Source organism: Stenotrophomonas sp. ZAC14D2_NAIMI4_6, from assembly GCF_003086875.1.
GTDB lineage: Bacteria > Pseudomonadota > Gammaproteobacteria > Xanthomonadales > Xanthomonadaceae > Stenotrophomonas.
Genome location: NZ_CP025996.1, coordinates 341,378 through 385,000 on the forward strand (window position 1 = coordinate 341,378; position 43,623 = coordinate 385,000).

Genomic DNA, 43,623 nt, shown 5'->3' on the forward strand with positions numbered 1-43,623 from the left:
CGCACCGCGCGCTTCTGGCCCTGGGCGTTGGTGAACCAGAAGCTGTTCACGCTGTTATAGGTGGTGTCGGCCCAGCTGCTGGTCCACGGCGCGGTCTTGGCCCACTGCTGGAACGCCTGCGCGCTGGGGTATTTCGCCAGCACGGCGGCCATCTTCGCCGGGTCGGGCTTGCCGGTAGCCGGGTCGGGAATGCCGGCGCGGGTCTGTTCGAAGAAGGCCTCGGCGGTGGGTACGGCGAAGAACGGGAAGCTGTTCATCGCCATCCGCCATTCCTGGCCGTCATCGCTCACCATCTGCACGGCCAGGCTGCGCACCCGCGCGGTGTTGTCGGCGCCATAGGGATCGCCACCGCCGATCGACAGGCGGCCCATCACCGGCACGCGCGGCTGCGAGAACACCCGTGCGCTGGACAGGGGGCGGGCCTGTGCGCTGGGTTCGAACCAGCCGCTCACGCAGATGCCCTTGCTGTGCGCACGGCGGAAGCCGGGATGGGCCGGGCCGGTGGCTTCGATGGTGTCGGTGAAGCGCTGCGCGGTAAGGCGGTCGCCGATCCAGCCGGCCAGCCAGGCGAACACGAGCGCAACGCCGCCCAGTATCAGCGCGATCAGGGCGATCCAGGGCAGGGGCGTGTGCGGGCGGGGCGAGCGCGGCCCCTGGCCGGCGCGGGTAAAGCGGAACAAGGGCATGGTCGGGTTCCTGCCTTCACTGGACGTGTGGGTGGTCGACCCGCACATCCTCGCAGAACCCTTCCAGGCCCGGTATTCAATTTTTCGTCAGATTTGCCGACCGGTTCCGGTAGCGCCGGGCCATGCCCGGCGGCATCTTCAGGCGTAACGCGCCTTCAGCATCGCCCAGGCCGAACGCAGCGCCAGCGCTTCGCCACCGGCCGGGCGGCCCGGGCGTTCGCCGTCGTTCCAGGCGTACACATCCAGGTGCGCCCAGCGCTGGCCCTCGGCCAGGAAGCGTTCCAGATACAGCGCGGCGGTGACCGAACCGGCCATGCGCGAACCGGCGTTGGCCAGGTCGGCCACGCCACTGGACAGATAGCGCAGGTACGGGCGCCACAGCGGCATGCGCCACACCGGGTCACGGGTGGCATCGCCGGCCTGCAGCCACTGCTGGGCCACGCTGTCGTCGTTGCTGAACAGCGCCGGCAGGTCCGGGCCCAGCGCGATGCGCGCCGCACCGGTCAGGGTGGCGAAATCCAGCACCAGGTCCGGCTGCTGTTCGCTGGCGAAGGTCAGTGCATCGCACAGGATCACCCGGCCTTCGGCGTCGGTGTTGTCGATCTCCACGCTCAGGCCCTTGCGCGTGGCGATGACTTCGCCGGGGCGGAACGCATCGGGGCCGATCGCGTTTTCCACCGCCGGCACCAGCAGGGTCAGCCGCACCGGCAGCTGCTGCGCCATCACCAGCCCGGCCAGGGCCAGGGCGTGTGCGGCGCCGCCCATGTCCTTCTTCATGTTGCGCATGCCATCGGCGGGCTTGATGTCCAGGCCGCCAGTGTCGAAGCACACGCCCTTGCCGACCACCACCAGCGCCGGGTCGCTTTCCTTGCCCCAGCGCAGCACCACCAGGCGCGGTGCGCGGTGCGAGGCACGGCCGACGGCGTGGATGGCCGGGAAGTTCTGCTGCAGCAGCGCATCGCCGGTGATCGCTTCAACCTGCGCACCGTGGGCGTCGGCCAACGCGCGCGCGGCGTCTTCCAGCTGCTGCGGGCCCATGTCTTCGGTGGGGGTGTTCACCCAGTCGCGCACGCGCAGGCTGGCGGCGATCAGGTCGGCCACTTCACCCTGCGGCGCGGCCACCAGCTGTGCCGGTGCGCGGTTGCGCTTGCGGTAGCGGTCGAAGCGGTAGCTGCCCAGGCCCCAGCCCAGTTCCAGCAGGGCCTGTTCGTCGGCGCTCAGTTCGCTGGCCAGCTGCCACACGCTGCCTTCGGGCAGGGCGTGCGGGGCATGGGCATAGCTGTAGGCATCGGCACGGTCGCCCACGCCGATCACCGCACCGGCCAGGCCATCGCTGCCCGGCAGCAGGGCCACGCTGTGCGCGGCGGCGTTGAAGCCCTGTGCGCTCAGCCAGGCCTGGGTGGCCGCCGGCTGGGTCGCCTTCCACGCCTCGAACTGGCTGCGGTCGAGCACGTACAGCGGCAGGGCGGTGGCGGTGGAAGCGGTGAAACCAGTGATCTCGCTCATGCGTCAGCTACTCCGGGGTGCGGCGGCGTCGAGGTTGGCATCCAGCCAATCGGCCAGGCCGGTAAGGGTGTCGAACTGCAGGTCAGGCTGCAGCTGCGGATGATTCCAGGTGGCCGCTTCGCGGTTGATCCAGCAACCGCGCAGGCCTGCGGCGATCGCGCCGGCCACGTCCATTTCAATGTGGTCGCCCACGTGCAGCACCTGCGCCGGGGCCACGCCCAGGCGTTCGCAGGCGGCATGGAAGATGCTCGGTTCCGGCTTGGCGGCGCCGTGTTCGCGGGCACCCAGCTGGAAGGCGAAGTGATGGGCCAGGCCGATGCGCTCAAGGTCGGCGTTGCCGTTGCTGAGTGCGGCCACCGGTACGCGCGCGGCAATGCGGGCCAGTGCATCCAGCGCGTCCGGATAGCACTCCACCTGGTTGCGCGCGGCGTAGAACGCCTCGTAGGCCGGCTCCAGCAGGTCCAGGCTGGCGCCACTGTTCTGCAGCGCCTCCTGCAGGGTCAGCCGGCGCAGCGCGCTCAGGTCGAAATGCAGCTGTGGGTTGTCGCGGAACGCGCGCTCGCGCAGTTCGCGCATGGCCGCCACCGGATACATCGCGGCGGTGGCGGGGCTGTGTTCACGCATCCAGTCGTACAGGACCTGGTCGATGCGGGCGCCGATGGGAGCAAACGGCCACAGCGTGTCGTCGAGGTCGAGGGTGATGGCAAGGACAGGGAAGTTCACCCCGCCATTCTACGCCCGCGCGGCCGGGCTTTCATTCCAGCAGCCGCGCCCAGCCCTGCATGCCTTCCAGCCGTGCCAGCACCAGCTTGATGCAGACCAGCAGCGGCACCGCCAGCAGCAGGCCGATCATGCCCCAGGCCCAGCCGAACACCATCAGCGCCAGGATCAGCACCAGCGGCGACAGCTTCATGCGCCGGCCCAGCACGATAGGGGTCACCAGCTGGCCTTCCAGCGTATGCAGGGCCAGGTAGGCGGCGGCCGGCAGCAGCGCCTGCAGCGGATCGCGGAATTCCACAAAGCCCATCAGCAGCATCAGCGCCACGCCGATCAGCGGGCCCACGTAGGGCGCGAAATTCAGCAGCGCCGCCACCGTGCCCCACAGCAGCGCTTCCTGCAGGCCGATGCCCAGCAGCATCAGCACGCCGGCAAACAGCAGGCCGACCAGGGTGTTGATGACGGTGATCGTCAGCACGTAGCGCGATACTTCGCGTTCGATCGAACGCAGGATGTCACTGGTGAAGCGTTGCTGCTGGCGATTGGGGAACAAGGCGATGGCCGCGCGCTGCAGGCTCTGCCCGTAGATCATGAAGAACAGGGTGAGCAGCACCACCGCCAGTACCGAAGCGGCCAGGCGCGGGGCGCGGGTCAGCATGCGGTAGGGATCGTCCAGCTGGGTGCGGATGACCTGCACGCGGCGGCTGCTCTCGCCGCCGGCCACGCGGGCGAAATTTTCCGCGGCCTGGTTGGCCTGCTGCACCGGCTTGGTCAGGTCCTGCACCTGGCGCGCCACTTTGCGCAGCTGCTGCGGTGCTTCCTGCGCCCAGTCCATGGCCGGGCCCACCAGCTGCACCGCCAGCGCGGTGGTCACCCCCAGCCCGGCGCCCAGGATCAACAGCGCGCCCAGTGCGCGCGGAATCCACAGTTTCTGCAGCAGGCGCAGGATCGGGTTGCCCACCAGGGCGAAGAACATGGCCAGCAGGATGGGCAGGAAGATGTCCTGCGCCGCCCACAGCGTGTACGCCACGGCCAGGGTGGCCAGGATCACCAGCGACATCGGCCCGCGCGGGCGCGACGGCGGCGGCAGCGGCGCGTCGGGCGCGGGCGAAGAGGGGGACAACAGGGGCTCGCTCATCGGCGCACCGACCGGGAAGGGAAGCGCATTATCGTCCCGCCGCGATCAACGCGGCGGGTTCACGGTGTCAACGTTCAGAGACGTCGGTAGCGGCCTCGGCCGGCTGCGGTACGCGCAGCTCGTCGGCCGCATGCGGGGCCGCAGGCGCAGAAGCCGGTGGCGGCGTGGCCTGCCCGGCGGCCGTATCCGCAGCGGTGTCGGCGGCGGCATCCGCGGTCTCGGCGGCCTCGTCGGCGGTATCGGCGGCATGGGCCGCCATCGCCGCGGCGAACGCCGCCTGGCCACTGGCCATCAGGTTGGACACCGAGCCGATCATCTGCAGCCAGCGCGCGCCATTCACCTTGCCCGGCACTTCCAGCTTGCCGGCCACAAAGCCGCCGGCCAGGCCGACCACCACGATGCGCAGCGGCGACCAGCCGCGGCGCCAGACCTGGCTGAGCACGCCCCAATTGTCCTGGGTTTCGGCCATGCGCACGGCCACCACCTGTTCGCAGCGCTTCACCCGCCGCTGCAGTGCGCCGAATTTCATGGCTTGCCCTCCGGAATCTGCACATCGGCGTCCGGGTCATCCTCGCTGGGCTCATCGAACAGGCCCAGGCGTGACAACTGACGCCGGGTGGCATGCATGCCGGTGTGGTGGAAGAAGTAGGACACCCGCCAGATCGCGTAGCCGGTAACGGCCAGGCTGAGCAGGGAGGTGATCAGCAGCGCCTGCAGCCAGCTCAGGCCCCAGCTCTGCAGCAGGGCGATGAGGGTGGCCGCCATCAGCAGCCAGGCCGAGGCGCCGAACACGATGCCGACTCCGGCCCACGCCAGCGCACGGCCGAACGCACTGCGGGCCAGGGCGAAGTCGGCCGAGGCCAGGCGCCGCAGCGAACGCAGCGAGTGCTTGGCCGAATCGGCGGCGGCTTTGCCGGCCGCGCCGACCTGGCGGATGCTCTCGTCCAGCGGCGGGGTCGCCGCCGGATCGGGAGCCTGCGTGGTGTCTTCGCTCACGCGGCTTACTTGTTGTTGCTGCTGGCCAGCTTGGCAATCAGCCAGCCGGCGGCGAAGGCAACGCCGAACGAGGCCAGCGGACGTTCACGGATCAGCTCGGCGGCGCTGTCCACCAGATCCTTGCCCTTGTCCATCAGCGCATCGACCTGTTCCTTGGCGGCGGCACCGCCGAACTCGGCAGCGGCCAGGCCGGACAGTGCGCTGTCGGACAGTTCGGCCTTGACGTTGGCCTTGCCGATGCGCAGTTCGTCACCGGCGGCGCCGGTTGCACCCTTGATCGCACCGCCGGCAGCGCTGGCGGCCTGCTTCAGGTGGGAACCGGCTTCACCCAGGTGTTCCTTCAGGTTCTCGGTATTGGTGGGGCTCATCGAATCACTCCTGTTGCGATGGGGGGACGAACGGATGTTCGGCCGATGGGACGGGTAGCAATAGCATCGGCCGGGTATAGGGGGTGTTACGGCGGGGCGATCAGCGCATCACCAACTGGCCCTGCTGCTGGCCATTGTTGCGCAGGATGCGCAGCACCAGGGTGGGCGGGCGCTGCTGGAAATTGGCGCGCCAGCTGGCCAGGTCGGCGAATTCACCCACCGTGGCCTCGGCGATGATGTCGCCCTGCTGCAGGCCGTTGCTGGCCGCGCGGCTGCCGCGCTTGACCTCGCTGACCAGCACGCCGCCCACGCCGGACTGGCGCAGCGATTCGGGCAGATCGACGAAGGTGGCCCCGCCCAGGCGCGGGTCCAGGCTGTCACCGGTCACCGCACGCGCCTGCTCTTTCAGCGTGGCCTTGATCTGCAGCGGCTTGCCCTCGCGGCGCACGTCCAGGGTCAGCACGCTGCCCACTGCGGTCAGGCCTTCCACGTTGTGCAGCGCTTCGGCACTGTCCACCCGCTGGCCGTTGGCCGACACCACCACGTCGCCGGGCTTCAGCCCGGCGCTGGCGCCGGCCGAACCGGCCAGCACGCGGGTGACCAGCGCGCCGCGCGTTTCGCCCAGACCCAGCCCCTGGGCGATCTGCGCACTCAGGTTCTGGCTTTCGATGCCCAGCGTGCCGCGCACCACCACGCCATGCTTCACCAGCTGGTCCACCACGCTGCGGGCCAGGTTGGATGGAATGGCCAGGCCCAGGCCGATGTTGCCGGCCATGCTGCCCTGCGGGTTGTAGCTGGCGGTGTTGATGCCCACCAGCTGGCCCTGCAGGTTGACCAGCGCGCCACCGGAATTGCCGGGGTTGATGGACGCATCGGTCTGGATGAAGTTCTGGTAGCCCAGCCCGCGGATGCCGCTGCGGCCGACCGCCGAGACGATGCCCGAAGTGACCGTCTGGCTGAAACCGAACGGGTTGCCGATGGCCACCACGAAGTCACCCACGCGCAGCTGGTTGCTGTCGGCCAGCTTGATGTCGGTCAGGTTCTGCGCCGGAATGCGGATCAGGGCGATATCGGTGTCGCGGTCCGAGCCGAGGAATTCGGCCTTCACCGTGCGCCCGTCGGCCAGGGTGACCTGCACGTCGTCGGCGTTGTCGATCACGTGGTGGTTGGTCAGCACCAGCCCCTCGCTGGCATCGATGATCACGCCCGAGCCCAGCGATTCGTTGATGCGTTCCTGCGGAATATCCGGGAACAGGCGGCGGAAGAACGGGTCGTTGAAGAAGGGGTTGCGTACGCGCACCACCTGCTTGGTGTTGACGCTGACCACCGCCGGCATGGCCTTTTCCAGCATCGGCGCCAGCGAGGGCACCGCCTGTCCGGCCACCGATGCCGGCAGCGCCGCGGTGGTGGGCAGTGCGGCCGGCAACGGTGCTGCGTCGGCACGGTTGTCCAGGTGCGCGTTGAGGCCGTTGGCAACGAAGCCGCCGAAGGCTGCGGCAATGGCGAGCGTGAGCAGGGTGGGTAGCGGTCGCATGGCAGTCAAATTGTTGGCGTGGGTGGGGGCCGTAGGCCTATACGGTAGAACAAGCTGAATGAGTGTGTCGCGATCCGGATAAATGGCCCATGAAAAAGCCAGGGCGCTGGCGGCGTCCACGCGACGCGCGCCGGTACGCATGCAGGCAGCGGGCGACAGTTGGACACAGCGCGATACTTGCGCAGTTCCGCGCATATGGGCAGCACGATGCCGCTTGGCCGCAATTGCCGCAACGCGCGGCCAGCGCACGTTCCAGCGCATGCAGCTGCGTGCCCGCAATGTTCGCGCACCGCTGAAAAAAAGGGGTTTGCCGGATCCTGCACGGCGTAACGACCCGGTCCGCTTACCTTAGTACCGTCGCACAGGATGCGATTGCAGAAGCGTGACCCGTTCCACGATGGCGATTGTCGGTATAGCATCGCCCCGTTTTGACAATCCAGGCCCCCAGGAGGGCAACATGAGCAACGGTAATGGTGTGTCGGTCGTGACCGACGCCGTCGAGAACGTGAAAGAAACCGCCACCAACGTCGGCGAGACCATCGCCCACGCCGCCGAAGACGCCGTGAAGTCGGTCAAGAAGACCGTCAAGCGCGCCACCAAGGCTGCCGGTACCCGCGTTGCCAAGGCCAAGAAGGCCGTGGCCAAGGTCGAAAAGACCGTTGCCAAGAAGGCCGAGAAGGCTGCCAAGTCGGTTGGCAAGACCGTTGCCAAGGCGAAGAAGAAGCTGGAAACCGCCAAGAAGAATGCCAAGGCCGAAGCCGCTGCCCTGAAGAAGGAAGTGGCCAAGAAGAAGGCGGCTGCCGGCAAGGCCGTGACCAAGAAGGCCGCCGCTGCCAAGAAGACCACCAAGGCTGCCACCAAGGCTGCCGGCAAGAAGGTCGCCACCGTGAAGAAGGCCGCCACCAAGAAGGCTGCCGTGGCCAAGAAGACCGTGGCCAAGAAGACCGCCGCTGCCAAGAAGGTTGTCGGCAAGAAGGTCGCGACCGCCAAGAAGGCTGTGGCCAAGAAGACCGTTGCTGCCAAGAAAGTTGCCGGCAAGAAGGCCGTGGCTGCGAAGAAGGTTGTCGGCAAGAAGGTTGCGGCCGGCAAGAAGGTCGCCACCAAGAAGACCGCCGTGGCCAAGAAGGCCGTCGGCAAGAAGGTTGCCGCCACCAAGAAGGTCGCCACCAAGAAGACTGCGGCCGCCAAGAAGGTTGTCGGCAAGAAGGTCGCCGCCACCCGCAAGACCGTGGCCAAGAAGGCTGCACCGCTGAAGAAGGTCGCGGCCAAGAAGGTCGCTGCCAAGAAGGCACCGGCCAAGAAGGTTGTCGCCAAGAAGGCGCCGGCCAAGAAGGTCGTGCGCAAGGCTGCCAAGCGCAAGTAATCCGCGCCGGCGCCATCGACCCTTCCGCCCGGTCCGGGCGGAAGGGTTTTTTTTTGCCTGTCAGTGGCGCGCCAGCTGCACCGTCGGCCGCCACTGCAGCACCGCCAGCGCGACCAGCGGCAAGGCACCGCCGAACATCGCCACGCCGGTCCAGCCGAAGTGATGCCAGGCCAGCGCGCCGGCCCACGAGCCGAACGCCCCGCCCAAGAACATGCCCGTCATGAAGACGGTGTTGAGCCGGCTCTTGAACTCCGGGTGCAGGCCGTACACCTGGTGCTGGTGGCTGACCAGCGCTACCTGCACGCCGAAGTCGAGCACCACCACGCCCAGCACCAGGCCGGCCAGGCCTGGCCACAGGCCCAGCAGCAGCCACGATGCCAGCGTGGCCAGCACACCCAACCGTACCACCGGTGCCGGCCCACGGCGGTCGGCCAAGCGCCCGGCCATCGGTGCGATCGCTACGCCCACCACGCCGATGATGCCGAACAGCCCGGCCGTGGCAGCACCCAGCTGCAGCGGCGGCGCTGCCAGGTGCAGTGACAGCGTGGTCCAGAACACCGAGAACGAAGCGAACAGCAGCGCCTGCGCCCAGGTGGCCCGGCGCAGCAGCGGATGGTCGCGCCACAGCGTGCGCAACGATCCCAGCAGTGCACCGTAACCGGGCGGGTGGCCCGGCGGTGCATGCCGTGGCAGAGAACGCGCCATCAGCAGGGCCGCGCCCAGCGCCAGCGGCACCCCCAGCCAGAACATGGCGCGCCAACTGCTGGCGCTCGACACCAGTCCGGCCAGCGTACGGCTGAGCAGGATGCCGGCCAGCAGGCCGCTCATCACCGTGCCGATGGCTGCACCGCGGCGCTCCGGCGCCACCAGCAGCGCAGTGAACGGCACGATCTGCTGGGCGACGGTGGCGGCCGCCCCCAGCAGGATCGCGCCGATCGCCAAGGTGGCCAGCCCCGGCGCCAGCGCCGACACCACCAGGGCCAGCGCCACCGCCAGGAACTGCAGCACGATCAGCCGCCGCCGTTCGTGGCGGTCGCCCAGCGGCAGCAGCAGGAGCAGGCCGGCGGCGTAGCCGAGCTGGGTCAGCGCGGGTATCCAGCTGCTTACCCGCACATCGCCCAGGTCATGGGCCATGGCCGCCAGCATCGGCTGGTTGTAGTAGATGTTGGCCACGCCCAGGCCGGCGGCCACGGCCATGGCGAACAACGGTGCGGCGCGCGTGGCGCCGACCGCAGTGGGGGAGGAAGACATGACACGGCTCCTGACGGAAAAACGCGCGGGCGTGCTGCAGTGCCCGCGCGCGGGCAGACCTCAGCCTTGCACGAAGGCCAGCAGGTCCGGATTGATCACGTCGGCGTGGGTGGTCAGCATGCCGTGCGGATACCCCGGGTAGACCTTCAGCGTGCCGTTGGCCAGCAGCTTGATCGACTCACGCGCGGCCGCATCGATCGGCACGATCTGGTCGTCGTCACCATGCAGCACCAGGGTCGGTACGGTGATCGCCTTCAGATCTTCGGTGAAGTCGGTTTCGGAGAAGGCCTTGATGCCTTCGTAGTGGGCCTTGGCGCTGCCGGCCATGCCCTGCCGCCACCAGTTCTGGATGGCACCGGGAACGACCTGTGCGCCTTCGCGGTTGAAGCCGTAGAACGGGCCGCCGGGCAGGTCCAGGAAGAACTGCGAGCGGTTGGCCGCCAGTGCTGCACGCAGGCCGTCGAACACATCGATCGGCAGGCCCTTGGGGTAGGCCGCGGTGCGCAGCATGATCGGCGGCACCGCGCTGACCAGCACGGCCTTGGCCACGCGGCCCTGCGGCTGGCCGTAGCGGGCCACGTAGCGCGCCACTTCGCCACCGCCGGTGGAATGGCCGATATGCACCGCGTTGCGCAGGTCCAGGTGCTGCATGACCACCGCGGCATCGGCGGCGTAGTGGTCCACGTCGTGGCCTTCGCTCACCTGCGCCGAACGGCCGTGGCCACGGCGGTCATGGGCGATCACGCGGAAGCCCTTGGCCAGGAAGAACAGCATCTGCGTATCCCAGTCATCGCTGGACAGCGGCCAGCCATGGTGGAAGACGATCGGCTGGGCCTCCTTCGGGCCCCAGTCCTTGTAGAAGATCTCGACGCCATCGGGGGTGGTGACAGTGCTCATCCGGGTAACTCCTCAGGGGTGGGTGGGAACGAGGTCCACGCTACGCCTGGGAGGCTCGGCGCAACATCACACGCTCGGTTCGCCGGGGCATACCTTGGTGTGATCGCCTGCTTCGAACAGCCGCTGCAGGCAGTCGGCCAGCGCATCGGCGTCCACCGGCTTGCGCAGGAACGCGACAGCGCCGGACGCACGCACGCGCTGTTCCACGGCCGCGGTGGGGAAGGCAGTCAGGAAGATCATCGGCGGCACCGCACCGCGCGCGCGCAGGCGTGCCTGCAGTTGTTCACCATCGAGTACGGGCATCTGCACATCGCTGATGATGCAGGCCGGCGCGGGCAGTGTGCTGTCATCCAGCAGCGCCTGGCCGTGGGCGTAGGCACGCACGGCATAGCCCAGCGCGCGCATCAGGCTGGACAGCGACGCGCGGACGCCGGCATCGTCGTCCACGATCGCGATGAGGGGGGGCGGAAACATGTGGGACTCCTTCATGCCACCCCGGACGCAACGGGTCCGGGCTTGGCTGGTGTCCTTTATGCCGCAGTCGCGCGGCCGCCACCATCATACGCAGGTGTGGGTAGCGGCCCGGGCGCGGCCTGTGCTCAGTGGCCGATGCCCAGGGCTTCGGCCTGGCGCACCAGCTCGGCCAGCGAGCGCACGCCCATCTTGCGCATCACGTTGCCGCGGTGGATCTTCACCGTGATCTCGCTCAACTGCAGTTCGGCGGCCACCTGCTTGTTCATCAGGCCCGACACCACCAGCGCCATCACTTCGCGCTCGCGGCTGGTCAGGGTGGCGTAGTGCGCGCGCACGCCGTCCAGCGCGCCATCGCTCTGGCGGCGCTGGCGGTCGCGCTCGATGGCTGCGGTCACCGCATCCAGCATGTCCTGGTCGCGGAAGGGCTTGGCCAGGAAATCCACCGCGCCGGCCTTCATCGCCTTCACCGTCATCGGAATGTCGCCATGGCCGGTCATGAACACCACCGGCAGGGCCACGCCCTGGGCGGCCAGCTGGGCCTGCACATCCAGACCGCTCACGCCCTGCAGGCGCACGTCCAGCACGATGCAGCCGGGCACATCGGGCAGCGGCTGCGCGCCCAGTTCGCCAGGGGCCGCGTACAAGCGCGTCTGCAGCCCGACCGAGCGCAGCAGGCTGTCCAGCGAGGTGCGCACGGACGGATCGTCATCCACGATCACCACCAACGGCGGCGCAGCGGGTGGGGGCGCGGAACGATGCATGTCAGGCGGTCTCCGGTGCAGTGGCCAGCAGCAGGGTAAAGCAGGTGCCGGTGCCGGGCGTGCTGCGCACCTGCAGCTGGCCGCCGTGGGCTTCCACGGTGGTGCGGCAGATCGGCAGGCCCATGCCCATGCCCTGCGGCTTGGTGGTGAAGAAGGGCTCGAACAGGCGCGCCACGTGTTCGGCGGCGATGCCCGGGCCGGTGTCGCTCACGTCGATGCGCACGTGGCCGTCGATCGCCTGCAGTTCGATGTGCAGGGCGCGCACGCCGGGCTGCCCGCTCATGGCCTGGCAGGCATTCAACAGCAGGTTCACCAGCACTTGCTGCAGCTGGATGCGCTGGCCCGGCACGTCCGGCAGCGCGGCCACCTGGTCCACCTGCACCTGCACCTGCTCGCGCTGCAGCTCGTGCTGCAGCAGGCGCAGGGCATCGTCCACCAGCACGGCCGGGGCCAGCACTTCGTGCGCGGGCGGCGTCTTGCCCAGGAAGTCGCGCACGTTCTTGACGATGCCGCTGGCACGGCGCCCTTCGGCAATGGTGCGTTCGATCGCCAGTTCCACTTCGTGCAGTTCTGGCTGCGGTCGGCGCAGCCAGCGCAGCCCCGCCTCGCCATTGGTCACCACTGCCATCAGCGGCTGGTTCACCTCGTGCGCCAGCGACGCGGTCAGTTCACCCAGGGTGGCCACGCGGCTGGCATGGGCCAGTTCGGCCTGCGCGGCCAAGGCACGGGCCTCGGCCTGCTTGCGCTCGTGGATGTCGACCACGAACACCAGCACCGTGCCATCGCCTTCGCGGCGGTCGGGGAAGGTGATGGTGAACAGCACCGGCACCGTGCTGCCGTCGGCGCGCACGATGGATGTCTCGCCTTCGCAGTGCGGCGCGCCGGCAACGAAGGCGGCCAGCGATGCGGCGAAGGTGCGGTCGTCGTCGGCCAGCACCGCATCGACCGTCGCCGGTGGTGCACCTTCGCCGATCAGGCGGCGGAAGGCCGGGTTCAGGCCCACCAGGCGCGCCCGTTGCCGGAAGCGGGTGAGCGCCTGCGGAGAGGCCTGCAGATAGGCCTGCAGCTGCGCACGATCGCCCACCCCATGCCGCGACAGTTCGGCCTGCACCTCGCTCCAGTCCTGTTCCACCACGCCGATGCGGCTGCCGTCGAACATGCGCCGGTAGCGCTGTTCGCTGCGCACCAGCGCGGCGTGTGCGGCCTGCCGTTCGCTTACATCGGTATGCGTTTCCAGCACCCGCAGCGGCCGCCCTTGGCGATCGCGCTGCAACACCCAGCGGCTTTCCAGCCACAGGGTGCGGCCGTCACGGGTGCGCTGCGCCAGCAGGCCTTCCCAGCGGTCGTGCTGCAGCAGGTCCGCTTCAATCTGCGAGCGCGGCGCCGGGTAGCGGGTCTGCAGCAGGCGGTCGGCGGGTTGGCCGGCAGCTTCTTCGCGGCTCCAGCCGTATACCTGCTCGGCGGTCAGGTTCCAGAACCCGATCACCCCGGCCGGGTCGCGCACGAAGATCATGTCGTGCGACAGGTCCAGCAGCACGGCCTGGTCGGCCAGGGTGCGCATGGAACGCTGGTTCTGCAGGGCCAGCACGGCAGCGATCGCGATCGCCACCAGGCTGACCAGTGCGCGCACGGTCTGCGGCCCCACGTGGTCGATGCCGTGCGTATCCAGGTAGGCGCACAGGGTCAGCCCGGCGCCGGCCACGGCCACGGCGATGATGTCGCCGCGGCGGCCGGTGCGCGCCACCAGCAGCACCGGCAGCACGTACAGCACCGCCACCGCGCCTTCCAGCGTGGACAGCGTGTCGAACAGGGCGATGGCCAGCACCACCACGCAGGCCACCGCACGCAGTGCCATGGCAGGAATGATCCGGTGCGGGAACACCACGTCGCCGCCGCCACTGGGGTGCGGTGCCGGGGTCCAGGGGGATGGGGTGCGCGGCGTTGGCATCGGGCCTCCTGTGCCAGGGTGGGGCGCCGCCTGTCGGCCACGCCGAAAGACCGCTGCTACGGTCCCTTGCCCGCCCATGCTGGGCAAGGACCCGGCCCGGCGTCTTGCACGGATGTGCGCAGCCGGCCGGGCAAACCAAGGTATGCCCCGCACGATACCCAGGTGCAATGGGCGCCGGCCCGCGCGCTGCCTACGCTGGATCCGTCCCCTACTGGAACCGCCGTCATGACCGCTCCCACCTTTTCCAGCGCCCTGCGCGTACGCAACGACCTGGGCGCGCAGGCCGCCGCCGATCTGGCCCCGGCGCTGACCGCGCTGCTGGCCGACATGTTCGCGCTGTACCTGAAGACCAAGAACTTCCATTGGCACATGAGCGGTCCGCACTTCCGCGATTACCACCTGATGCTGGACGAACAGTCTGCGCAGGTGCTGGCCACCACCGATGCCATTGCCGAGCGTGCGCGCAAGGTCGGCGGCACCACCCTGCGTTCGATCGGCCACATCCAGCGCATCCAGCGCCTGCTGGATAACGATGCCGACTATGTCACCGCGCAGGACATGCTGGCCGAACTGGCCGACGACAACCGCCGCCTGGTCGGCTTCCTGCGTGCCACCCATGGCGTGTGCAGCGAGTACGGCGACGTGGCCAGCACCAGCCTGATCGAAACCTGGATCGACGAGGCCGAACGCCGCAGCTGGTTCCTGGGCGCCTGCCGCGAAACCCGCTGATCACTCGACCCGTCCGCATTGCAAGGAGAGCGGTAATGCACACCCCATTGGCAGTGGCTCCCGCCGAGCCGTCCCCCGCCAGCCGCCTGGCCATGCTGGGCCATGATCTGAACAACGTGCTGCAGGCGGCCGCCGCCGCGATCGGGCTGGCACTGCAGGGCGGCCGCCTGGGCCCGGCCGACAGCGCGCTGCTGGACGTGGCCGGGCAGGCCCTGCAGCAGGGCGCCGGCATGGCCCGGCTGTTCCTGGGCCAGGACATTCCGCGTCCGTGCAGCAGTGACGGCGTGGATCTGGCCGAGCTGGTGCAGGAAATGGCGCCGCTGCTGCGGCATGCCGTCGCCCCGGCCCTGCAGCTGGAACTGGATGCCTGCGCGCTGTCCGGACGCGTGCAGGTGGACCGCAGTGCCCTGCAGCGTGCGCTGGTGAACCTGGCCCTGAACGCGCGCGAAGCCTGCGCGCCGGGCGCGCGGCTGCGCATCAGCACCGACACCTGCACCCTGGTGGTGGCCCGCCCCGGCCGCATACCGGGCCGCTACGGCATCGTGCGGGTGGCCGACAACGGGCCGGGCATCGACCCGGCCGTTGCCGCGCGCGTGTTCGAGCCCGGCGCCAGCAGCCGCGGCCCGGGGCGCGGCCTCGGCCTGGCCCAGGTGCGCGCCGCCGTGGAAGCCAGCGGTGGCTTCGTGGATGTGCAGTCCTCGCCACGCCGCGGCACCTGCTTCCTGCTGGCCCTGCCCAGCACGATCGCCTGATTCCTACGGAGAACGTCATGTCTGTTTCTGCCATGCCCCTGTCCCGTCACGTCCGTTCGCTGGCCCACGCAGAACTGGCCCATGCCAGTGCGCTGGGCGAAGTCCGCCGCCTGGATGGCACGGCGTTCCCGCTGCTGCAGGGGCTGTCGATCAAGCGCCTGCGGCTGGAAGCCGACGCCATGCGCGAAGCGCACTGGCATGCCAATGCCGATGAACTGGCCTACGTCTGCCAGGGCCAGGTGCGCGTGCAGGTGATCGACAACGGTGACCAGGTGAGTGCGTTTGTCGTGTCAGAAGGGCAGATGTTCCACATTCCCAGCGGTGCCCTGCACCTGATTGAAAACCTGGGCCCCGCTCGCGCCGAACTGATCATCGCCTTCAGCCATGCGCACCCGCAGGATTTCTCGCTGCAGGCGGCCTTCGGTGCGATGAGCGATGCGGTGCTGGGCAACACCTTCGATCTGCCCGCCAGCGCCTTTGCGGCGCTGCCGCGCGATACTGGCAGCCGCTATCTGGTACCGCGTCCGCGGGGTCTGCCGCCTGCGTCACCCGATCACGCGCAGCCACTGCGCTTCGACGTGGAAGCGCAGTCGGCGCCGGTGACCTTCCCGTATGGGCACGCACGGGTCGCCCGCAGCCAGTTCTGGCCCGCACTGCGCCACCTGGCCATGTACTCGCTGCAGATTGGCGAAGACGGCATGCGCGAACCGCACTGGCACCCCGATACCGCCGAGATGGGCTACGTACACCGCGGCCATGCCCGCATGACCGTGCTCGACCCCGACGGCAGCACCGACACCTACCTGCTGTCACCGGGCGATGTGTACTTCATTCCCCCGGCCTACCCACACCAGATCGAAGCACTGGGGCAGGACATCCACTTCCTGGTGTTCTTCGACCGGCCGATGCCCGCCGATATCGGCTACCGCCTGTGTGGCGCGGCACTGCCACCGGCCACCCTGGCCGCGACCTTCGGCGTGCCGGTGGAGCGCATGCCGGTGCTGCCGGCCACCGCCCGCGACCCGCTGATCGTGGCCCGTGGCAATCCTCTCGATCCCTGCACCTGAAGTAGGCCACCATGGGGGCCTTCCCGGGGAGGCCTGCGCATGCGCGGTATCGACTTCAGTTCCTGGCAGGGGGTGCTGTCCACGCTGGCCGGGCTGGTGCTGATCACCCTGCTGGGCGTGGGCATCCGCCTGCTGGTGATGCAGACCCTGCAGCAGCGCCGCGAGCGTGAGAACCGGCAGATCAACGAGCGCCTGCGCACGCTGATGGCCGCCTACAAGACATTGGGCGGCTCGTTCACCGGCGATCTGGGCGTGGACCCTACCCATCTGCGCGAACTGCGCCAGCGCGCCCACGAAAGCGGCAGCGCCGAGCCCGGCTCGGAGCGTGCACGGCGCATCCGCGATGCAGTGGAGGCGGCGTTGTCGGACATCCTGCTGCTGGGCACCGACGAACAGGTGCGGCTGGCCGCGCGCGCCGCCACCGAACTGGCGCAGGGCCGGCCGGTGCATACCCACGACCTGGTGGTATCGCTGCGTGATTTCGTGCGCCAGGCACTGGATCTGGCCCCGGTGCCGACCGACCTGCAGATTCCACCGCAGGGCCCGACCCGTCCGGCCAGTGGCGGTGGCGGCAGCAACAAGGCACGTGGCGGCGAGGGCGAGGCCAAGGGCGGTCGCGGTGGTGGGGGCGGTGGCGGTGGAGCGGGCGCCGGCATGGGCGGCCTCGGCCTGGGGGCCGGCGCCGCGTTGGGAGCCGGCCATGCCAGCGAAGACGACCCCAGCGCGCGCTGAGTCGCTTCGCTTCGGGTCGGTCAGGGCAACAGATCGAGGATCGGCACGAAGCCGCCATAGATCATCCGCGCGCCATCGAAGGGCATCGGGTTCTTCGACGGATCCATGCGCGGGTCCTCCATCATCTTCTGCATGCCCGCATCGCGGGTGGCCTTGTCGGGCCATTCAATCCAGGAAAACACCACCGTCTCATCCGGCGTGGCCTTCACCGCGCCGAAGAAGTCGGTGGTCTTGCCTGGCGGCACATCGTCGCCCCAGCACTCGACCACGCGCAGCGCGCCGTATTCGATGAACACGACGTCGCCCATGCGGGCGTGGGCCAGGAATTTTTCCTTGTTGGCGGTGGGCACCGCCAGGACGAAACCATCGATGTAGCTCATCACTTGCCTCCGTGGTGGACCGTGGCGGATGCACGGCCTTGCTGGTTCGACGAATGCGGGCGCGTGCAATCGACACGCCTGTGCCCATTGGAATGCAGTGCATGTGCACGCAGCGCGCGCGTATGCCAGAAACTGCCTGAATCAAGCCAGAAAATTCAGCAATGCGAAGACCGTGGTTTTCAGGGAGCGTTGTGTCGAATAACGGAGAATTTACATTCCCGATGCGATGGCGCCCTGGCGCTGCTGCACACCATAAGAAAGTAAAGGTGTACCCCCATGAAGAATTCGCTGATTGCCCTGGCTCTGGCCGCTGCCCTGCCGTTCACCGCTTCGGCCGCTGAAAACCTGTCCTACAACTACGCCGAGGCTGACTACGCCAAGACCGACGTTGATGGCGTGAAGGCCGACGGTTACGGCGTCAAGGGTTCCTACGGCTTCCTGCCGAACTTCCATGCCTTCGGTGAATACAGCCGTCAGGAAGTGGACCACACCAACATCAAGGTCGACCAGTGGAAGGTCGGTGCCGGTTACAACGTTGAAATCGCACCGTCCAGCGACTTCGTCGCCCGCGTGGCCTACCAGAAGTTCGACCAGAAGCACGGCCTGGACTTCAACGGCTACAGCGCTGAAGCCGGTATCCGCACTGCCTTCGGCGCCCACGCCGAAGTCTATGGCCTGGTCGGCTACGAAGATTATTCGAAGAAGCACGGCGTGGACATCGACGGCCAGTGGTACGGCCGCCTGGGTGGCCAGGTGAAGCTGAACCAGAACTGGGGCGTGAACGGCGAGCTGAAGATGAACCGCCACGGCGACAAGGAATACACCGTCGGCCCGCGCTTCAGCTGGTAATCGCTGCGCCGCGCGCCGCGCGCCGTGCGCGCAGGCAACGCACGAACAGGCCCGGTCTTGACCGGGCCTGTTCTGTTTTCAGCTATCGAAACCGCGCATGACCATTGGGCGGCGCCCGTGCTGCATTGCAACGAATTGGATTCCGCAGCGCGCGACGGCGGCCTACGGTGGCATTCCCGAAATGCCGGATATGCAGCGATGCCCGTCCTTCCGCCCCTGCTACCCGACCGGCCGCGCCGGCTGGCACTGTTGGATCCGCACCCGGTACTGCGGCTGGGCGTGGAAGTGCTGCTGCGGCAGCACAGCGGTGTGGAAGTGTGTGGCAGCTACGCCGATGAGGGCGAACTGCTGCAGCAGCTGCGCCGCGAGCCCGGCGGTATCGATCTGCTGTTGATCGATGCACTGCCACTGGGCGACCTGGGCGATGGCATGGCGCTGCTGCGCCGGTTGTCCCGCCAGTGGCCGCAGCTGCCGGTGCTGGTGTTGTCGGCGCACTGCAACGCCAGCACGGTCACCACGGCCATGCAGGCCGGTGCACGCGGTTTCCTGTCCAAGGCCACCGCGCCCGACGTGCTGCTGCGCGCGGTGGATGTGGTATCGCGCGGCGGCCGCTTCGTGCCCCCCGACCTGCGCGCCCAGCTCAGCCGCTCGCGCACGCTGCGCGCGGTGGCGCCCACTCTGGCGCCGCTCAGCCGACGCGAACGCGAAGTGCTGCGGCTGGTGCTGCAGGGCTGCAGCACCGGCGAAATGGCCCTGCGCTTCCAGCGTGCGGCCAGCACCATCAGCACCCAGAAGAAGACCGCCTACCAGAAGCTGGGCATCCGCAGCGATGGCGAACTGTTCCGCATCCGCCACCTGCTGGAATGCAGCTGAGCCCGGCTTACTGGCCCTGGTACTGCTTTTCTTCCACCAGCGCCGAACCGGCCACGCGGTTGATCTCGTTCTTCACCACGATGCGTTCGCCGTTGGTGCCGTACACGCCGCGTGCCAACTGCACGAAGGCATCGTCGAACACCTGCGCCGCTTCCTTGTCGCGCAGCTGGTCCTGGATGTCCCACATGCGCTCGTTGATCTCCTTCAGCTGCACCTTCAGCGCCTGCAGCGCGGGCTGCGCCTGCAGCTGCTGCTGCAGCAGCGGCAGCAGGCCGTCCAGTTCGGTGCGCACGTTGGCGACCTTGGCCGCATCGGTGATGCGTTCGGCCTTGATCTCGAGAATGGTGATCTTGTCGATCAGCTCGCCGATCGATACCGGGGTGAGAATGGCGTCCACGCGACTACTTCCTGGAAACAGGCGGCCATGATAACGCGCCTGTTCCCTGCCATCGCCGACGCTCAGGCATCTGCACGGGCTCCGACAGCGCCAGGCAGCCACAGCAGCAGGGCCAGCACTGCCACGCTGGCACCGGCCACGCACACGCCGGTCCAGCCGAAGTGCTGGTAGACCTGCGCCGACAGCAGCGAACCCAGCGAGCCACCGATGAAATAGCCGGTCATGTAGCCGGCGTTGAGGCGATTGCGCGCTTGCGGCTGCAGGGCGTAGATCAGATTCTGGTTGCTGACATGCAGCAGCTGTGCGGCCAGGTCCAGTACCACCACGCCCACCAGCAGCGCCAGCAGCGAGTGCGCCGACAGCCCCAGCGGCAGCCAGGACAGCAGCAGCATCAGCAGCGCGATGGCGGTTGCGCGGCCGGCTTGGCCGCGGTCGGCCATACGCCCGGCCAGGCCCGCGGCCAGCGTGCCGGCAGCGCCGACCAGGCCGAACAGACCGATGGTAGCGTCGCTGTAGGCGTAGGGCGGCTGCGCCAGCAGGAACGCCAGCGGTGTCCAGAAGATGGCGAACATGGCAAAGCTGCAGGCGCCCAGCAGGGTGCGCTGGCGCAGCACCGGCTCCTGCACGAACAGCGTGCCGATCGAACGCAGCAGGGCGAAATAGCCCAGCCCGGCCGAGTGATGGAAGCGTGGCAGGCCGCGCTGCAGCGCCGCGGCGGTCAGCACCAGCACGCCAGCGGCGATGGCATAGACCAGGCGCCAGTCGCCCAGGCTGGACAGCAGCCCGGCCACCGTGCGCGCCAGCAGGATGCCCAGCAGCAGGCCGCTCATCAACGTACCCACCACGCGACCGCGGTGTTCCGGCGCGGCCAGGGTGGCCGCGAAGGGCACCAGCACCTGCGCCACCACCGAGAACAGACCGGTGATGGCCGTGCCCACCAGCAGCCAGGTCAGGCTGGGCGCGCAGGCGCTGATCACCAGACCGCCGGCCGACAGCAGGCTCATCACCACGATCAGGCGCCGCCGCTCGAACAGATCGCCCAGCGGCACCAGCAGGATCAGGCCGGCGGCATAGCTCAGCTGCGCGGCGGTCACCACCATGCCCACCTGCCCGAACGGCACGCCGAAGGCATCGGCGATGGTATGCAGCAGCGGCTGAGCGTAATAGTTGCTGGCCACCGCTACGCCGGTTGCCACCGACATCAGCAGCACCTGCCAGCGGTGCAGGGGGGGAAGGGCAGGGCTCACGCGTTGTTCCGTAGTGCAGGGGCGCACAGTGTCCGCCTGCTGCGCCCATGATGGAAATGAATCATCATCATCCCTGTCATCTGAAAATGAGATACATGGGTGAACCTGAAGCAGCTTGAATTTGCCGTGGCCCTGGCCGAAGAAGGCAATTTCACCCGTGCCGCCGCGCGCTGCCACGTGGTGCAGTCGGCGCTCAGCCACCAGATCGCGCATCTGGAACAGGAACTGGGCACGCCGCTGTTCGAGCGCCTGCCGCGCCAGGTGCGCACCACCGCGGCCGGTGAAGCGCTGCTGGTGCATGCGCGGCAGGTGCTGGCCAGCCTGCGCCATCTGCGCGCCGACGTGGCGGCGGTCAGCGGTGAAGTCCGCGGCATGCTGGCCATCGGCCAGATCTCCTCACTCACCGACATCGACGTGGTCGCGCTGCTGGCCGCGTTCCAGCAGGCGCACCCGCAGGTGGAATTCCAGCTGCGGGTGGACAAGAGCGAGACCTTGATCGAGCAGGTGCAGGCGCGCGTGCTGGACGTGGCCCTGGTGGGGTTGGCGCCGTCGGCGCAGCTGGATGGGGTGTGCCAGCAGGTGCTGCTGGAAGAGGACCTGGTGGCGGTGCTGGCGCCAGGCCATCGGCTGGCAGGCCGGCGGCGGTTGGCCCTGGCCGATCTGCAGGACGAAGCGCTGGTGGATTTCCCGCGCGGCACCGGTGCGCGGCGCCAGACCGACGATGCCTTCGCTGCGGCCGGGCTGCCGCATGCGGTGCGCTTCGAGGTCAACCTGATGGAACTGGTGGAACGCTTCGTGCGGCAGGGCCTGGCGATCGGCATCGTGCCGGTGTCGATTGCCGCCGGCTTCCAGCACGTGCAGCAGGTGCCGCTGCAGCCCACGCCCACGCGCCGCGTGCACCTGGTCTGGCAGCGCCTGCCGACCCCGGCCGCGCGTGCCTTCGTGCAGGCCGTGCTCAGCCGCGCAGGCGCAGGCTCAGGCCCTTGAGGAAGTTGCGCAGCATCTGGTCCAGGCAGCGCCGGTAGTTGGTGTGGCCGGGCTGGCGGAACAGCGCGCCCACTTCCGACTTGGACACACGGAAGCCGGCACTGGCGAAGATCTCCATCAGGTCCACATCGCGCAGCTGGAAGGCCACGCGCAGCTTCTTCAGCACCAGGTTGTTGTCGATGCGGGTTTCCACCGGGCGCAGCGGCTGGCTTTCGTCGCGGCCGCGCAGGTGCACGATCAGGCCATCCAGGAAATGCGCCAGGGCACTGTCGCTCATCGCCTGGAAGCCGGGCTCGTCCTCGCGCAGCAGCCAGGCTTTCACCTGCTCGTTATCCACGGCGAACGCCGGGTCGGCCATCTGGCACAGGGTCACCACGTGGTGGTCGCCCAGATCCAGGGAATAGCGCACGCTGCGCAGGACATCGTTGTTGATCATGGCCCATTGTACCGGCCCGGCCGCTGTCACCGGACTGTCACCGGATTGCAGCATCGTGGGCGCTCTCCCGCACAGGTCCTCGCGATGCGCCGGTTCGTTCTCTCTGCCCTGCTGCTGGCAAGCAGCTTCAGCGCCAGCGCGCAGGCCCCGTACGTACCGCTGGAACAGCGGCTGAGCGCGGCGCAGCTGGCCGAGATCGGGCTCAGCCCGGCACAGCTGCAGGCGCTGAACCGCGCGCTGCGCCAGGCCGAAGGGCCGGGGCCGGAAACCCGCACCGCCGCCGCGCCGGTGCCGGCGGGCGTCCCCGCGCCGGCCGCCATGCACCTGGGGCTGGAAGAGGGCCCGGTGAGCGCGCGGCTGGTGGGCGAGGTGGCCGGCTGGGCGCCGGGCACCGTGTTCACTCTGGACAACGGCCAGCAATGGCAGGTCATGAAGGGTCAGATGAAGTTGCGCGCGCCGCTGCAGGCGCCGCAGATCGAAGTGATACCGGGCATTGCCGGGCGCTGGTTCCTGCAGGTCGATGAAGACCTGCCCAAGGCGCGGGTGTTCCGCCTGCGCTGAGCGATGCCGGGGTCGGATCCCGGTGCCACGGGCTCCGGGCGCTGACCCCAACCCGGGCATCCCGCCGGGGCACCCCGGCCCGATATGGCAAACGCAGGCGGCGGCCGACGGTGCCAGAATGGGGGTCTGGTTCCCCACGGAGTTGTCTGCATGACCCGCACCGTCCTGATTACCGGCGCCACGTCCGGCTTCGGCGCCGCCGCCGTCCATCGCTTCGCCCAGGCCGGGTGGAAGGTGATCGCCACCGGCCGCCGAGGTGAGCGCCTGCAGCCGCTGGTCGACCGCTACGGCAAGGACGTGGTGCACGCGGCGGTGTTCGACGTGCGCGATCCGGTGGCGATGGAGGCCGCGCTGCTGGCCCTGCCGCCGGCCTTTGGCGATATCGATCTGCTGGTGAACAACGCCGGCCTCGCCCAGGGCACGGCGCCTGCGCAGAGCGCCAGTCTGAAGGACTGGACCACCATGATCGATACCAATATCACCGCGCTGGTCACGCTCACCCACCGCCTGCTGCCGCAGCTGGTGGAGCGCAAGGGCGCGATCATCAACATTTCTTCAGTGGCCGGGGTCTACCCGTACCCGGGCGGCAACGCCTACGGCGGCACCAAGGCCTTCGTCAGCCAGTTCTCGCTGGGGCTGCGTTCGGACCTGCACGGCACCGGCGTGCGCGTGACCACCATCGAGCCGGGCATGGCCGAAACCGAGTTCACCGTGGTGCGCACCCATGGCGACCAGGCCGCCTCGGACAAGCTGTACACCGGCGCCAACCCGATGACCGCCGAAGACATCGCCGAACAGATCTTCTGGGTGGCCACGCTGCCGCCGCACCTGAACATCAATCGGCTGGAGCTGATGCCGGTCAGTCAGTCGTTCGCCGGCTTCCAGGTCGCCCGCGGGTTGTAGAGTCGAGCCATGCTCGACTGCGCCATTGCCGTCGTAGAGTCGAGCTTGCTCGAATGATTTCAACGGCAGTCGAGCAAGCTCGACTCTACAAAAGCAAAAAGCCGGGCATTGCCCGGCTTTTCAACTTACTGCGCCTTGATCGCCATCGCCTGCAGCCCGGTGCCATCCAGCTTCTGCTTGGCTTCGGCCAGCTCGCCGGCGCTGCCGTACGGCCCCATGCGCACGCGGTACACGGTCTTGCCGTTGATCTGCGCCGATTCCACGCGTGCGGCCAGGCCCATCATGGCCAGCTTGGCCTTGGTCGCCTCCGCATCGCCAGACGCACCGAAGGCGCCGGCCTGCAGGATGTAGCGCGTGTTGTCAGCGGCGGCCACCGGTGCCGCAGCCGCAGCCGGCGGCTGCGCCGCGGTTTCGGTGCGTACCGGTGCGGTGGCCGGCGGGGTCGCCGCTGCCGCCGCGGGGCGTTCACTCAACGGCGCCGGCAACGGGCGTTCGCTGGCGGTAACCGCAGCGGTGCTGGCCACGCTGGCCGTTGCCACCGGCGCGGCAGCCGGTGCCGCCGCAGGCGCAGCCGGAACCGGCTTGCCTTCCAATGCCGCCTGCGCGCGCTGCGCCTCGGCCTTGGCCCGGCGCAGTTCCTCGGCCCGCGCGCTGGCGGCCAGTTCGGCGTCGGACATCTCCACTTCCTTGCCCGGCAGCAGGGTATAGAAGTCGTACTGGGTGGCGGCCGGCTTTTCCGCTTCAGCCGGCTTGGCGGCAGCGGCCGGCGTGGCCGGCTGGCTGCCGACATCGGCATCGGCGTCGGCCACCGGGGCCGGCTGCGCGTTCGGGTTCGGCTGCGGCCCGGCACGCAGGAAACCATCGCCTTCGCCCTTGAACAGATTGGGCGCCGCCAAAAACACCACGGCGGCAATGGCCACACCGGCCACCAGCCACACCCATCCGGGCGTGCCCTGGCTGCTGCTGTTGCGCCTGGCCTGTGTTTTGCCGCGTCGTGCTGCCATGTCTACTGCTTCTCCGGGGAATTACATTTTTTCCGGGGCGCTGACGCCCAGGAGGTCGAGGCCGTTGGCCAGCACCTGCCGTGCCGCATTGGCCAGGGCCAGGCGTGCATCCAGCTCGGACTGATCCAGTTCGAGGATCTTCTTGCTCTGATACCACGTGTGGAAGGCGTGTGCCAGTTCGCGCAGGTACTGCGCCACCAGGTGCGGTTCCATCAGCGTGCCGGCCGATTCCACCACTTCCGGGTAGCGCGACATTTCCACCATCAGCCACAGCGAAGCTTCGTCGTCCAGCGTGGTCAGACCGGCCAGGCCGGCGCTGGGCGAATGGGTGATGCCCTTTTCCTGAGCCTGGCGCAGCAGGCTGCACACGCGTGCATGCGCGTACTGCACGTAGAACACCGGGTTGTCGTTGCTCTGCTGGCGGGCCAGGTCGATGTCGAAGGTCAGCTGCGAATCGGGCTTGCGCGCGATCAGGAACCAACGGGTGGCATCACGGCCGGCTTCGTCGATCAGGTCGCGCAGGGTGAAGTAGCTGCCGGCACGCTTGGACAGCTTCACTTCTTCGCCGCCACGCATCACCGTCACCATCTGGTGCAGCACATACTCAGGCCAGCCCTGCGGAATACCCACTTCCATGGCCTGCAGGCCGGCGCGCACGCGTGCCAGCGAACCGTGGTGGTCGGCACCCAGTTCAGTGATCGCGCGCTCGTAGCCACGCTGCCACTTGGACAGGTGGTAGGCCACGTCCGGCACGAAGTAGGTGAAGGTGCCGTCGGACTTGCGCATCACGCGGTCCTTGTCGTCACCGAAGTCGGTGCTGCGCAGCCACAGTGCGCCGCCTTCCTCGTAGGTGTGGCCCGAGGCCTGCAGCTTGGCCACCGCTTCGGCCACCTTGCCGTCGGCGTACAGCGAGCTTTCCAGGAAGTAGATGTCGAAATCCACGCCGAACGCGGCCAGGTCCAGGTTCTGCTCGTTGCGCAGGTAGGCCACGGCAAAGCGACGGATGGCCTGCAGGTCGTCCGGGTCCTTGGCGCCGACCACGGTGGTGCCTTCCAGGTCCACGCTGGCGCCGGCCATGTAGGCACGGCCCACATCGGCAATGTATTCGCCGCGGTAGCCGCCTTCGGGCCAACCGTCCTGGTCGGGGGCGATGCCCTTCACGCGGGCCTGGGTGGACAGCGCCAGGTTCTCGATCTGCACGCCGGCGTCGTTGTAATAGAACTCGCGCTTGGCGTTCCAGCCGTTGGCATCCAGCACGCGGGCAATGCAGTCACCGATGGCCGCCGCGCGGCCGTGGCCGACATGCAGCGGGCCGGTCGGATTGGCCGACACATACTCCACGCCCACCGTGCGGCCATTGCCGGACAGGTTGTGGCCGTAGTCGTGGGCTTCCTTCAGCACCAGCGCGGCTTCGCGCTGGTAGGCGGCCGGGGCCAGGTGGAAATTGATGAAGCCCGGGCCGGCGATCTCGACCTTGCTGACGTCCTCGCTGCGCGGCAGTGCGTCCACCAGGGCCTGCGCCACGGCGCGCGGGTTGCTGCGCGCGGCCTTGGCCAGCAGCATGGCGGCGTTGGTGGCGAAGTCGCCATGCTCGCGGGTCTTCGGGCGTTCGACCACGAAGTCCGGCGTCAGGGTGTCGGCGGGCAGGGTGCCATTGGCGCGCAAGGCTTCGATGCCTTGGTTGATCAGGGCGCGGAGGAGATTTTTCACGAGGCCTGCTGTGAGAATGAGCGGCGGAATCGCCCATTTTAGCGCAGATACCGGTCAACCCGCTGACCGGGCGCCTGCGGCCGGGGCTGCCGCCGTGGCCGGTTCAGCCGGGCAGGCGGGCGTTCACCTTTGGCAGAAGACCCCGTTCAGCAAACGACACCGGGCGCCCTTCGCCCACCACGAAGTGGTCCAGCAGGCGCACGTCCACCATGGCCAGGGCCTGCTGCAGTTCGCGGGTGATGCGGGTATCGGCGGCCGACGGTTCAGGATCGCCGGAGGGGTGGTTGTGGCTGAGAATGACCGCCGCGGCGTTGTGCAGCAGGGCCCGGCGCACCACTTCGCGCGGGTAGACCGGGGCGGCATTGATCGTGCCCTGGAACAGTTCCTCGCAGGCCAGCAGGCGGTGGCGGTTGTCCAGGAACAGGGCCATGAAGATTTCCCGGGGCTGGCCGCGCAGCCGGTGCTGCAGGTAGCGGCCCACGGCGCTGGGGTTCTCGCCCACGCACTCGCCCTGCTGCAGCTCGGCGGCCAGGTAGCGCTGGGCCAGCTCCAGACCCGCGGCCAGGGTGCAACTGCGCGCCGGGCCCAGCCCGGGCAGGCGGGTCAGTTCGGCGGGCGGTCGGTCCAGCAGCACCCGTAACGGGCCGTGGGCCTGCAGCAGGTCGCGCGCGGTCTGCACGGCGTCGCGCCCGCCGAAGCCCGAGCCCAGGAACAGGGCGAGCAGTTCGGCATCGGACAGTGCGGCCGGACCGCGGGCCAGCAGCTTTTCGCGGGGGCGTTCGTTCTCGGGCCAGTCGAGGATGGTCATGGCCCATCGTGGCCGCCGGCGATCGTCGCGGGCATCGGCGCTTGCCGCGCCCTGGGGTGGGGCAAGCCCTCAATCGCGCTGGCGCTTCAGGTACTCGTACAGTTCCTGGTTGCTGTGCAGGCCCAGCTTGCGCTTGGCTTCGGCCTTCTGCCGGCTGATGGTCTTGGCGCTGCGGCCGCTGTGGTCGGCAATGGCGTTCACGCTCAGACCCTCGGCCAGCAGCTGCATCACTTCCTGCTCGCGCGCCGACAGCGGCGAGGGCTCGCGCTGGAACATCAGGTCACGTGACTGCAGGTGCCGGCGCAGCTGCTGGGAAACGAACACCTGCCCGCCCATGGCCGCATGCAGCGCCTGCGGCAGCTCGGCAAAGTCGGCGGCCTTGTCGACCAGGCCATGCACGCCATCACGCAGCAGCCCATCCAGCAGGCCGGGATGGCGCGCGCCGGTCAGTACCACCACGGGCAGCTGTGGGTGCCGCTCGCGCAGGGCGGCCACCAGTTCCGGGCCGTCCGGACCGGGGCCGGGCATGGTCAGGTCGGTCAGCACGGCATGGCAGCGGCGTTCATCCACCAGCTGCAGCAGGCCGGCGCCATCGCAGGCGGCGCCGGCCACATCCAGCCGGTGGCGTTCGAGCACGATGCGGATGCCGTGCAGGACCACCGGGTGGTCGTCGGCAATGATGATGCGCGGGTGCACGGCATGCTCCTGGGAAAACAAGCGGCACACGCGGTGTGGCCGCCCATGATTCTGCAAAACAGCGCGGTCGCACAGGTATAGGAAAGTTCCGAATCGAACAACGGTCGAAGCGGAACTTCATGTGGTCATAACCCTATGTGCTGATAGCGGCCCGCTATGTGCGCCATGCACCGGGACGCCACCGCCCTTCGGGTAAGCTAGCGCCCTCGTTTGCACAGGAATTCCAGGTGGCTGATTCTCCCAACGCCTCCCCCGCGCCGGCCCGCGCGCTGGCGGGCCAGAAACTGCTGTTGTGCGTGGGCGGTGGCATCGCTGCGTACAAGGCCCTGGAACTGGTGCGGCGCCTGCGTGATGCCGGCGCCCTGGTGCAGGTGGCGATGACCGCCGGTGCGCAGCAGTTCGTCACCCCGCTCAGCTTCCAGGCGCTGTCTGGCCAGCCGACCCGCACCACGCTGTGGGACAGCGCGGCCGAGCAGGCCATGGGCCATATCGAACTGGCGCGCTGGGCCGACCGTATCGTGGTCGCCCCCGGCACCGCCGATCTGCTGGCCCGCCTGGCCCACGGCCACGCCGACGACCTGGTCAGCACGCTGTGCCTGGCCAGCACCGCGCCGCTGACCGTGTGCCCGGCCATGAACCACCGCATGTGGCTGCACCCGGCCACCCAGGCCAACATCGCCCTGCTGCGCCAGCGCGGCGCGCAGGTGATCGGCCCGGTGGACGGCCCGCTGGCCGAAGGCGAATCGGGCCCCGGCCGGCTGGCCGAACCGGGCGACATCGTGGCCGCGCTGGCCGCCGTGGGGGCGCCGCCGGTGGCCGAGGCCGCGCCGGAAACCCGCGCGCTGCAGGGCCTGCGCCTGCTCATCAGTGCCGGCCCGACCTATGAAGACATCGACCCGGTGCGCTACGTCGGCAACCGCAGCAGCGGCAAGATGGGCTTCGCCCTGGCCGCAGCGGCCGCCACGATGGGCGCGCAGGTGGTGCTGGTCAGCGGCCCGGTGCAGCTGCCCACGCCGCCCGGCGTGCAGCGCGTGGATGTGCGCTCGGCCGCGCAGATGCGCCAGGCCGTGCTGGACGCGTTGCCGGCGGACATCTACATCGGTGCCGCCGCCGTGTCCGACTACACCCCGCGCCAGGTGGCCGCGCAGAAGTTGAAGAAGACCGCCGACAGCCAGTCGCTGGTGATCGAGCTGGTGCGCACCCCGGACATCCTGGCCGAGGTGGCCGCGCAGACCCAGGCCCTGAAGCTGGTGGTCGGCTTCGCTGCCGAAACCCACGATGTGGAGAAGTACGCGCGCGGCAAGCTGGTCGACAAGCGGCTGGACCTGGTGATTGCCAACCAGGTGGGCATCAGCGGCGGCGGCTTCGAAAGTGACAACAATGCGGCCACTGCCTTCTGGCAGGACGGCGAACAGGTATTCCCGGCCACCAGCAAGCGCGAACTGGCCGAACAACTGCTGGCGCTGATCGCGCGGAGGCTTACGGCATGACCCAGACGTTTTCCCCGCAGCCGCTGCAGGTGAAGCTGCTCGACCCGCGTTTCGGCGACAGCTGGCCGTTGCCGGCCTACGCCACCGAAGCCAGCGCCGGCATGGACCTGCGCGCGGCGCTGGAAACCGCATTGACCCTGCAGCCCGGCGATACCGCGCTGGTGCCCAGCGGCCTGGCCATCCATATCGCCGATCCCGGCCTGTGCGCGGTCATCCTGCCGCGTTCGGGCCTGGGCCACCGCCACGGCATCGTGCTGGGCAACGGCACCGGCCTCATCGATGCCGATTACCAGGGCCCGCTGCTGATCAGCGTCTGGAACCGCGGCCGCGAAGCCTTCACTATCGAACCGGGCGATCGCATCGCCCAGCTGGTCGTCGTTCCGATTGCCCGCGTCAGCCTGCAGGTGGTGGATACTTTCACCGACAGCGTGCGGGGAACGGGTGGATTCGGCCATACCGGGGTGCGTTGACGGGGGAGATCAATGAGCGGCAACGGGGAAGCGAAGCAGGCGAAGTCGTTGGGTCGGGGGGCACCGCTGCTGGGTGTGCTGCTGGTACTGCTGGCCGGGTGGTTCGGCTGGAGCGCAGTGCAGCAGTGGCGACAGGCGGCCAACGGCGAGGCACTGGAAGCAGCTCGCGACCAGGCCGTGCAAGGGCTTCAGCAGGCCGCTGCCGGCCAGTTGCAGCAGTTGCAGAAGCATCTGCAGAGCGATCGCGTGCAGCAGGCGCTGCGTGCCGGCGATGCCGCCGCCGCGGCCCTGGCCCTGCGTGAAAGCTGGACCGGCGTGGAGCAGGTGGACGTGCTGGATGCCGACCTGGCCACCGCCTACGCAGACATGCCGGCGTTCGGTTACTCGCGGCTGGCCCTGCTGGAATCGGCGCTGGCCGACGGCAAGCCGGCCCTGCGCGTGGTGCGCGATGCGGGCGGCAACCGCCTGGGCCTGGCCGCCGCCGTCGAGCTGGGCAGCGCCGGCCCGGCCGTGGCCTATGTGCGCCAGCCGCTGCTGCGCCTGACCGCGCCGCTGGACCAGGTGCGTACCCCTGCCGACGGCTTCCTGGCCCTGCGCCAGGGCGGCCATGACATCGTGGCGCAGGGCGATGCCGGCCTGCGCGAGAGCGCCGAAGCGCTGGCGCGCCCGGTGGCCGGTACCCCCCTGCGGCTGGCCGCGGCGGTACCCAACATCGAGGCCGGCCCACTGGGCCTGGGCGCGCTGGGCAGCGCCATCGTCGCGCTGCTGCTGCTGTTCATCGCCGTATTGCTGGTGGTCGGTCGCAACCGCCTGCCGAAGTCGCTGCCGCTGCGCCGCACCGCCGCCAGCGAAGGCGACCAGGGCCCGACCCTGCGCGAGAGCCTGCAGATGTCCACCCCGCCGCCGTTGCTGGCCAGCGGCGATGACGGTGACGCCGTGGCGCCGCCGCCGGTCCCGCCGGTGGCGCTGGCCCCGGGCATCTTCCGCGCCTACGACATCCGTGGCGTGGTCGGCAGCGAACTGAACCCGAAGACCGCGGCCCTGATCGGCCAGGCCATCGGTACCGTGGCGCTGGAACAGGGCCTGCGCGAGGTGGTGATCGGCCGGGATGGGCGCCTGTCCGGCCCGGAACTGGCCGCCGCCCTGGCCGAGGGCCTGCGCCGCGCCGGCTGCTCGGTCATCGATATCGGCCTGGCCGCCACGCCGGTGGTCTACTTCGCCGCCTTCCACCTGCGCACCGGCACCTGCGTGGCCGTGACCGGCAGCCACAACCCGCCCGAGTACAACGGCTTCAAGGTCGTCATCGGCGGTGAAACCCTCTCCGGCGATGCGATCACCGATCTCTACCAGCGCATCAGCGAAGGCCGCCTGCAGCAGGCCGCCACCCCGGGCGACTACCAGCAGCGCGACGTGGCGGCCGACTACATCCAGCGCATCGCCGACGACGTGCAGCTGGACCGCCCGCTGAAGGTCGTCGCCGATGCCGGCAACGGCGTGGCCGGTGCGTTCGCCCCGCAGTTGCTGGAAGCCATCGGCGCCGAGGTCATTCCGCTGTACTGCGATGTCGATGGCACCTTCCCCAACCATCACCCCGATCCGAGCGAGCCGGCCAACCTGGAAGACCTGGTGCAGACGGTCAAGCGCTTCGGTGCCGACCTGGGCGTGGCCTTCGATGGCGATGGCGACCGCCTGGGCGTGGTCACCGGCGAAGGCCGCATCATCTACGCCGACCGCCTGTTGATGCTGTTTGCCGCCGATGTGCTGATGCGCAACCCAGGCGCGATGGTCATCTACGACGTGAAATGCACCGGCAAGCTGTCCGATCACGTGCTGCGCAATGGCGGCAGCCCGTTGATGTGGAAGACCGGGCATTCGCTGATGAAGGCCAAGATGCGCGAGACCGACGCCGAACTGGCCGGCGAAATGAGCGGTCACTTCTTCTTCAAGGAACGCTGGTTCGGTTTCGACGATGGCCTGTACGCCGCCGCGCGCCTGCTGGAAATCCTGGCCCAGCGCGAGGAAACCCCGGACGAAGTGCTGGCCGAGCTGCCCGAAACCGTGGCCACGCCGGAACTGAAGGTGCCGGTGGCCGATGGCACGCCGCATGCGCTGGTGGCGATGCTGGTCGATGCGGCGCAGTCGGCGGAGTCGCCGTATACGGGCGGGCGCCTGTCGACCATCGATGGCCTGCGCGTGGACTTCCCTGACGGCTGGGGCCTGGTACGGGCATCCAACACCACCCCGGTGCTGGTGCTGCGCTTTGAAGGCAACGATGAAGCCGCGCTGGAACGCATCCAGGCGCTGTTCCGCAGCCAGCTGCAGACGGTTCTGGGCGACACCCCGCTGGGGTTCTGATCGCTCCTGGGGGCCGGCCCATCCACGCATGGCGTGGATCTACCTGGTAGGTGCCGACCTTGGTCGGCACGCCTCACCCCTTGAACCTCAACCCCACGCCGGGTTCGGTGAACAGGTAACGCGAATCCAGCGCCGAATCGCCCAGCTTGTGCCGCAGCTTGCCCACCAGGATGCGCAGGTAGTGGGTGTCGTGCTGGTGCGTCGGGCCCCAGATCTCCCGCAGGATCTGCGGCTGGGTCACCACCCGCCCGGCATTGCGCAGCAGCAGCGACAGCAGCGCGTACTCCTTGCGGGTCAAGGCCACCGGCTCGCCGTCCAGCGCCACTTCGCGGCGCACCAGGTCCACATGCAGGTGGCCATCGTCGAACACCGGCGGCGCGCCATCGCTGGGCACGCTGCGCGTGCGCAGCAGCGCGCGGACCCGCGCCATCAGTTCCTGGGTGCCGAACGGCTTGGTCACGTAGTCGTTGGCGCCGTTGTCCAGCGCCCGCACCTTCTCGGCTTCGCCGGCGCGCACGGTCAGCATGATCACCGGCACCTGGCTCCACTGCCGCAGCTGCTGCAGCACCTCGTGCCCTTCCATGTCCGGCAGGCCGATATCCAGGATCACCAGGTCCATGTCCTCGCTGGCCGCCAGTTGCAGGCCTTCCTGGCCGCTGGCGGCCTGCCGTACCTGGTAGCCCTGCGCGCGCAGGCTGATGTCCAGGAAACGGCGGATCTGGGTTTCATCATCGATTACCAGCACGCGTGCGGCCGGCACGCTGGCGTCAGTCGGCATCGGGCTCATCGTGGTCAGCAGGTTTCAGCAAGGGCAGGGTGATGCGGATCAGGGTACCGCGGCCGTCGCGCCCGGGCAGCGCTTGCACGCTGCCGCCGTGGGCACCGATCATGCCCTGGCAGATGGTCAGGCCCAGGCCGGTGCCATGGCGGCCGCGGTCGCCGCGTTCCACGCTGTAGAACATGTCGAAGATGCGCGTGCGTTCGTCATCGGGAATGCCCGGGCCGGCATCGATCACATCGATCTGCAGCTGGCCGTCGGCCAACCGCGCCTGCACCTGCACGGCGGCGCCGGGGGGCGAGAACTTCGCCGCGTTCTCCATCACGTTGAACACGGCCTGTTCCACCAGCGCCGGGTGCACCCAGATCGGCGCCAGCGTGGCCGGAATGTCCAGCTGCAGGCGCACCTGCGGCTGGTAGCGCTGCAGGCGCCGCGCCGCCGAACCGACCAGCTCGTCCACGCCGATCCAGTCGCGGTTGATCTGCAGCCCGTCATGGCCCAGGCGGGTCATGTCCAACAGGTTCTGGATGTAGCGGTCCAGCCGTTCGCCCTCCACCTGGATGGTGTCCAGCAGGGCCCGCCGGTCGGCGCCGTCCATCGCATCGCCATAGCTGGCCAGGCTGTCGGCCGAGCCGATCATCGCCGCCAGCGGCGAGCGCAGGTCGTGCGATACCGAAGACAACAGGGCGGAGCGCAGGCGTTCGGTCTCGTTGCTTACGTGGGCCTGTTCCAGCTCGGCCACCAGGCGCGTGCGCAGCACGGCCTGGGCGATGTCATCCACCATGGCTTCGGCCAGTTGCCGCTGCTCGGGCAACAGCCGGGTGTCGGGCAGGTACAGGCCGGCCACGCCAAGGGCACGGGCATCGCCATCCAGCAGTGGCAGGAACCACCACTGCGCACCGGCCAGCGTATCGGTGAAGCGGCCACCGGGCTGGCCGTGGCGCTGCGCCCAGTCGGCCGCCGCCAGGTCGGTGTCGCCGGGCAGCACGCGGCCGCCGGTGGCCGTGTCGGTGCCGATGCGCAGCCATGCCGGCACATCCAGGGCCTGCTGCAGGGCCTGGCGCCCGGCCTGCGCCACCTCGCCCGGCCCGGCCGCGCTGGCCAGCTGCCGGCCCAGCTGCTGGCGCGCGCGCGCATGGCGGTTGGCCGCGCGCAGGGCAATCACCTGCATGCGCAGCCGCGATGCCAGGCGCCCGGCCACCAGCGCCGCGGCCAGGAACAGGAAAACGGTGATCACCCCTTGCCGCGCGCTGATGGCGAAGGTGAAGCGCGGCGCGATGAACAGGAAGTTGTAGGCCAGGAAGCACAGGATCGCGGCCAACGCGGCCACGCTGGCGCGGGTACGCGCGGCCACCAGCACCACCGCCACGATGAACACCATCGACAGGTCGGCCATGCCCACCCAGCGTTCGCCCAGCCACGCCACCGCGCAGGCCAACGCGGTGGCAACCAGCGCCTGCACCGGCTCGTAGCTGATGCCGCGCATCGGCGGCAGCAGGCCCTCGCGGCGCGCACGGGCGCGCGCCTGCGGCGTGCTGATGATGGTGATCTCGTAATGCGCCCCGCGCTGGATCAGCTGCTGGGTCAGGGTGCGGTTGAACATGCGGGCCAAGGGACGTTCGCGGGTACGGCCCAGCACCAGCGTCGAAATGCCGTTGTGCGCGGCATGGTCCAGCAGGGCATCGGCAATGCTGGACCCGTGCAGCAGCTCGGCCTCGCCACCCAGGCGCCGTGCCAGCGCGAACGCCGCATCGATCTCGCGGCGGGTGGCCTCGTCCTGGCGCCGGCCCTGCACGGTCACCACCGTCCACGGTGCGTCGCGGCGTTCGGCAATGCGCCGCGCCACCCGCACCAGGTATTCGCTCTGGCCACCGCCATCGATGGCCACCAGCACGCCGCGGCGCAACGGCAGGTTCGCCTCGCCGCGCGCGGTCCGGGTCTCGCGCAGGCTGCTGTCCACGCGATCGGCAGCTTCCTGCATGGCCAGTTCGCGCAGCGCGGTCAGGTTGGCCGGCGAAAAGAATGCCTGCAGTGCCTGCGCGGCCTGCTCGGGTACGTACACCTTGCCCTGCTGCAGGCGCGCGATCAGTTCGCGCGGCGGCAGGTCCACCAGCACGATGTCGTGCAGGCGGTCCAGTACCACATCGGGCACGGTCTCGCTCACCCGCACGCCGGTGATCCGCATCACCACATCGTTCAGGCTTTCCAGGTGCTGGATGTTCACCGTGGTCCAGACGTCGATGCCGGCATCCAGCAGTTCCATCACATCCTGCCAGCGCCGTTCGTGGCGGCTGCCGGGCACGTTGCGGTGGGCCAGTTCATCCACCAGCGCCAGCGCCGGCCGGCGTGCCAGCAGCGCATCCAGGTCCATCTCGTGCAAGGCGTGGCCGCGGTAGTCCACGTCCTTCAGTGGCAGCTGCGGCAGGCCGTCCAGCAGGGCCTGGGTTTCGGCGCGGCCGTGGGTTTCCACCAGCCCCACCAGCAGGTCCACGCCACGGCGGCGCTGTTCCTGTGCACGGGCCAGCATGGCGTAGGTCTTGCCCACGCCCGGCGCTGCGCCGAGGAAAACGGTCAGCTTCCCGCCGGCTTCGCGCTGCAGGCCATGCACCAGTGCATCGGCCTGGCGGGTACGCGCATCAGGGGTTCGGGCCGCTGTCATGGTCACCGGTGGGCGCGCGGCCGTCGGGGCCGCACCGCGCTTCAGCCTGCGGGCGCCAGCCCTTTCAGTTCACGGTAGCGCTGCAGAATGGTTTCGATCTCGGCCTTCAGTGCCACCTGCTGCTGCTCGAAACTGGCCTGCAGGCGCTGCTGCGAGCGCAGCTGCGCATGCCGCTGGCGGATCAGGTCGGCCTGTTTGTCGGCCACCGCGGCGCCGGCCAGTTCGCGATCACCGGCCGCGCCCAACAGCGCCACCAGCGAATCACGCAGGCTGGCCACGTTGTAGCGGGCGGTCTTGAGGTTGTTGTCCAGCACTTCCTGGCGTTCGCTGAACACGCGCCGCAGCGCATCTTCGTCGGAATAGGTCACCAGCATGGCCTGCTCGGTGCGCTGGCGGGTCAGCTCGGCCATCTTGTCCAGCTGGGTCTGCGCCGCCGCCGTGGAAGCGGCGGCACGTTCCTCATCGTTCAACGCGCGCTCGATCTGGGCATTGCGCAGGCCGCTGTTCACGTTGAATTCCTCACGCGCGTTGTTCACCGCGTCGGCCGGCAGCGCATCGCTGCAGATCCGTTCCTTGCCCTGGTTCCAGCAGTACAGCTTCTTTTCCGCCTTGCCGCTGGACTGCGCCAGGGCGGTAGCCGGAACCACCAGCAGCAGGCTGGCGGCAACAATGGCAGGAACTCGGAACATGCGACCTTCCCCTGGGTCAGCGTGCGGAGCGGACGCCGTACTGGGCCCGATAGGCTTCCAGCGGCTGCCGGTAGCCCACAAGTTCCGGGTTTCCGGAGGCGAAATCAAGCAGATCGGCCAGGGTGGCCACCGCGATCACCGGAATGCCGGCTTCCTCGGCCACGGCCTGTGCAGCCGAACGGTGGTCGGCTTCCGAGGCAATCTCCTGGCGGTCCAGGGCCACAACGATGCCGGCCGGGGTGCCGCCGGCGGCGCGGATGATGGCCATGGCTTCGCGGATCGCGGTGCCGGCGGTGATCACATCGTCCACGATCAGGACGCGCTTGCCGGTCAGGTCGGCGCCGATCAGCTGGCCGCCTTCACCGTGGTCCTTCACTTCCTTGCGGTTGAACGACAGCGGCAGGTCGCGGCCGCGCTGGGCCAGTTCGCAGGCCATCGCGGTGGCCAGCGGAATGCCCTTGTAGGCCGGGCCGAAGACCACGTCGTACTTGATCCCGCTGGCGTCGATGGCATCGGCGTAGCAGGCGCCCAGCTGGGCCAGCAGCGAACCGGAATCGAACCGGCCGGCATTGAAGAAATAGGGGCTCAGGCGGCCGGACTTCAGGGTGAACTGGCCGAAGCGCAGGGCGTCGGCGGTCAGGGCCAGCTGCAGGAAACGGTGGCGATGGTCGCTCATCAAAACTCTGTTCATCATCATTTGGAGCATAAATCCTAATCCAGCTGGGCCTTTCGCGCTCGTCCGGCCCGCCGTGAAGGCCCGCCCGGGGGCCGTCGGCAGACTGCGCAGCCCCACGGGCAACCGGTATGCTTGCCCGGTTTCCCGCCGTAGGTTCTTCTGCATGCGCATCATCAGCTTCAACGCCAATGGCATCCGCTCGGCCGCCACCAAGGGCTTCCTCGACTGGTTCCGCGCCCAGGACGCCGACGTTCTGTGCATCCAGGAAACCAAGGCGCAGGAAGACCAGCTGACCGATCCGATGTTCCGCCCCGATGGCCACCACTGCTTCTACCGCGATGCCATCACCAAGAAGGGCTACAGCGGCGTGGCCATCTACAGCAAGCGCGAGCCCGACCAGGTCATCACCTCGCTGGGCTGGGCCCCGTTCGACGACGAAGGCCGCTACATCGAGGCCCGCTTCGGCAATCTCAGCGTGGTCTCCTTCTATATTCCCTCCGGCAGCTCGGGCGACCTGCGTCAGGGCTTCAAGTTCGAAGTGATGGAGTGGCTGCGGCCGATCCTGGAAGAGTGGGCGCGCAGTGGCCGCGACTACGTGCTGTGTGGTGACTGGAACATTGTCCGTTCGGCACTGGACATCAAGAACTGGAAATCCAACCAGAAGAATTCCGGCTGCCTGCCCGAGGAGCGCGATTGGCTGAACGCCCTGTGCGCCGACCATGGCCAGGCCACCGATGTCGCTTCCGGCCGCGGCTGGGCCGATGCCTACCGCCTGCTCAACCCCACCGGCGAGGATTACACCTGGTGGAGCAACCGCGGCGCCGCCCGCGCCAACAACGTCGGTTGGCGCATCGATTACCAGTTCATCACCCCGGGCCTGCGTGACCGCCTGCGCAGCTGCTCGATCTACCGCGACGAGCGTTTCTCCGACCACGCCCCGTTCACCGTGGACTACGACCTGTGACCGAGGCCGCTGCGGCGCCCAGCTACAAGGGTTGGGCCGGCATCAAGCGCGCCTTCGGCACGCCGTCGGCGTTGACCATGGCCCTGCTGGGCTTCGGCAGCGGCCTGCCGTTCCTGCTGATCGCCTCGCAGACCCTGTCCACCCGCCTGCGCGATGTCGGCCTGGACCTGGGCAGCATCGGCCTGATCAGCCTGGCCAGCTTCTTCTACCTGCTGAAGTTCGTGTGGGCGCCGCTGCTGGACCGGTACGCCTTCCCGCTGCTGGGCCGGCTCGGCCGTCGCCGCTCCTGGCTGCTGGTGTCGCAGGTAGCGGTGCTGGTCGGCCTGGTGGCGCTGGCCTTCGTGCGCCCCGAACAGGGCGTGTGGCCGCTGGTGGGCTGGGTGCTGGCCGCGTCGTTTGCCGGCGCCACCCAGGATTCGGTGGTCGATGCCTACCGCATCGAGATCGCCCCGCAGACCGCGCAGGCGGCCCTGGCGGCCACCTATACGCTGGGCTACCGCATCGGCCTGATCCTGGCCGGTGCCGGTGCGCTGTACCTGGCCCAGTTCGAAGGCTGGATCGTGGCCTACCTGGCCATGGCCGCGCTGATGCTGCTGCCGATCCTGGCCACCCTGTTCTGCCGCGAGCCCGACCGCCCGGCCAACGCGGTGCAGCGCCGCATCGACGTGGCCGAAGCCTTCGTACAGCCGATCACCAGCTTCTTCAGCCGCAACGGCATCGCCCTGGCACTGGGGCTGCTGGCCTTCGTCGGCCTGTTCAAGTTCCCCGACCAGGTGATCGGGGTCATGGCCGGCCCGTTCTATCTGGATTCGGGCTTCGACAAGGCCGACATCGCCACTGTGTCCAAGCTGTTCGGCGTGTGGATGGGCATTGGCGGCGCTTTCCTCGGCGGTATCGCGGTGGCCGCGTTCGGTTTCCGTCGCATGCTGCTGGTGGCCGCGCTGGGCGTGGCCCTGTCCAACCTGGCCTTCCTGCTGATGGCGCACAATCCGGGCCAGCTATGGGCGTTCTATGCCGCGCTCAGCGCCGACAACCTTTTCCAGGGCTTCGCCGGCACCGTGCTGGTGGCCTTCATGTCCTCGCTCACCGACCGCAATTTCACCGCCACCCAGTACGCGCTGCTGGTGTCGCTGGCCAACCTGCCGGGCAAGTTCGTCGGTGGCGTGTCCGGTTACATCGTCGAAGCCAGCTCATACAGCACCTTCTTCATGCTCAGCGCGGTCACCGTGGTGCCGACCCTGCTGCTGCTGGCCTGGCTGTGGCCGCGCATCCTGGATCGCGGGCCGCCGGCCGCCCCCTGATTGCCTGCACGCCCCGGCTGCGGGATGATCGCCACGTGCGCCGGGGGGGCGGTGCCTTGCGAACGGGGAGTGAGCATGGCCGACATAGTGCTGCGCGACGTCGATCCGCTGCTGCTGGAACGTATCCGGCGGGTGGCGGTCGCGCGCGGCTGGACCCACGAACAGACCTGCCAGGCGGTGCTGGAGCAGGGGCTGTTGAGCAGTGAACTGGAAGTGCGCTCGGGCTTTGGCGACCCCGAAGTGGATGCGCTGTCGGCGGCCATCGCCGCGCTGCAGGCCATGCCCGCCGGCCAGGGTTTTGATTAGGCCCTTGTAGCGTCGAGCCGTGCTCGACTGCCGTCCCCGGCGGATGCCACCGACATCACGCCAGGTGAATCGCCCCCAGGATCCGCGGACCCTGCGCCCCGGTCACCGCCGGCAGGTTGCCCGGCAACCCGTCCATCGTGCGCTGGGCCAGCCAGGCAAAGCCCATCGCTTCCACGTATTCCGGGTCCAGCCCATGCCGCGCGCTGGATTCAACCTGCACGCCCGGCAGGCGCGCGGCCAACCGCCGCATCAGCTGTGCGTTGTGTACACCGCCACCGCAGACCAGCACCCGCCGCGTGCCCGGCTGCTGCGCCAGCAGCGCATCGGCCACGGTCATCGCCGTCAGCTCCAGCAGGGTGGCCTGCACATCGGCGGCACTGAACTGGCCCTCGCCCATGTGCGCTTCGGCCCAGGCCAGGTGGAACTGTTCGCGCCCGGTGCTCTTGGGCGGCGGCAGATCGAACCACGGGTCGGCCCGCCAGGCGGCCAGCAGGCTGTCATCCACCGCACCGCTGGCGGCAAACGCGCCATTGGCATCGAAGCTGCGGCCGGTGTGACGCTGGCACCACGCATCCATCAGTGCATTGGCCGGGCCGGTGTCGAAGCCGCGCACCGCCCCCTGCCGGGGAATCAGGGTCAGGTTGCCGATGCCGCCCAGGTTCAGCACCGCGCGGTCTTCATCGGCGGCGCCCAGCATGGCCAGGTGGAAGGCGGGCATCAGCGGCGCGCCATGGCCACCGGCGGCCACGTCGCGGCGGCGGAAATCGCACACGGTGGTGATGCCGGTCAGCTCGGCAATCCGGTTGCCATCGCCCAGCTGCACGGTGAAGGCCGGGTCGGCCAGCGGCCGGTGGCGCACGGTCTGCCCGTGCGAGCCGATCGCCCGCACCTGGGCGCGATCCACCCCGGCCTCGTCCAGCAGTTGGTTGGCCGCGCCGGCGAAGGCAATCGCGATCCGCGCATCCAATTCGCCCAGCTCTTCCAGCGACTGCAGCGGACCGCCTTCGCCCAGCGCGACCAGCCGGGCACGCAGCACCGGTTCCCAACGCGCGGTCAGCCCGTGCACGAAGTGGCAGCCGCCGGCAGCGGGGAACTGCACCAGGGCGGCGTCGATGCCATCGGCGCTGGTGCCCGACATCAGGCCAAGGTACAGGGGGGCGTTCGGGTCGGCAGCGGCGTTCATGGCGGGCATAAAAAAAGGACGTGGCAAGCTTGTGCTGCCACGTCCTTGTTCGTCAACGCAGGGGCTCAGCCGCGCTTGCGGGCCGGCGCCTTGGCGTCCTTGGCGCTGGCCACCTCGGTGGCATTGGCCTCGCGGCTGGCGGGGGCCGGGCTGGCCTCGGCGTAGATCAGCTTTTCCATGCCCTGGATACGCGCCATGGCCGGTGCGGTCTGCGCGCGGAAGGCCACCAGCTCGGCACCCTTCAGCGGTTCCGGCGGCGGCATGGTCACCGTCAGCGGGTTGCGGTGCTGGCCGTTCACGCGGAATTCGTAGTGCAGGTGCGGGCCGGTGGCCATGCCGGTGGAGCCCACGTAGCCGATCACCGTGCCCTGGGCCACGCGCTGGCCGTTCTTGATGCCGGCAAAGCGCGACATGTGCCCGTACAGGGTGGTGTGGCCGCGGCCATGGTCCAGGATCACCACGTTGCCGTAGCCACGCTGCACGCCCACGAACTGCACGCGTGCATCACCGGCGGCCATGATCGGGGTGCCGGTGCGGGCGGCGTAGTCCACGCCCTTGTGCATGCGCATCTTGCCCAGCACCGGGTGCTTGCGCGCACCGAAGGTCGAGCTCAGGCGCGCGAAGGGAATCGGCATGCGGATGAAGCTCTTCTTCAGCGAACGGCCGTTGATGTCGTAGTACTCCGACTTGCCGTTGCGCTCGAAGCGGAAGCCCGAATAGGTCTTGCCGCCGGTGGTGAAGGTGGCCGCCAGGATCTTGCTGGTATCGACCTTCTCGCCTTCGCGCCAGGTCTCGTCCATCACCACGCTGAAGCGGTCGCCCGGCTGCAGGTCCTTCGAGAAATCGATGTCGTACTTGAAGATGTCGTCGGTCATCGTCGCGATCGCCGACGGCGACAGCCCGGCACGGCGTGCCGCGGCATACAGCGAACTGGTGATCTCGCCACTGGTGACCACCGTGCGCGTGGAGGTCTCGCGCTGGGTCACCTTTTCCTTGATGTCATTGCCGGTCAGGCTCAGCTCCACCCGGTGCTCGCCATCGCGGTCGAAGCGGATGCTGCGCAGGTCGCCCGACAGCGGCATGTCGAAGGCGATCTCGGCGCCCGGGCGCAGCTTGGTCAGCGAATCGCGCGCTCCGGGATGGTCCAGCACCCGGTGCAGGGTGCTGGCCGGAATGCCGGCTTGGTCGAACAGTTCGCTCAGGGTCTGGCCGCGCTGCACCCGCAGCACCTGCCAGCTGTCGCCGGGGGTCTGCTGCTGGCGCGCCTGCGCAAGCGGCGGCAAGGGCAGGGCCAGGCTGGTGTGGCTGTCGGCGTAGGGCGCATCGATGGTGTGCGAGAAGCCGGGAACAATGGTGGCCACCAGCGCGCCGATGGTCGCGAACAGGCTCGCGTGCATCCAGTGGCGGCGGGTCCAGCGCTCGTTGAAAGCGGCGGGAAGGTGTTGCCTGAGCTTCCGGTGCAGGGCGTTGTCGTGCAGGACGTGGAGTCGTTCCTGGAAGCGCTGCTTGCGTGCGCGCCCTTGGTCGGAATTGTGCATCAGCGGTGTTTTCCTGGCTGGCCCGGGAGCGCGGGCCTGTTCGGCGGTTACCATAGACACCTGAGAAAACCGCGTCAAACCCTTGTGCCTATTGGCTTTTGTGAAGCCAATCGGGTTAACTTGGCGTTAACACCCCACATAAGAAACGGCACTGCCGGGAGTAGTCACGTGTCCTCGATTGAAGAAGCCCTTGCCCTGATCGGCCGCGGAGCCGACGAGATCCTGAAGCTCGAGGATCTGCGTGCGCGCCTGCAGGAAGGCCGCCCGCTGCGCGTGAAGGCAGGCTTCGACCCCACCGCCCCCGACCTGCACCTGGGTCATACCGTGCTGCTGAACAAGCTGCGCCAATTCCAGGACCTCGGCCACCAGGTCATCTTCCTGATCGGTGACTTCACCGGCATGATCGGCGACCCGTCCGGCAAGAGCCTGACCCGCAAGCCGCTCAGCCGCGAGGACGTGCTGGCCAACGCCCGCACCTATGAAGAGCAGGTGTTCAAGGTGCTGGACCGGGAAAAGACCGAAGTCCGCTTCAATTCAGAGTGGTTCGGCAAGATGGGCGCGGCCGACATGATCCGCCTGGCCGGCCAGCACACCGTGGCCCGCATGCTCGAACGCGATGACTTCGCCAAGCGCTACGCGGCCCAGCAGTCCATCGCCATCCACGAGTTCCTGTACCCGCTGGTGCAGGGCTACGACTCGGTGGCGCTGGAAGCGGACGTCGAACTGGGCGGTACCGACCAGAAGTTCAACCTGCTGATGGGCCGTGGCCTGCAGGAGCACCATGGCCAGAAGCCGCAGGTGGTGCTGACCATGCCGTTGCTGGAAGGCCTGGACGGGGTCAACAAGATGTCCAAGTCGCTGGGCAACTACATTGGTATCAGCGAACCGGCCATCGACATCGTCACCAAGGCCATGAAGGTCGACGACGCCCTGATGTGGCGCTGGATCGAGCTGCTGTCCTTCGATATCAGCCAGGCCGAGGCGGTGTCGCTGCGTGAACAGGTCGCCGCCGGCACCCTGAACCCGCGCGTGGTGAAGCTGCGCCTGGCCCGTGAACTGGCCACCCGCTTCCACGACGCCGCAGCGGCCGAGCAGGCCATTGCCGGCTGGGAAGCGGCGGTGACCGGGCAGGGCGACATCACCCAGCTGCCGCTGCAGGACGTGGCCATTCCGGCCGAGGGCCTGCGGATTGCCGCGCTGCTGACCGCCGCCGGCCTGACCCCCAGCAATTCCGAAGCCAACCGCAAGCTCAAGGAGCGCGCGGTGAAGGTGGACGGTGAGGTGGTGGAAGATGGCCAGCAGGTGCTGCAGCCGGGCTTCGAAGGCCTGCTGCAGGTTGGCAAGCGCACCTTTGCCCGGGTGCGCCTGGTCGCGGCCTGATCGGGCGGCAGGGCCGGCGCCAGCCGGCCCTGCGTCCTGCTTCGGATGAACGAATGCAACATCC

At 68.8% G+C, this 43,623-nt stretch carries 44 protein-coding genes (1 of these 44 running past the window's edge); 17 read left to right on the forward strand and 27 right to left on the reverse strand.

Features of this window, described 5'->3' with window-relative positions:
- The 8 genes from C1933_RS01465 to C1933_RS01500 form a co-directional block, all read right to left on the reverse strand.
- On the reverse strand, window positions 1–686 hold the 5' portion of the coding sequence (locus C1933_RS01465; RefSeq protein ID WP_108751897.1) for a catalase family peroxidase. 418 nt of this gene lie to the left of the window's left edge; the window shows 686 of its 1,104 coding nt (coding positions 1–686); its start codon is at window positions 684–686; its stop codon lies beyond the left edge, outside the window.
- A gap of 138 nt (window positions 687–824) precedes the next feature.
- Window positions 825–2,192, reverse strand: a complete 1,368-nt coding sequence (locus C1933_RS01470) for a M17 family metallopeptidase (protein ID WP_108751898.1) — start codon at window positions 2,190–2,192, stop codon at window positions 825–827.
- Between the two features lie 3 nt (window positions 2,193–2,195).
- The gene (locus C1933_RS01475; RefSeq protein WP_108751899.1) at window positions 2,196–2,915 is read right to left on the reverse strand and encodes an HAD family hydrolase; all 720 of its coding nucleotides are present in this window, start codon (window positions 2,913–2,915) and stop codon (window positions 2,196–2,198) included.
- 31 nt (window positions 2,916–2,946) lie between these two features.
- Window positions 2,947–4,047, reverse strand: a complete 1,101-nt coding sequence (locus C1933_RS01480; protein ID WP_108751900.1) for an AI-2E family transporter — start codon at window positions 4,045–4,047, stop codon at window positions 2,947–2,949.
- Between the two features lie 67 nt (window positions 4,048–4,114).
- Window positions 4,115–4,576: a protein sip-5 gene (locus C1933_RS01485; protein WP_108751901.1), complete on the reverse strand. Its 462-nt coding sequence runs from the start codon at window positions 4,574–4,576 to the stop codon at window positions 4,115–4,117.
- Window positions 4,573–5,043 (reverse strand): phage holin family protein, encoded by a 471-nt coding sequence (locus tag C1933_RS01490; RefSeq protein ID WP_108751902.1) that lies wholly within the window; start codon window positions 5,041–5,043, stop codon window positions 4,573–4,575. The genes C1933_RS01485 and C1933_RS01490 overlap by 4 nt, the downstream gene beginning before the upstream one ends.
- A 5-nt stretch (window positions 5,044–5,048) precedes the next feature.
- Window positions 5,049–5,411: a hypothetical protein gene (locus C1933_RS01495; protein WP_108748190.1), complete on the reverse strand. Its 363-nt coding sequence runs from the start codon at window positions 5,409–5,411 to the stop codon at window positions 5,049–5,051.
- Between the two features lie 100 nt (window positions 5,412–5,511).
- Complete coding sequence (locus tag C1933_RS01500) at window positions 5,512–6,945, reverse strand: Do family serine endopeptidase (RefSeq protein WP_108751903.1); 1,434 nt, start codon at window positions 6,943–6,945, stop codon at window positions 5,512–5,514.
- 457 nt (window positions 6,946–7,402) lie between these two features.
- Here C1933_RS01500 and C1933_RS01505 point away from each other — a divergent pair, with 457 nt between their 5' ends.
- Window positions 7,403–8,308, forward strand: a complete 906-nt coding sequence (locus tag C1933_RS01505) for a histone (protein ID WP_108751904.1) — start codon at window positions 7,403–7,405, stop codon at window positions 8,306–8,308.
- A gap of 60 nt (window positions 8,309–8,368) precedes the next feature.
- On the opposite strand, the gene C1933_RS01510 is transcribed toward C1933_RS01505, so the two are convergent.
- The 5 genes from C1933_RS01510 to C1933_RS01530 all read right to left on the reverse strand — a co-directional run bounded on the left by C1933_RS01510 (window position 8,369) and on the right by C1933_RS01530 (window position 13,639).
- The gene (locus tag C1933_RS01510) at window positions 8,369–9,559 is read right to left on the reverse strand and encodes an MFS transporter (RefSeq protein WP_108751905.1); all 1,191 of its coding nucleotides are present in this window, start codon (window positions 9,557–9,559) and stop codon (window positions 8,369–8,371) included.
- A gap of 60 nt (window positions 9,560–9,619) precedes the next feature.
- The gene (locus C1933_RS01515; RefSeq protein ID WP_108751906.1) at window positions 9,620–10,456 is read right to left on the reverse strand and encodes an alpha/beta hydrolase; all 837 of its coding nucleotides are present in this window, start codon (window positions 10,454–10,456) and stop codon (window positions 9,620–9,622) included.
- Window positions 10,457–10,522: 66 nt separating this feature from the next.
- A complete protein-coding gene (locus tag C1933_RS01520; protein ID WP_108751907.1) occupies window positions 10,523–10,930 on the reverse strand; it encodes a response regulator in 408 nt (135 codons plus the stop codon).
- A 125-nt stretch (window positions 10,931–11,055) separates the two neighbouring features.
- The gene (locus tag C1933_RS01525) at window positions 11,056–11,691 is read right to left on the reverse strand and encodes a response regulator transcription factor (protein WP_108748196.1); all 636 of its coding nucleotides are present in this window, start codon (window positions 11,689–11,691) and stop codon (window positions 11,056–11,058) included.
- A gap of 1 nt (window position 11,692) precedes the next feature.
- Entirely contained in the window at window positions 11,693–13,639 is a 1,947-nt protein-coding gene (locus tag C1933_RS01530) for an ATP-binding protein (RefSeq protein ID WP_199911401.1), read from the reverse strand.
- A gap of 225 nt (window positions 13,640–13,864) precedes the next feature.
- On the opposite strand from C1933_RS01530, the gene C1933_RS01535 reads away from it, so the two are divergent.
- Genes C1933_RS01535 through C1933_RS01550 form a run of 4 tightly spaced genes read left to right on the forward strand, consistent with a single transcriptional unit; the run spans window position 13,865 to window position 16,919 of the window.
- Window positions 13,865–14,368, forward strand: a complete 504-nt coding sequence (locus C1933_RS01535; protein WP_108751908.1) for a DNA starvation/stationary phase protection protein — start codon at window positions 13,865–13,867, stop codon at window positions 14,366–14,368.
- Window positions 14,369–14,403: 35 nt separating this feature from the next.
- On the forward strand, window positions 14,404–15,120 hold the full coding sequence (locus C1933_RS01540; RefSeq protein WP_108751909.1) for an ATP-binding protein: 717 nt from the start codon (window positions 14,404–14,406) through the stop codon (window positions 15,118–15,120).
- 17 nt (window positions 15,121–15,137) lie between these two features.
- Window positions 15,138–16,187 (forward strand): cupin domain-containing protein, encoded by a 1,050-nt coding sequence (locus tag C1933_RS01545; RefSeq protein ID WP_108751910.1) that lies wholly within the window; start codon window positions 15,138–15,140, stop codon window positions 16,185–16,187.
- Between the two features lie 39 nt (window positions 16,188–16,226).
- Window positions 16,227–16,919 (forward strand): hypothetical protein, encoded by a 693-nt coding sequence (locus C1933_RS01550; protein ID WP_108751911.1) that lies wholly within the window; start codon window positions 16,227–16,229, stop codon window positions 16,917–16,919.
- Window positions 16,920–16,939: 20 nt separating this feature from the next.
- Here C1933_RS01550 and C1933_RS01555 read toward each other — a convergent pair whose 3' ends face one another.
- A complete protein-coding gene (locus C1933_RS01555) occupies window positions 16,940–17,299 on the reverse strand; it encodes a DUF1428 domain-containing protein (protein WP_108751912.1) in 360 nt (119 codons plus the stop codon).
- A 276-nt stretch (window positions 17,300–17,575) separates the two neighbouring features.
- Here C1933_RS01555 and C1933_RS01560 point away from each other — a divergent pair, with 276 nt between their 5' ends.
- Together C1933_RS01560 and C1933_RS01565 are read left to right on the forward strand one after the other, a co-directional pair.
- On the forward strand, window positions 17,576–18,148 hold the full coding sequence (locus tag C1933_RS01560; RefSeq protein ID WP_108748202.1) for an Ax21 family protein: 573 nt from the start codon (window positions 17,576–17,578) through the stop codon (window positions 18,146–18,148).
- Between the two features lie 198 nt (window positions 18,149–18,346).
- Window positions 18,347–19,021: a response regulator transcription factor gene (locus tag C1933_RS01565; protein ID WP_108751913.1), complete on the forward strand. Its 675-nt coding sequence runs from the start codon at window positions 18,347–18,349 to the stop codon at window positions 19,019–19,021.
- Window positions 19,022–19,028: 7 nt separating this feature from the next.
- Here C1933_RS01565 and C1933_RS01570 read toward each other — a convergent pair whose 3' ends face one another.
- Together C1933_RS01570 and C1933_RS01575 are read right to left on the reverse strand one after the other, a co-directional pair.
- Window positions 19,029–19,418, reverse strand: a complete 390-nt coding sequence (locus C1933_RS01570) for a DUF6165 family protein (protein WP_108748204.1) — start codon at window positions 19,416–19,418, stop codon at window positions 19,029–19,031.
- A gap of 62 nt (window positions 19,419–19,480) precedes the next feature.
- Window positions 19,481–20,620: an MFS transporter gene (locus C1933_RS01575; protein ID WP_343125593.1), complete on the reverse strand. Its 1,140-nt coding sequence runs from the start codon at window positions 20,618–20,620 to the stop codon at window positions 19,481–19,483.
- 144 nt (window positions 20,621–20,764) lie between these two features.
- On the opposite strand from C1933_RS01575, the gene C1933_RS01580 reads away from it, so the two are divergent.
- Entirely contained in the window at window positions 20,765–21,652 is an 888-nt protein-coding gene (locus tag C1933_RS01580; protein WP_108751915.1) for a LysR family transcriptional regulator, read from the forward strand.
- On the opposite strand, the gene C1933_RS01585 is transcribed toward C1933_RS01580, so the two are convergent.
- A complete protein-coding gene (locus C1933_RS01585) occupies window positions 21,621–22,088 on the reverse strand; it encodes a DUF1456 family protein (protein WP_108748207.1) in 468 nt (155 codons plus the stop codon). The genes C1933_RS01580 and C1933_RS01585 overlap by 32 nt on opposite strands.
- Before the next feature lie 84 nt (window positions 22,089–22,172).
- Between C1933_RS01585 and C1933_RS01590 the strand changes: the two genes are divergently transcribed.
- Both C1933_RS01590 and C1933_RS01595 read left to right on the forward strand, forming a co-directional pair.
- A complete protein-coding gene (locus C1933_RS01590) occupies window positions 22,173–22,649 on the forward strand; it encodes a hypothetical protein (protein ID WP_108751916.1) in 477 nt (158 codons plus the stop codon).
- Between the two features lie 150 nt (window positions 22,650–22,799).
- A complete protein-coding gene (locus C1933_RS01595) occupies window positions 22,800–23,552 on the forward strand; it encodes an SDR family NAD(P)-dependent oxidoreductase (protein ID WP_108751917.1) in 753 nt (250 codons plus the stop codon).
- A 125-nt stretch (window positions 23,553–23,677) separates the two neighbouring features.
- Here C1933_RS01595 and C1933_RS01600 read toward each other — a convergent pair whose 3' ends face one another.
- From C1933_RS01600 to C1933_RS01615, 4 genes are all read right to left on the reverse strand, one after another.
- On the reverse strand, window positions 23,678–24,556 hold the full coding sequence (locus C1933_RS01600) for an SPOR domain-containing protein (protein ID WP_108751918.1): 879 nt from the start codon (window positions 24,554–24,556) through the stop codon (window positions 23,678–23,680).
- Between the two features lie 21 nt (window positions 24,557–24,577).
- Window positions 24,578–26,266 (reverse strand): arginine--tRNA ligase, encoded by a 1,689-nt coding sequence (gene argS, locus C1933_RS01605; RefSeq protein ID WP_108751919.1) that lies wholly within the window; start codon window positions 26,264–26,266, stop codon window positions 24,578–24,580.
- 103 nt (window positions 26,267–26,369) lie between these two features.
- The gene (gene radC, locus C1933_RS01610) at window positions 26,370–27,074 is read right to left on the reverse strand and encodes a DNA repair protein RadC (protein WP_108751920.1); all 705 of its coding nucleotides are present in this window, start codon (window positions 27,072–27,074) and stop codon (window positions 26,370–26,372) included.
- A 69-nt stretch (window positions 27,075–27,143) separates the two neighbouring features.
- Window positions 27,144–27,770 (reverse strand): response regulator transcription factor, encoded by a 627-nt coding sequence (locus C1933_RS01615; RefSeq protein WP_108754698.1) that lies wholly within the window; start codon window positions 27,768–27,770, stop codon window positions 27,144–27,146.
- Window positions 27,771–27,997: 227 nt separating this feature from the next.
- Between C1933_RS01615 and coaBC the strand changes: the two genes are divergently transcribed.
- From coaBC to C1933_RS01630, 3 genes are read left to right on the forward strand one after another with little or no spacing between them, the layout of a single operon-like run.
- The gene (gene coaBC, locus C1933_RS01620; protein ID WP_108751921.1) at window positions 27,998–29,260 is read left to right on the forward strand and encodes a bifunctional phosphopantothenoylcysteine decarboxylase/phosphopantothenate--cysteine ligase CoaBC; all 1,263 of its coding nucleotides are present in this window, start codon (window positions 27,998–28,000) and stop codon (window positions 29,258–29,260) included.
- Complete coding sequence (dut, locus tag C1933_RS01625; RefSeq protein WP_108748215.1) at window positions 29,257–29,730, forward strand: dUTP diphosphatase; 474 nt, start codon at window positions 29,257–29,259, stop codon at window positions 29,728–29,730. The genes coaBC and dut overlap by 4 nt, the downstream gene beginning before the upstream one ends.
- Window positions 29,731–29,742: 12 nt before the next feature.
- Window positions 29,743–32,085: a phosphomannomutase/phosphoglucomutase gene (locus C1933_RS01630; protein ID WP_108751922.1), complete on the forward strand. Its 2,343-nt coding sequence runs from the start codon at window positions 29,743–29,745 to the stop codon at window positions 32,083–32,085.
- Window positions 32,086–32,158: 73 nt separating this feature from the next.
- Here C1933_RS01630 and C1933_RS01635 read toward each other — a convergent pair whose 3' ends face one another.
- From C1933_RS01635 to pyrE, 4 genes are read right to left on the reverse strand one after another with little or no spacing between them, the layout of a single operon-like run.
- Window positions 32,159–32,863 carry a response regulator transcription factor gene (locus C1933_RS01635; RefSeq protein WP_199911402.1) on the reverse strand — a complete coding sequence of 235 codons (705 nt, stop codon included), beginning with the start codon at window positions 32,861–32,863 and terminating at the stop codon, window positions 32,159–32,161.
- Entirely contained in the window at window positions 32,853–35,522 is a 2,670-nt protein-coding gene (locus C1933_RS01640) for a sensor histidine kinase KdpD (RefSeq protein ID WP_108754699.1), read from the reverse strand. Before C1933_RS01640 ends, C1933_RS01635 begins: the two co-directional genes overlap by 11 nt.
- Window positions 35,523–35,563: 41 nt before the next feature.
- Entirely contained in the window at window positions 35,564–36,211 is a 648-nt protein-coding gene (locus tag C1933_RS01645; RefSeq protein ID WP_108751924.1) for a hypothetical protein, read from the reverse strand.
- Window positions 36,212–36,227: 16 nt separating this feature from the next.
- Complete coding sequence (gene pyrE, locus C1933_RS01650) at window positions 36,228–36,887, reverse strand: orotate phosphoribosyltransferase (RefSeq protein WP_108748219.1); 660 nt, start codon at window positions 36,885–36,887, stop codon at window positions 36,228–36,230.
- Between the two features lie 163 nt (window positions 36,888–37,050).
- Here pyrE and C1933_RS01655 point away from each other — a divergent pair, with 163 nt between their 5' ends.
- From C1933_RS01655 to C1933_RS01665, 3 genes are all read left to right on the forward strand, one after another.
- Complete coding sequence (locus tag C1933_RS01655) at window positions 37,051–37,851, forward strand: exodeoxyribonuclease III (RefSeq protein WP_108751925.1); 801 nt, start codon at window positions 37,051–37,053, stop codon at window positions 37,849–37,851.
- Entirely contained in the window at window positions 37,848–39,152 is a 1,305-nt protein-coding gene (locus tag C1933_RS01660) for an MFS transporter (RefSeq protein ID WP_108748221.1), read from the forward strand. Before C1933_RS01655 ends, C1933_RS01660 begins: the two co-directional genes overlap by 4 nt.
- 75 nt (window positions 39,153–39,227) lie before the next feature.
- Window positions 39,228–39,458, forward strand: a complete 231-nt coding sequence (locus C1933_RS01665) for a hypothetical protein (RefSeq protein ID WP_108751450.1) — start codon at window positions 39,228–39,230, stop codon at window positions 39,456–39,458.
- Window positions 39,459–39,513: 55 nt separating this feature from the next.
- Here C1933_RS01665 and C1933_RS01670 read toward each other — a convergent pair whose 3' ends face one another.
- Together C1933_RS01670 and C1933_RS01675 are read right to left on the reverse strand one after the other, a co-directional pair.
- On the reverse strand, window positions 39,514–40,641 hold the full coding sequence (locus C1933_RS01670; RefSeq protein WP_108754700.1) for an anhydro-N-acetylmuramic acid kinase: 1,128 nt from the start codon (window positions 40,639–40,641) through the stop codon (window positions 39,514–39,516).
- A gap of 65 nt (window positions 40,642–40,706) precedes the next feature.
- Complete coding sequence (locus tag C1933_RS01675) at window positions 40,707–42,179, reverse strand: peptidoglycan DD-metalloendopeptidase family protein (protein ID WP_108751926.1); 1,473 nt, start codon at window positions 42,177–42,179, stop codon at window positions 40,707–40,709.
- Between the two features lie 168 nt (window positions 42,180–42,347).
- On the opposite strand from C1933_RS01675, the gene tyrS reads away from it, so the two are divergent.
- Entirely contained in the window at window positions 42,348–43,559 is a 1,212-nt protein-coding gene (tyrS, locus tag C1933_RS01680) for a tyrosine--tRNA ligase (protein WP_108751927.1), read from the forward strand.
- Window positions 43,560–43,623 lie beyond the last annotated feature (64 nt).

What these genes read in the sequence shown, in the direction of transcription:
- C1933_RS01470 (WP_108751898.1), bottom strand. Translation starts at nt 2,192, where the DNA reads ATGAGCGAGATCACTGGTTTCACCGCTTCCACCGCCACCGCCCTGCCG.
- C1933_RS01480 (WP_108751900.1), bottom strand. Translation starts at nt 4,047, where the DNA reads ATGAGCGAGCCCCTGTTGTCCCCCTCTTCGCCCGCGCCCGACGCGCCG.
- C1933_RS01485 (WP_108751901.1), bottom strand. Translation starts at nt 4,576, where the DNA reads ATGAAATTCGGCGCACTGCAGCGGCGGGTGAAGCGCTGCGAACAGGTG.
- C1933_RS01495 (WP_108748190.1), bottom strand. Translation starts at nt 5,411, where the DNA reads ATGAGCCCCACCAATACCGAGAACCTGAAGGAACACCTGGGTGAAGCC.
- C1933_RS01500 (WP_108751903.1), bottom strand. Translation starts at nt 6,945, where the DNA reads ATGCGACCGCTACCCACCCTGCTCACGCTCGCCATTGCCGCAGCCTTC.
- C1933_RS01505 (WP_108751904.1), top strand. Translation starts at nt 7,403, where the DNA reads ATGAGCAACGGTAATGGTGTGTCGGTCGTGACCGACGCCGTCGAGAAC.
- C1933_RS01510 (WP_108751905.1), bottom strand. Translation starts at nt 9,559, where the DNA reads ATGTCTTCCTCCCCCACTGCGGTCGGCGCCACGCGCGCCGCACCGTTG.
- C1933_RS01515 (WP_108751906.1), bottom strand. Translation starts at nt 10,456, where the DNA reads ATGAGCACTGTCACCACCCCCGATGGCGTCGAGATCTTCTACAAGGAC.
- C1933_RS01520 (WP_108751907.1), bottom strand. Translation starts at nt 10,930, where the DNA reads ATGTTTCCGCCCCCCCTCATCGCGATCGTGGACGACGATGCCGGCGTC.
- C1933_RS01525 (WP_108748196.1), bottom strand. Translation starts at nt 11,691, where the DNA reads ATGCATCGTTCCGCGCCCCCACCCGCTGCGCCGCCGTTGGTGGTGATC.
- C1933_RS01530 (WP_199911401.1), bottom strand. Translation starts at nt 13,639, where the DNA reads ATGCCAACGCCGCGCACCCCATCCCCCTGGACCCCGGCACCGCACCCC.
- C1933_RS01535 (WP_108751908.1), top strand. Translation starts at nt 13,865, where the DNA reads ATGACCGCTCCCACCTTTTCCAGCGCCCTGCGCGTACGCAACGACCTG.
- C1933_RS01540 (WP_108751909.1), top strand. Translation starts at nt 14,404, where the DNA reads ATGCACACCCCATTGGCAGTGGCTCCCGCCGAGCCGTCCCCCGCCAGC.
- C1933_RS01545 (WP_108751910.1), top strand. Translation starts at nt 15,138, where the DNA reads ATGTCTGTTTCTGCCATGCCCCTGTCCCGTCACGTCCGTTCGCTGGCC.
- C1933_RS01550 (WP_108751911.1), top strand. Translation starts at nt 16,227, where the DNA reads ATGCGCGGTATCGACTTCAGTTCCTGGCAGGGGGTGCTGTCCACGCTG.
- C1933_RS01555 (WP_108751912.1), bottom strand. Translation starts at nt 17,299, where the DNA reads ATGAGCTACATCGATGGTTTCGTCCTGGCGGTGCCCACCGCCAACAAG.
- C1933_RS01560 (WP_108748202.1), top strand. Translation starts at nt 17,576, where the DNA reads ATGAAGAATTCGCTGATTGCCCTGGCTCTGGCCGCTGCCCTGCCGTTC.
- C1933_RS01565 (WP_108751913.1), top strand. Translation starts at nt 18,347, where the DNA reads ATGCCCGTCCTTCCGCCCCTGCTACCCGACCGGCCGCGCCGGCTGGCA.
- C1933_RS01575 (WP_343125593.1), bottom strand. Translation starts at nt 20,620, where the DNA reads ATGTCGGTGGCAACCGGCGTAGCGGTGGCCAGCAACTATTACGCTCAG.
- C1933_RS01585 (WP_108748207.1), bottom strand. Translation starts at nt 22,088, where the DNA reads ATGATCAACAACGATGTCCTGCGCAGCGTGCGCTATTCCCTGGATCTG.
- C1933_RS01590 (WP_108751916.1), top strand. Translation starts at nt 22,173, where the DNA reads ATGCGCCGGTTCGTTCTCTCTGCCCTGCTGCTGGCAAGCAGCTTCAGC.
- C1933_RS01595 (WP_108751917.1), top strand. Translation starts at nt 22,800, where the DNA reads ATGACCCGCACCGTCCTGATTACCGGCGCCACGTCCGGCTTCGGCGCC.
- C1933_RS01600 (WP_108751918.1), bottom strand. Translation starts at nt 24,556, where the DNA reads ATGGCAGCACGACGCGGCAAAACACAGGCCAGGCGCAACAGCAGCAGC.
- radC (WP_108751920.1), bottom strand. Translation starts at nt 27,074, where the DNA reads ATGACCATCCTCGACTGGCCCGAGAACGAACGCCCCCGCGAAAAGCTG.
- dut (WP_108748215.1), top strand. Translation starts at nt 29,257, where the DNA reads ATGACCCAGACGTTTTCCCCGCAGCCGCTGCAGGTGAAGCTGCTCGAC.
- C1933_RS01630 (WP_108751922.1), top strand. Translation starts at nt 29,743, where the DNA reads ATGAGCGGCAACGGGGAAGCGAAGCAGGCGAAGTCGTTGGGTCGGGGG.
- C1933_RS01635 (WP_199911402.1), bottom strand. Translation starts at nt 32,863, where the DNA reads ATGCCGACTGACGCCAGCGTGCCGGCCGCACGCGTGCTGGTAATCGAT.
- C1933_RS01640 (WP_108754699.1), bottom strand. Translation starts at nt 35,522, where the DNA reads ATGACAGCGGCCCGAACCCCTGATGCGCGTACCCGCCAGGCCGATGCA.
- C1933_RS01645 (WP_108751924.1), bottom strand. Translation starts at nt 36,211, where the DNA reads ATGTTCCGAGTTCCTGCCATTGTTGCCGCCAGCCTGCTGCTGGTGGTT.
- pyrE (WP_108748219.1), bottom strand. Translation starts at nt 36,887, where the DNA reads ATGAGCGACCATCGCCACCGTTTCCTGCAGCTGGCCCTGACCGCCGAC.
- C1933_RS01655 (WP_108751925.1), top strand. Translation starts at nt 37,051, where the DNA reads ATGCGCATCATCAGCTTCAACGCCAATGGCATCCGCTCGGCCGCCACC.
- C1933_RS01665 (WP_108751450.1), top strand. Translation starts at nt 39,228, where the DNA reads ATGGCCGACATAGTGCTGCGCGACGTCGATCCGCTGCTGCTGGAACGT.
- C1933_RS01670 (WP_108754700.1), bottom strand. Translation starts at nt 40,641, where the DNA reads ATGAACGCCGCTGCCGACCCGAACGCCCCCCTGTACCTTGGCCTGATG.
- C1933_RS01675 (WP_108751926.1), bottom strand. Translation starts at nt 42,179, where the DNA reads ATGCACAATTCCGACCAAGGGCGCGCACGCAAGCAGCGCTTCCAGGAA.